Consider the following 57,144-nt stretch of genomic DNA (forward strand, 5'->3'; position numbering starts at 1 on the left):
TTGCCGTAGATGGCGCTGCTGCCGTTGTTGACGATCGAGTTGAAGATGTTACCGTAGACCACGGCGCCCTTGTCGGTCACCTGGGTGCCGCTCATCGCAGCCTGGCCGGACTTGACGTTGACGCCCTTGACGGTCACGGCGGCGTAGTTGGACGCCTTGATGTCGTTCGGGTGCATGCCCAGCACGGCGCCGTTGCCCTGAATCGAGCCGGTCACGTAGGTGCGGCCGTCGACGTGCGACGTCGATTTCATATCGCCCAGCGTCACGACGTTGAATTGATCAAAAATCTGTTGCTGGTTCAGCGAGCCGGCTTGGGCGGGAGCGGCGAGGATGGCGGCGGCGGTGGCCAGCGCGCTCAGTGCGAAATAACGGGACATTAAATTTCCTTATCGTAAGAATAAATGCCGCCACGGCGGCACGCGGGTTACCAGAGATCAATTCAGTTGCATGGAGTATACCATCACTTATTGCCAATAACACATATATTTTTGATTTTTCACAACAATTTTACGTTGACATATGTGACATGTTTGATTTTGGTTAGCAACAGTTGGTCAAAACTATGCCGCCTCCGGCCCCCCGGCCGTGGCGCGCCGCCGTTCATCCCCGGGTAGCGCAGGCCAATCCGCTCAAACCGCAGTTGATCGCAATCCGCACCGGCGCCGCCGCCCTTTTGCTACAGTGTCTACACCGCAACACACCGATGGAGACACGCCATGCGCACCCCGACCAAACAATCCCTGTCCGCCCTGCTCGACGAGATTTTCGCCGCCTGCACGCACATGCTGCGCCGCGCCGCGCGCCTGATCGGCACCATGTCGCCGTCCGCGCTGCTGGGCGCGGCGCTGGCGCTGGCGCTGATCCTGGCCATCCTGCCGATGGCGATCGTGCTGTTTGCCGCGTTCATGCTGATCAAGCTCGCGGTGCTCGGCTGCGTGCTGGCGCGGCGCCGCCACCGGCACCGCAAGGAGCGCCTGCAATGAGAAAAACGCGGCTGGCCAAGGCCGGCTACGACAACGCCAAAAGCCTGCTCCACATCGTGCGCGAGATCGGCGAAACGGCGGCCAGCCTGTGGTGGCGCTTCTTCGACTGGCTGGCCCAGGTCGAGTGGCGCAAGCTGATCATCATCTGGCTGCTGCTGCTGATCCTCGGCCTGACGCCGTTCGGCCTGCCCAAGCAGACGGCCGGCTTCATCCTGCTGTCGCTGGGCCTGAAGGTACTGGCCGGCGGCAAGCGCAAGGCCGAACTGGAGGCGCGCGACGCCACCAGCCACGCCGACGAGGAAGGCCTGGAGCGGCGGCTGGTCGAGGCCCGCATGGCCGCGCTGCAGGCGCAGGTCGAGCCGCATTTTTTGTTCAACACCCTGGCGCTGATCGGCCAGTTGATCGAGACCGACCCGCCGCAAGCGGCGCGCATCCATCAGAACCTGATCGACTACCTGCGCGCCACGCTGCCGCAGATGCGCGCCAAGGGCGCCGGCACGCTGGGGCGGCAGATCGAGATGTCGCGCGCCTACCTGGCCATCATGCAGGCGCGCATGCGCGCGCGGCTGGCCGTCTCGGTCGATGTGCCGGACCACATGCTCAGCGCCACCTTCCCCGTGATGATGCTGCAGATCCTGATCGAGAACGCCATCAAGCACGGCCTGGAACCGAAGATCGACGGCGGCCGCATCGACATCCGCGCCAACGTCGACGGCCAGATGCTGCAGGTCGACGTCATCGACGACGGCATCGGCTTCAACGTCCACGCCGGCGACGGCGTGGGGCTGGCGAACGTGCGCGAACGCCTGCGCATCCTGTACGGCCAGCGCGCGCAGCTGGTGATCGAGGCGCCGCTGACGGGCGGCACGCGCGCCAGCATCCGGGTTCCGTATGCACCCGATATTTTCGCCGGAGGTGTCAAATAATGCGGCAGGACCCATCCCCCGGAACCGGCGGCGATCGCCGCGCCACCGCGCTGATCGCCGACGACGAGGAACCGATGCGCCAGCAACTGCGCAGCCGCCTGCGCGAGGCCTGGCCGGGACTCGACATCGTTGCCGAGGCGGCCAACGGCATCGAGGCCGTGGCGCTGGCGGGCCTGCACCAGCCGGACATCGTCTTCCTCGACATCCGCATGCCGGGACTGTCCGGCATCGAGGCGGCGCGCATGCTGTTCAACCGCTGCCACCTGGTGTTCGTGACGGCCTACGACCAATACGCGATCGAGGCGTTCGAACAGGGCGCGCTCGATTACCTGCTCAAGCCGGCCGGCGGCGAACGGCTCAAGACCACCTGCGCGCGGCTGCAAACGCTGATCGGCCGCCAGCCGTCCAACATCGAACGCCAACTGAGTATGCTGCTCTCGGCCCAAAGCGGGCCGGGATCGCCGGCCACGGCCAAGCCGGCATACCTGCGCTGGATACAGGCGCAGATCGGCGCCAACCTGCGCATGATCAGCACGCGCGAAGTGCTGTTCTTCCGCGCCGACGAAAAATACACCCGCGTCCAGACCGAGCAGGCGGAGGTATTGATACGCAAGACCTTGAAGGAACTGGCCGACGAGCTCGACCCGGACGAGTTCTGGCGCATCCACCGCTCGACCCTGGTGCGCGTGGACGCCATCGAGGGCGTCACGCGCGACCTGCGCGGCCGGCAGATGGTCAAGATCCGCAATTTCACCGAGCAGCTGGAGGTCAGCCGGGGCAACACCCACCTGTTCCAGCAAATGTGAGTGAATTCTGATTTTCGCCTGACCGCTATCAAGATATACTGGCCTTTCCCGGTCTGTTCGCATCAGCACGGCGAACGGACCGCGCGGAAAATCGATCGAATCTGTTCCATTGACAGACCCGGGAGAAAAGAATGTCCAGCATACCCAAGCCTACCTTGTGCGCCGTCGTCCCCTGCATACGCTACCGCGACGCGCCAGCCGCGATCGAATGGCTGTGCGACACCTTCGGCTTCGAACCGCAACTGGTCGTCCCCAACGACGACGGCAGCATCGCCCACGCCCAGCTGTCGTTCGGCAGCAGCATGATCATGCTCGGCTCCGTGTTCGACACCGAATACGGCCGGCTGGTGAAGCAGCCCGCCGAAATCGGCCACTTCGTCACCCAAAGCACCTACCTGGTCGTCAACAACGCCGATCTGGTGTACGGCCGCGCGCTGGAAGCGGGCGCCAAAATCCTGTTGGATATCAAGGATGAAGATTACGGCGGCCGGGGCTTCACATGCAGCGACCCCGAAGGCCACGTGTGGAGCATCGGCACCTACGATCCGCAGGGCTGAGCGCCGCCGCGCGCTCGCGTTCAGGGCTGGGCGATGGCGTCGATCAGCGCCCGGTCGGCGACCTGGGTCGGCGCGATGCGGATGATGTCGCTGTAGAGCGGCGGCAGCGCGGCGCAGATGGCGGCCAGCTCCGCCTGCGCGATGGCCGGCGCGACGTACTGCAACTGCGCCGGATTGTTGGCCGGCAGCGGCCCTTCCATCGTCGAGCCATAGGCCCCGAGATCCATTAAGCTGGCCGCGCCGGCGTCCGGCCCCCGGGCGAAAACAAAGGTGCCGTCCTTCGGGTGGCCAAGGTGGCGGCGCACCTCGTCCTGCCGTTCCGGCGTGGCCCCCGCCATCAGCTTGTAGCGCAGCTGCGCGTAGGCGCGCGTGGTTTCCATGAAGGCGCTGCGGATGCCCGATTGCGTCAGCCTGCCCGGCATGCACAGCAGCAGATTGCCGAACGAATCGAGCAGCGCGACCGCGTCGCCCGCGCCGCCATGTTCGCGGTCGCGCGTCATCGCTTGCCGCAGGAAAGGCGCCAGGCCGGCGTCCGGCGCATGCGGCGCGCAGCGATACGCCAGCGCGTCCGGATAGACCTGCTTCAAGGCGCGCGTGATGGCGTGGCCGGGCGCCAGCGTGGCGGGATCGCGCAATTGCTCCTGTGGCGGATCGGTGCGGAACAAGCGCATCACCTCGTCGGAGGTGGCCTCGAACACCAGCGCGCACAAGGCCTGCGTCGGTTCGGCGATGGTCTTGCCGATGAAGAAGGACTTGGGCGTGGCGCCGGAGGCAGCGCGCGCATACAGCGACGAACCAAGTATCGCCGGATAGCTGAAGGTGGACGCGGCCCGCGCGCGCAGCGCCTCCGGCAGCGCGTGGAAGACGGCGGCGGTGTCGTGGTTGATGCCGGCCTGGCGGTCCGGCGCGGCCACCACCACGTTGAAACCGCCCGCCAGGATCGCGCCCGCGCACATGCAGCACGGGTCGAGCGAGGTGACGATGGTGATGTCCTGCGGCGGCGGCAGGTCGCGGCCCTTGGCGCGTTCGGCGTAGTACCAGTCGATCAACTGGCGCTCGCCGTGGGCGGTGGGGTCGAACACCAAACCCTGCTTGACGACGTTGTTGTGCAGCGACTGCAGCACGTTGCCGTGCTGGTCGAGCATCAGGCCGCCGACGCCGAACGTCCCCTGCGTCTTGGCGGCGATCGCCTCGGCCGCCGCGATCGCCACGGCCGCCTGCACATCGATCGTCTTCTTGAAGGCCAAGTGCTTACTTCTTCTTGAGGTCTGCGCTGCCGAAGCCGTTGGGCAGTTGCGCCGCCGCCGTGGTCTCGAAGATATCGCCTTTGAGGTTGGTCAGCAGCACGGGCAGCTCGTCGCCGCCCAGCTCCAGGATCACCTGGCGGCAGGCGCCGCATGGAGCGATCGGACCGTCGGTCTCGCCGATGACGACCAACTGGTCGAAATCGCCGGGCTTGTAGCCGTGCGCGAAGGCGCTGAAGAACGCGGTGCGCTCGGCGCAGTTGCACAAACCGTAGGCGGCGTTTTCCACGTTACAGCCGTGGAAAACCTTGCCGTCGTTGGTCAGCAGCGCCGCGCCGACCTTGAAGTTGGAATAAGGCGTGTAGGCTTTCAGCCGCGCGGCGGCGGCTTCGGCGATCAGTTCCGTTTTATTCATGACGTTCCCCGATTATGGACGGATAGTGCGGTAGACAACCGGGTTGGCCGCCGGCGCGCTGTCGCCGATCTGGTAGGCTGCCTGGATCTCGCGCACGGCCTGCTCGGCCGCTTCCTGCGTACGCGCGTGCACCATCGCCAGCGGCTGGCCCGCTTCGATCTTGTCGCCCAGGCCTGCCAGTGCCGTCAGGCCGACGGCGAAGTCGATCGGATCGGCGGCGCGGCGACGGCCGCCGCCCAGGCTCACCACCGCCAGGCCGATGCCGCGGCAATCGGTGGTCGACGCGTAACCGGACTTCAACGACGGCACCGGCACCACGATCGGCGCTTTTTCCAGATGCTTGTCCGGATTTTCCATCAGGTCGGCCGGGCCGCCCAGCGCCACCACCATGCGCGCGAAGCGCTCGGCGGCGGAACCGTTGTCCAGGCACGCCTGCAGCTTGGCGCGCGCCTCGGTTTCGTTTTGCGCCAGCTTACCCAGCACCAGCATCTCGGCGCACAGCGCCATCGTCACCTCATGCAGGCGCGCCGGGCGGGACACGCCGGTCAGGTAATCCATCGCGCCGCGCACTTCCAGCGCGTTGCCGGCGTAGGGCGCCAGCGATTCGTTCATGTCGGTCAGGATGGCCGAGGTCATCATGCCGGCGCCGTTGCCGACCTTGACGATGCTGTCGGCCAGTTCGACCGACTTGTCGTAGGTCGGCATGAAGGCGCCGCTACCCGCCTTGACGTCCATGACCAGCGCGTCCAGGCCGGCCGACAGCTTCTTCGACAGGATCGAGCCGGTGATCATCGCCACCGATTCCACGGTGGCGGTGACATCGCGCACGCCGTAGAAGATCTTGTCCGACGGCGCCAGCGACGAGGTCTGGCCGATGATGGCCACGCCGACTTCCTTGACGACCTTGCGGAACAGGGTGTTGTCCGGCACGGTGGTGTAGCCGGGGATGGAATCGAACTTGTCGAGCGTGCCGCCGGTATGGCCCAGGCCACGGCCGGAGATCATCGGCACGAAGCCGCCGCAGGCCGCGATCATGGGGCCGAGCAGCAGCGAGACGACATCGCCGACGCCGCCGGTGGAATGTTTGTCGACCACGGGACCGGGCAGGTCGAGCGAGCGCCAGTCCAGCACTTCGCCGGAATCGCGCATGGCCAGAGTGAAGGCGACGCGTTCGTCCATGGTCATATCGTTAAAGAACACGGCCATGGCCAGCGCCGCGATCTGGCCTTCGGTCACGCGATTGCTGGTGATGCCGCCGACGAAGAACTGGATCTCTTCGGCGCTAAGTACGCCGCCGTCACGCTTTTTGCGTATGATCTCTTGAGGTAAAAACATGCGATTCTCCGCGTTGATTATTGGGTATTAAGAAGGAAGGCGCACACCACGCATGCGCCGTCGACGGCTTACAAAATGGCGGATTACGGCGTTCCGCCTAATCCGCCCTACGTGTAAAACGGCGATATGCAAATGCCGCGACCCCACGGAACCACGGAACCACGGATCCACGGATCCACGTAGGGCGGATTAGCGAAGCGTAATCCGCCATGCACGCGCCGCCAGCGGCTCGGTTAAACGCCGTAAGGTATCCAGATATTCTTGACTTGCGAGGCGTGCGCCAGCACCGCGCGGCCGCCGCTTTGGGCGGTACTATACCAGTCGCGCCCTTTCGCGCCGCCGACCCAGGTGCGCTTGAGCGAACCGGCCGACAGCCGCTCCACCTCGGCGCAACCCTCGGCCGAACCGTCATGGCGCCACACCGCGTCGATATCCGAATGCGTCGCCAAGGTGCGCGCCAATTCATCGGCCGAGCCGGTGACGATATTGACCACGCCCCCCGGCAGATCCGACGTATCGAACACCTGATACAAATCGGTGGCCGACAGCGGATGCGCTTCCGACGGCACCACCACCACGCGGTTACCCAGCGCGATGGCCGGCGCCACCAGCGAAATAAAGCCCAGCAGCGGCGCCTCGTTCGGGCACACGATGCCGATCACACCAACCGGCTCGTTCAACGCCACGGTCACGCCATGCATGGGCGGCTGATGCGCCAGGCCGTCGTACTTGTCGGCCCATGCCGCGTAATAGAACAGACGCTCGATCGACGCCTGCACTTCCTTCTCGGCGTTCTTGGTGCCGGTCATCGCGGCGATGCGGGCGGCGAATTCCTCGCCGCGCGCCGCCAGGTTCTCGGCGATGTAGTACAGCACCTGCGCGCGGTTGTGCGAAGTCGCCTTCGCCCAGCCGCCGGCCTTGTGCGCCGCTTCCACCGCGTTGCGGATGTCCTTGCGGCCGCCCTCGCCCACTTCGGCGATGAAGGCGCCATCGGCGCTGTGCACCGGACGGCTGTAGGCGCCATCGGGGCGCGCCTGTTTGCCGCCGATGTACATCTTGGCGGTGCGGTCGATCGCGAATGCGCCGGCGCCGGCCGCTGGAGCGGCCTGCTTGGCCTTCGGCTTCGCCTCGATCAGCGGCGCGGCCGGACGCGCGTCCTCCGACAGCGCGGTCATGTACTCGTACATGCCCTCGCGTCCGCCTTCGCGACCGAAGCCCGATTCGCGGTAACCGCCAAAGCCGCAAGCGGCATCGAACTGGTTGGCGGTGTTAATCCACACCACGCCGGCCTTGATCTGCGGCGCGACGTCCAGCGCCAGCGAGATATTCTCGGTCCACACGCAGGCGGCCAGGCCGTAGACGGTGTTGTTCGCCAGCTGCACGGCTTCGGGCGGCGTGCGGAAGCTCATCGCCACCAGCACCGGGCCGAAGATTTCGGCCTGCGCCACGGCGGCGGAAGTCGACGCGCCGGTGATCAGGGTCGGCGGATACCACGAGCCGTTGGCCGGGATTTCGCACTGCGGCTGATACACCTCGCAACCTTCGGCGCGGGCCGATTCCACCAGGCCGGCGATACGCTGCCGCTGCACCGGATCGACCAGCGCGCCGATGTCGATCGACTTGTCCAGCGGCGAACCGAGGGTCAGCTTGTCCATGCGGGCGCGCAGCTTGGCTAGGAATTTTTCCTGCACCGATTCCTGCACCAGCAGGCGCGAACCGGCGCAGCAAACCTGGCCCTGGTTGAACCAGATCGAATCGACCAGGCCTTCGACCGCGCCATCCAGATCGGCGTCGTCGAAGACGATGAACGGCGACTTGCCGCCCAACTCCAGCGACAGCTTCTTGCCGCTGCCGGCGGTGGCCACGCGGATCAGGCGACCGACCTCGGTCGAACCGGTGAACGCGATCTTGTCGATGCCCGCGTGGTTGACGATCGCCTCGCCGACACGGCCGTCGCCGGTGACGATGTTGACCACACCGGCCGGCACGCCGGCCTGCACGCAGATCTCGGCGAACAGCATCGCCGTCAGCGACGTGAATTCGGCCGGCTTGAAGACGATGGTGTTACCGGCGGCCATGGCCGGCGCGATTTTCCACGACAGCATCAGCAGCGGGAAATTCCACGGCACGATCTGGCCCACCACGCCCACGGCGCGGTAGTCGGCGAATTCCTCGGCCTGCAGTTGCGCCCAGCCGGCGTGATAGTAGAAGTGGCGCGCGGCCAGCGGCAGATCGACGTCGCGCGTTTCGCGGATGGTCTTGCCGTTGTCCAGCGTCTCGAGCACCGCGAACAGGCGCGCGTGCTTTTGCAGCAGGCGCGCCAGCGAGTACATGACCTTGGCGCGGCCGTGGCCACCCAGGGCCTGCCAGCCCGGCTGCGCGCGGCGCGCCGCTTCGACCGCGCGGTCGACGTCGGCGCCGGTGGCCTGCGTCAGGTCGGCCAGCTTGCCGGCATCGGCCGGATTGGTCGACGCGAACAGTTCGCCCGGCTCGCTCCACGCGTTGTCGATGAACAGGCCGAAGGTGCGGCCATGCTGTTCCAGCCACGCTTGCGCTTCTTTTTGGCTTTCGGGTGCTGGGCCGTATTCCATAGTATTCAGTATCTCTTTGATTGATGGCATGACGTGATCCGTGTCCGTATTAGGGTTGTGCGTGGCGGTGAGCGGCCGAGTAGTTCCCGGTCACGTAGTGCTCAAGCTGACGCTCGATGTCGGTCAGCAGGCTCGATGCGCCGATGCGGAACAGGTGCGGCTCGAGCCACTCGTTGCCCAGTTCCTCCTTCATCAGCGTCAGGTACTGCAGCGCGGCCTTGGCCGTGCCCACGCCGCCGGCCGGCTTGTAGCCGATCTTGAAACCGGTCTGCTCGTGGTAGTCGCGGATCGCGCGCACCATCGTCAGCGACACCGGAATCGTCGCGTTGACCGGCTCCTTGCCGGTCGAGGTCTTGATGAAGTCCGCGCCGGCCATCATGCAGACCCACGACGCCTTGGCGACGTTTTCCAGCGTGACCAGTTCACCGGTCGCCAGGATCGCCTTCACATGCGCCTCGCCGCAGGCCTGGCGGTAGGCCACCATCTCGTCGTACAGCGCCTGCCAGTTCCCCGTCAACACGTGCTGGCGGGTGATGACGATGTCGATCTCGCTGGCGCCGGCGGCGACCGACAATTCGATCTCGCGCACCTTGGTTTCCATGCTGGTCAAGCCGGCCGGGAAGCCGGTCGACACGGCGGCGATCGGAAGACGGCCTTGCAGCACCTGCACCGCAGGCTTGATCATCTCGTGGTAGACGCAGACGGCGCCGGTGGCCAGCTTGACGTCCTGCAGGCCCATCGCCTCGACCAGGTCGGCGCGCAGCGGACGCATGGCCTTCATGCACAGGCGCTCGACGCGGCCCGGGGTATCGTCGCCGGACAGCGTGGTCAGGTCGATCAAGCCGATGGCCTTGACCAGCCACGCGGCCTGGTATTCCTTCTTGACGGTGCGGCGGTTGGCCAGGCTGGCGGCGCGGCGGTCGGCCGCGCTCTTGTTGACGTGGATATGGTTGATCCAGCCCAGGTCCAGCGGGACCGCTTGATTGCGTTTGAAATCGTTGATCACGCTCATAACAGATTGCTTCCGTGGGAAAGTGGTTTCACGCCGAGGTGGTGGGCCAGGGTCTGGCCGATGTCGGAGAAGGTTTCGGAGATCGGCAACTGGCGCGCCTGCACGCCCGGACCGAAGAAGATCATCGGAATGTGCTCGCGGGTGTGGTCGGAGCCGGGCCAGGTCGGATCGCAACCATGGTCGGCGGTGATGACCACCAGGTCGCCCTCCTTCAGCTGGGCGATGAATTCCGGCAGGCGCGCGTCCATCTCGTGCAGCGCGTTCGAGTAACCGGTGACGTCGCGGCGGTGGCCGAAGGCCTGGTCGAAGTCGACGAAGTTCACGAACGTCAGCGACTTGTCGCCGGCTTCCTGTTCCACCTTCATCAGCGCGTCGAACAGCGCCATGTTGTCCTTGCCCTTGACCACGCGCGACACGCCCTGGGTCGCGAAGATATCGCTGATCTTGCCGAGGGCGATGACTTCGCCGCCATCGTTCTTCACGTGGTCGAGCAAGGTCGGCGCCGGTGGCGCGACGGCGTAATCGTGACGGTTGGTGGTGCGGGTATAGTTGCCGTTGGCGCCAGTGAACGGACGCGCGATCACGCGGCCGATGTTGTACGGCTCGACCAGTTTGAAGGCGATCTCGCACACTTCGTACAGGCGCTCAAGGCCGAACGACTCCTCGTGCGCGGCGATCTGCAGCACCGAGTCGGCCGAGGTGTAGATGATCGGCATGCCGGTGACGACGTGTTCATCGCCATGCTTGTTGATGATTTCCGTGCCGGACGCGTGGCAGTCGCCCAGGAAGCCCGGCACGCCGGTCAGCTCCCGCAGCTTTTTGGTCAGCTCGCCGGGGAAGGACGGCACCGTCTTCGGGAAGTAGCCCCAGTCGAATTCCACCGGCACGCCGGCGATTTCCCAGTGGCCGGACTGGGTGTCCTTGCCGGTCGAGCGCTCGCGCGCAGCGCCGTAGGCCGCGGTGAAACCGTCGCGCTGGGCGAAGCCCTCGGCCCACTGGCCGCTGGCGGCGTGGGCGGCGGCGGCCAGGCCCAGTTTTTCCATGGTCGGCAGCGACATCGGCTTGCCGCTCTTGGCGGCCCAGGCGGCGATGTGGCCGAAGGTGTTGGCGCCGACGTCGTTATATTTGGCTGCGTCGGGCGTGGCGCCCAGACCGAAGGAGTCCAGCAGCAGGATAAATGCGCGTTTCATTGAGAGCTCCTAAAAAACAAAAAGTGCGGACCGCCAGAGACGAAACCCGCACTGCAAATCTGGGGTCGTACGGGGACGCCGAGTCCCCTTGGGGTACGACCCCGCCCTACCGGGTTAGGCCTGCGGTGTTTTGGCCACGTTGGCCAGGAAGCCGAGGATGACTTCGATCAGCGACGTCGCCGCGATGGCGGCGTACTTCAAGGTCTGCTCGTGCGACAGCGGGAACGGCGACAAGCCCTCGGCCAGGTTGGTGATGGCGGACACGCCGACCACCTTCAGGCCGCAGTGACGGGCCGAGACCACCTCCGGCACCACCGACATGCCGACGACATCGGCGCCCAGCGTCTTGAAGGCGCGGATTTCGGCCGGGGTTTCGAAGTTCGGGCCGGCGTAGGCGATGTACACGCCTTCGTGCAGCGTGACGTTCTTCTCCGCGGCGGAAGCCTTCAGCAGTTCGCGCAGGTCGGCGTCGTAGGCGTTGGCCATGCTGAAGAAGCGCGGACCGAAACGCTCGTCGTTGGGACCCATCATCGGCGTACCGGGCATGAAGTTGATATGGTCGGTCAACGCGACCAGCGCGCCGGCATCGACTTCGGTGCGCAGCGAACCGGCGGCGTTGGTCACGAACAGCATCTCGCAGCCCAGCAGCTTCATGGTGCGCACGGCGCTGGTCATCACGCCCAGGCCATAGCCCTCGTAGACGTGGCCGCGGCCCTTCATGCACACCACCGCCACGCCGGCCAGGGTGCCGATCACCAGTTCGCCGGCGTGGCCGTGCACGGTGCTGATCGGGAAGCCCGGCAATTCGTTGAAGCTGATGGTGACGGCATCGGTCATCTGCTCGGCCAGCACGCCCAGGCCGGAACCGAGGATCATGGCGACGCGCGGCTTGAAGCCGGCGGGGATGCGGGCGCGAACGATTTCGGCGGCCTGGAATGGGGAATTGTTAGACATGGTTATCCTCTGTTTTTATAGATGACGCGCTGCGGGCCGAAGGCTGGCCGAGTGAAGTTTTACTGGAGATACTGACACTATGCATCATCCGCCATATGTATGGCAAATACCATTTTTCTTCCGCATTTATATTAAACCGCTATAAATGAGGCGTATTATAAAAGTCCAGGAACTGAGCCGTCCGGCCGCGATTGACTCGATTCAGACAAATGTTTATCATTACGGACAAATGTTTAGGATCGCCCGTGAACGATATTTCCAAAAAAGAACAGCTATACGAGCTGATCCGCGCCAACCCCTTCATCTCCCAGCAGGATCTGGCGGTCGGCCTGCGCCTGTCGCGCTCGGCCGTGGCCGGCCACATCGCCAGCCTGATCCGCGAGCGCCGCTTGCTGGGCCGGGCCTACGTGCTGCCCGATAAGCGCCCGGTGCTGTGCATCGGCGCGGCCAACCTGGACCGCAAGCTGCGCTCCATCGCCAGCATGCAGCTGGGGACCTCCAATCCCGCCACCGCCGAGGAGGTCTACGGCGGCGTGGCCCGCAACATCGCCGAGAACCTGGCGCGCCTGAATCTGCCGACCGCGCTGCTGACCGCCCTGGGGGACGACGGCGCCGGGCGCGCCCTGCAGGACCACGCGGAACACGCCGGCATCGACACGCGCGGCTCGCTCACGCTGACAGACACCGCCACCGGCACCTACACCGCCATCCTCGACGAGCGCGGCGAACTGGTGGTGGCGCTGGCCGACATGGCGCTGTACGACCGCATGACGCCGGAGTTCCTGGCCAACCGGCTGCCGCAGCGCGCCGCCGCCTCGATGACGGTGGCGGATTTGAACCTGCCGGCCGACAGCGTCAGCCTGCTGCTGGAGGGCGCCCGCGCCGACCACGTGCCGCTGGTGCTGGTGGCGGTGTCGCAGCCGAAGATGACGCGCCTGCCGGCCGACCTGGCCGGCCTGCGCCTGCTGATACTCAATCGCGGCGAACTGGAAACGCTGGCCGGGCGCGCGCTGCCGACCGAGGCCGACGTGCGCCTGGCCTGCCGCGCGGTGCAGGCGCGCGGCGCGCGCGACCTGGTCGTCACCTGCGGCGGCCAGGGCGTGTTCCACACCCGCGATGGCGAGCTGGTATGGCTGGCCGCGCACGAGGTGGACGTGGTCGACGTCACCGGCGCCGGCGACGCCTTCTCGGCCGCCGTCTGCTGGTCGCTCTACCAGGGCAGCGACGATCTGACGCTGGCCTGCCGCCGCGGCCTGAAGGCCGCCGCGATGACGCTGGAAAGCCACGACACCGTCTCGCCCATGCTGGCCGCCGACGTGCTCGACGAAATCCAGGACTTCAATACGACGCCGATCTTGCCGCACCACGCGAGCTTCGAGCCTCCCCTCTTCCATAAGGACTGACCCATGCACCAATTCCTGTTGTTCTCCGCCGAAGTGGCGGCCGCCCGCGCCGCCGGCAAACCGATCGTCGCGCTGGAATCGACCATCATCTCGCACGGCATGCCGTACCCACAGAACGTCAACATGGCGCGCGAGGTCGAACAAATCATCCGCGACGGCGGCGCCGTGCCGGCCACCATCGCCGTCATCGGCGGCAAGATCTGCATCGGCCTGTCGGAAGAGCAGCTCGAATTGCTGGGCACCTCGCCCGACGCCATGAAGGTCAGCCGCCGCGACCTGCCCTACGCGCTGGCGCAATCCAAACTGGGCGCCACCACGGTGGCGGCGACGATGATCTGCGCCCAACTGGCCGGCATCCAGGTGTTCGTCACCGGCGGCATCGGCGGCGTGCACCGGGGCGCGGAAACCAGCTTCGATATCTCGGCCGACCTGCAGGAGCTGGCGCGCACCTCGGTGGCGGTGGTGTGCGCCGGCGTCAAATCGATCCTCGACATCGGCCTGACCTTGGAATACCTGGAGACGCACGGCGTGCCGGTGGTCAGCGTCGGCCAGCGCGGCTTCCCCGCCTTCTTCACGCGCGAAAGCGGCTTCAACGCCGACTTCCAGCTCGACACCCCGGCCGAACAGGCGGCCTTCATCCAGACCAAGTGGCAGCTCGGCCTCGCCGGCGGCATCGTCGTCAGCAATCCGGTGCCGGCAGCGGAGGCGATGCCGAAGGCGGAGATCGATGCCATCACCCTGCAGGCGTTGGGCGAAGCGGACGCGCAAGGCGTCACCGGCAAGCACGTCACGCCGTTCCTGCTCGACCGCATCAAGCAGCTGACCGCGGGCCGCAGCCTGGCCACCAACATCGCGCTGGTGAAGAACAACGCCCGCTGCGGCGCCGCGCTGGCCTGCGCCATGCAGTCGCACTAATCGCGCCAACCGAGGCTAGCCCGCCATGTCCATCGACCTGAAACAACTGAGGTACTTCCTGGCAGTCGCCGAGGAAAAGAGTTTTAGCCGCGCCGCCGAGCGCCTGCACATCTCGCAACCGCCCCTCAGCCAGCAGATCATGAAACTGGAGAGCGAGCTCGGTGTCAAACTGTTCGCCCGCACCACCCGCACCTTCGAGCTGACGGTGGCCGGCAAGGCGCTCATGAACGAGGCGTCCGACCTGCTGGCGAAGATGCGCATGACGATCGACACCATCCGCCAGATCGACCGCGGCGAGGTGGGACGACTGCGCGTGGGCATCGTCGGCTCGGCGATGTGGGGGCCGATCCCGAGCCTGCTGGAGGAGTTCCAGACCAAGTATCCGCGCGTGACGTGGACCCTGCACGAGCTGGGCCCGACCTTGCAATACGAAGCGCTGCGCGCCAAGCAGGTGGACGTCGGCTTCTGGCGCGAGCCCAAACTCGACGAAGACGATCTGCGGCAGGACAACCTGCGCCAGGAGCTGTGCTTCCGCGAGGACGTATGCGTGGCCATCAACGAGCACCACCCGCTGGCCAAGGAGGAAGCGATCGAATTGATGGACATCGCCGACGAGCCGATGCTCACGCTGGCGCTGGACAAGTCGTCGTTCCCGCGCTACCTGATCCAGTGCTGCGTGAAGGCCGGCTTCCAGCCGACGATCTTCCAGGAGGCGTCCGAGCCGCAAACCTTGCTGGCGATGGTGGGCGCGGGGCTGGGCGTGGCGCTGCTGCCGGAGACCACCAGCCGTATCGGCTGGCCCGGCGTGGTATTCCTGCCAATCCGCAGCAACCCGCCGTCGGCCAATCTGTACATCACCTACACCACGCTGGACGACGCGCCGGTGGTGCGGGCGTTCCTGAACATCCTCAACCCCGCGAAACCCGCACAGCCTGGGGTCTGACCCGTTTGGGTCAGACCCCTGCGGCCGGCGGCGGCGCCGGAGTTCGCGGCAAGGCGCAGGAGGGTCAGTGCGTCACGCCGCCCGCCTCGCGCACATCGACGGTGTGCGCGAGCGTGGTGCGGATGGCGATGCGCAGGCCTTCGACCATGTCGTCGAGCCGCATGCTGGCGGTGCCGGGATGCCGGGCCGCCTGCTGCGGCAGATACGGAATGTGGATAAAGCCGGCGCGCATGGTCGTGCCCCACTCGCTGGCCTGGTGCATCAAACCGTAGAACACGTGGTTGCAAACGAAGGTGCCGGCGCTTTGCGACACCGACGACGGCAGGCCGGCCTCGCGCAGCGCCTGCACGATCGCCTTGATCGGCAATGTCGAGAAGTAGGCGGCGGGGCCGCCGGTGACGATGGGCTGGTCGACGATCTGGCGCAGCTGGTTGTCCGCGATGGGCGCGTCGTCGATGTTGATGGCGATGCGCTCGACCGACAGATCGACGCGGCCGCCGGCCTGGCCGACGGCGATCACGATACTCGGGTGCAGCTCCTCGAGCGCCTGGTGCATCGCCTTTCGCGCCTGGCCGAACACGCACGGCAGCTGGCGCGCATGCACGACAAAATCGCCTTCATGCCAACCCTCCAGGGCGCGCACCGCCTCCCATGAAGGGTTGATCGTCTCCTGGTTGAAGGGCTCGAAACCAGTCAACAATATGATCTTTTTCATCAGCTTAACTCCACACTCAACTTCCAGGCTGCTACTCTAACCTAAATGATTGTCGTTTACATGTTCAGAAGAAAATACAGTAGTGCAATATTGGCAAGCAATAGCGGCAACGCGGTCGCCACCTGGATTTTGACGACGGCGTTCTTGTCGGGCAGGTCGAGCAGCGCCGCCGGCACGATGTTGAAGTTGGCCGCCATCGGCGTCATCAAGGTGCCGCAGTAGGCGCTGAACATGCCGATCGCCGCCATGACCGCGGGGTTAGCGTGGTACACGCCGACCAGCACCGGGATACCGACACCGCCGGCGATCACCGGAAAGGCCGCGAAGCCGTTGCCCATGATGATAGTGAACAGCGCCATGCCGACGCAGTACACCGCCACCGCCACCAGCTTCACATCCATATTGATATACGACGTGACCACATGCGCCACCGCCTTGCCCATGCCCGCCTCGGTGAACAACAGCCCGAGCACCGCCAGCATGTGCGGCAGCACCACCGCCCAGCCCAGATGATCGATCAGCCGGCGCGATTCGCGCATCGCCTGCAGCGGCGTGGCGCGCGTCAGCCAGCACGCGGTGGCGACGGCGAACAGCGAACCGCAACCGAGGCTCACCAGCGTGGTGTTCTTCGGATCGAGCAGGAACAGGCCGTCGAATTTTACTTCCTTGAGCAAGGTCGAACCGATCATCGTCGTGATTGGAATGATCAGCGCGGGGATCAGCAGCTTGTGGCCGAGCGAACGGGCGCTGTCGCGCCGCTGCTCCGGGGTGCGCTCGCCATAGCGGCCCAGCGCCACGCCGCCGAAGCCGGCGATCAGCGCCATCGTCACCATCAGCGCGCCCGCCGCCACCGGCGTCAAGCGCTCGCCGGCCAGGTACACCACCGCGTACAGCGCCCAGAACAGCGCGCTCGAATAGCGCCTGGGATTGTGGCGGTCGCGCAGCGCCATCAGCGCCACCAGCAGCAGGATCGCGCCGAGCACGATGTAAAAGAAATCGACCCTCAATATCATGGCCGGCCCTTCATCATCGCGCGGGCGATATGCGCGTCGAGCCGGTGCAGGCGCCACGAATGGACGACGAACGCCGTCACCGCCGTCGGGATGCCCCACAGCGCGATGTGCAGCGGATCGACCTCCAGCCCCTCGCCGCGCAGGATGGTTTGCATCAGCACGATGGCGCCGAAGGCCACGAACACGTCCTCGCCGAAGAACAGGCCGACATTATCGGTGGCGGCGGACATGGCGCGGATACGGTGGCGCAGCGCGTCGGTCAGCGCCGGATAGCGGTTCTCGGCCGCGCCCTCGGCCATCGGCGCGATCAGCGGGCGCACCATGTTCGGATGGCCGCCGATGCTGGTCAGGCCGAAGGCGGCGCTGATTTCGCGGATCGCCAGATAGACGATCAACAGGCGGCCGGTGGTGGCGGACTTGATGCGCGCGATCGACGCCTGCGCGTGCTCCTTCAAGCCGTAGCGCTCGAGCAGACCGATGGCCGCCAGCGGCAGCAGCAGGATCAGCGGCAGGTTGCGGGTCTTGATGAAGGCGGCGCCCAGGGTGGCGAGCAAATGTTCGACGCCCATCGACGCGGCGAAGCCGGTGACGGCGCAGGCGGCGATCACCACCAGCACCGGATGGGCGCGCAACGCGAAGCCGAGCACGATAACGGCCACGCCCAGCAGCGGCCACAAATTAACGACAGTACTCATTCAAACTCCAGGGTCAGGTCCACCATTTCTACACGAACCGGGCTGTAAGGCGATAAACCGCCGCCCTACGGTCAAGCCCGTGTAGAAATGGTGGACCTGACCCCGGATGTAAAAATCCCCGCGCACCTTGCGATGCGCGGGGATTGTTGTCGGCTTCGATTTAGAAGTTGACCTTGAAGGTCGCGCCCCAGGTGCGCGGCTCGTTCAGCATGCCGGTCAGGTTGTCGAACTCGATCGCGCTCAACAAGACGATCTTGTTGGTGATGTTGCGGCCGAACGCGGCCACTTCATACTTGCCGTCGCCCCATTTGTAGCCGAGCCGTACGCCACCTTCGACCAGCGACTTGGCGCGGTATTCCGGCGCCGTGTACAGGAAGAAGTTATAGCCGCTGCGGTAGCTCCAGTCGGTCAGCGCGTACAGCTCGCCATTGGCGACGTCGGTGCTGTACTTGAGCGTGAAGTTGGCCTGGTGGCGCGGCGCGCGCGGCAGGTCGTTGCCATCGATCAGGACGTTGCCCGGGAAGCCGGCCGCCATCGGATCGGTCGGCGTGCAGCCCAGGCCGGCATTGTTGGCGAGGTTGCCGCAATACTGGACGCGCACTTTCTTGTCCTTGATCTCGGTGTCGTTGAAGCTGTAGCCGAGGGTCGTGCTGAAGCCGTAGCCCAGGTTGGCCTGGAAGTCCATCTCGATACCCTGGCCGGTGACCTTGTCGGCGTTGAGCAGCTGGTTCATGTTGACCGTGCCGCTGCCGGCGGTCAACTGCTTGTCCTTCACGCGGTACTGGAACACGGCCGCGCTCAGGCGCGCGCGCTTGTCGAACAGGTCTTGCTTGACGCCGGCCTCGTACGACAGCGCCTTCTCGGCGCCGGCCATCGAAGGCACGTCGGACAGGCCGTTCAGGCGGCCCTGCATCGACGGCGCGCGGTAGCCGGTGGCCACGCGGGCGAACAGGTTGGTGTTCTTATCGAGCTCATAGGTGCCGCTCAGGTCCCAGCTGACGTTGTGCGAGCTGCTGTTGAGGGTATGCGGCACCGTGACCAGCACGTTGGAGGCGTCGAAGTCGGTGCGCGAGGCCCGGAAGTCCTTGCTGTCGTCGGTGTAGCGCAAGCCGCCGCGCAGTTTGAACTTGTCCGTGACCGTGTAATTGAGCGAGCCGAACGCGGCCCACGACTTGGCGTCCTGGAACTGGCGCGCAAAGGGGATGTTCTGCGGGTTGCCGGCGGCGAAGGAATTGAAGCTGATGCTGTCGATCTGGATGTTCTCTTTGAAGTAGAACAGCCCGCCGATCCATTGCAGCGGGCCCTTGTAGTTGGACTCGGCGCGGAACTCCTGCGAGAACTGCTTGTGGTTCGGCAGCAAGTCCGCCGTCTCGACCGGGAACGGAATCCGGCCCGGGCCGTACGGTGGCGCGAACACGGCGCCGTAGCCACCGTCGACGTCGGCGCGGCTGTTGAACTTGAGCTTTTCGTAGCCGGTGATCGAGTGCAGCGTGATGTCGGCCAGGTTGTACTTCAGGCGCATGCTGCCGCCCTTGGTTTCCAGCTTCTGGTAGTTGACGCCGTCGCTCGGATAGGAGCCGTAGTCGAAGCCGTCGACGATGTCGTTGGTGCCCTGCTTGATGATGTTGGCGCGGAACAGGGTGGCGCTGCCGTGGTAGTTGCGCTGGTGGTAATTAAACAGCGCGCTAAAGTCCTTGTTCGGCTGCACCAGCGCCTGCAGGCGGAAGGCGTTGTCGCCGTAGCCTTCGAAGTCCTGGGTGCCCTTGCCCGGGGTCGGGTTGGTGTTGTGCACGCGGTCGTCGCGGTGCTGGGTGGTGCCGGAGAAGCGCAGCGCCACGGTGTCGCTGACCGGGAAGTTGAACGCGCCCTCGGCGTTCTTGGCCGAGTAGTTACCGATGCCCAGCTGCAGATACCCTTCCTGCTTGAACACCGGCTTGGCCGAGTCGAACTTGATCACGCCGGCCGGCGAGTTGCGGCCGAACAGCGTGCCCTGCGGACCGCGCAGCACTTCCACCTGGTCGACGTCGAACACCGGGAAGCCCTTGAGCATGGCGTTTTCCTGCACGATGTCGTCCATCACGTAGCCGACCGGCTGCGAGGCGTTGAGGTCGAAGTCGGTGTTGCCCAGGCCGCGGATGTAGAAGCGCGGGAAGGCGCGGCCGTAGTCGGATTCGATGTTCAGCGAGGGCGAGCGGCCCGACAGCACGCGGATGTCGCCGGCGCCCGAGGTCAGCACGTCGAGCTTGTCGCCCTTGATGGTGGCGATCGACATCGGCACGTCCTTGATGTTCTCCGCGCGGCGCTGGGCGGTGACGATCACGGTCTCGAGCTGGCCCTTGGTGGCCGGGGCGGTGGTCGCGGACGCGGCGTCCTGCCCCTCGGCGGCGGCGGCCGCTTCGGCTTCGGCGGCCAGGGCCGGGTGCAGCGGGAAGGCGCTCGCCACGGCCAGGGCGATCAACGACCGCACTGCGAAACCACTACTAATTTTGCTCATATATGCTGCTCCCGGGGATAAGTTTGGATGGTATTTGTTGTTATCCCAATTATCGTAGCATGGAAAAAAATGACAGAAACCCACTTTTTCAGTGATTCGATTCATATCTATTTTGTATAAATAGCTAAATAAAATCGAATTTGTCGTACATATCCAGGCTGATGCATAGTAGTGGATTGCTTAAAAAATAGCCGCGACGCTAGCGAAACCGGGCTCAACTTGCGTAACAGAAGGCACTTTGCCGATGACGGCGCGTTTCGTACCAGCCCGCTTGGCAGGCCGATGACGGCTTATCCAAATGGCACAAAGTTTTTCCAAAAGGACAAAAAGCAACAATATAAAAATATTTAATTCGGCGCCGACTGTTGCGGCAGTGCGACATGGCCGATCCTGGGGGAGCCTGTCGCGCCGCGCGGGGTGCCGGCATCGCTGCCATTTAAACAAGCTTTCGGCGCACCGCCGGCGCCGGCGCCGGCCAAGTCAGAGGGAAAGCTCTAAAAATCAGGGGTTTGCCGCTAGAAAACGCCGCCGGATTAGATGTTTCGCCCAATAAAAATATACAATATCGATCTTCCAGGAGCCTACTCATGAAACTTTCACAACTTAGTTTGACGGTTGCAGCGCTGTGTATCGCTGCCAGCGCGTCCGCGGCGGACCCCAAGCTGGCCGTCGTGTATGACGCGGGCGGCAAGTTCGACAAATCGTTCAACCAGTCCGCCTTTGAAGGCGCCTCGCGCTTCAAGAAGGAAACCAACATCAATTTCACCGAGGTGCAAGCCTCCAGCGACACCCAGGCCGAACAGGTGCTGCGCGGTCTCGCGCGCAAGAACATGGACCTGATCGCCTCGATCGGCTTCGCCCAGCAGGCGGCCGTGCAGAAGGTCGCCAAGGAATTCCCGAAAGTGCGCTTCGTGCTGATCGACGGCGTGGCGCCGGGCGCCAACGTCAACTCCGTCACCTTCAAGGAAGAAGAAGGCTCGTACCTGGTCGGCGTGGCGGCGGCGATGGCCTCCAAATCGAAAAAACTCGGCTTCGTCGGCGGCATCGACATTCCGCTGATCCGCACCTTCGCGTGCGGCTACGCGCAGGGCGCCAAGGCGGCCGTGCCGAAGGCGGAAATCGTCTCCAACATGGTCGGCACCACCTCGGCCGCCTGGAACGACCCGGCCAAGGGCGGTGAGCTGGCCCGTTCGCAGTTCGACCGCGGCGTCGACGTGGTGTTCGCGGTGGCCGGCGGTTCGGGCATGGGCACGCTGCAGACGGCCAAGGAAAAAGGCAAGCTGGCGATCGGCGTCGACTCGAACCAGAACCACCTGTATCCGGGCACGATGCTGACCTCCATGGTCAAGCGCGTCGACAACGCCGTCTACGACGCCTTCACGCAGATGAAGAACGGCACCTGGAAGGCCGGCGTGACCGCCAAGGGCCTGAAGGAAGGCGGCGTCGATTGGGCGCTGGACGCCAACAACCGCCAGCTGATCACGCCGGAGATCGAAAAGCGCGTGCTGGGCGCGCGCAAGGACATCATCGACGGCAAGGTCAAGGTGATCGATATCCGCTCGGGCGCCGCCTGCCCGGTCTAACACCTGTCTGAATAGAGAGCGCGCCGCCGGAGTCTTCCTCCGCGCGGCGCGTTTAACATTTTGCGTATTTTTAACTCCGCACCGAAAACGATCCTATGCAGCCAGCAGTAGAATTTCGCGGCATCTCCAAGCATTTCGGCGCCGTCAAAGCGAACACGGACGTCAGCTTCAGCATCGCCAAGGGCTCGATCCACGGCCTGGTGGGCGAGAACGGCGCCGGCAAGTCGACTTTGATGAGCATCCTGTACGGATACTACCGCGCCGACGGCGGCGAGATCCTGCTCGACGGCCGCGCGACGCCGATCCGCAACAGCCAGGAGGCGATCGAACTGGGCATCGGCATGGTGCACCAGCACTTCATGCTGGTCGAGAATATGACCGTGCTCGATAACGTCATGCTGGGCAGCGAGGGCGGCTTCGCGCTCAAGCCCAAGCGCGCCGCCGTCGAGGCCAAGCTGCGCGAGATCTGCGCCCGCTACCGCCTCGACGTCGATCCGCTGGCCACCATCCACGACCTGTCGGTGGGCGCGCAGCAGCGCGTCGAGATCCTCAAGCAGATCTACCGCAGCGCCAGCATCCTGATCCTCGACGAGCCGACCGCCGTGCTGACGGCGCAGGAGACCGCGTCGCTGTTCGAGATCCTGCGGCTGTTCAAGGAACAGGGCAAGACCATCATCCTGATCACCCACAAGCTGCAGGAGATCCTCGACATCACCGACACCGTCACCGTGATGCGCGGCGGGCGCGTGATCGGCGCCGTGCCGACCGCCTCCACCACCAAGGAGGACCTGGCCAACATGATGGTGGGCCGTCCGATCGAGAACAACCTGCCGCGCGCGCCGTACAACCCGGGCGCGCCGGTGCTGCGCGTGGAAGGCCTGCAGCTGCAGGACGACCAGCAGGTCAAGCTGCTGGCCGATATCGGCTTCACGCTGCGCGCCGGCGAGATCGTCGCCATCGCCGGCGTGTCCGGCAACGGCCAGAGCGAGTTGATGGAGATCCTGTCGGGCATGCGCCTGCCGAGCTCCGGCAAGCTGGAGTTCCTCGGCAAGGACCTGCCGTTCACCGGCCGCACCGACCCGGACGGCCTGCCGCGCACCTTCCGCGAACTGGGCATCGCCCACGTGCCGGAAGACCGCCTGCGCGACGGCGTGGTGAAAGCCTTCTCGGTCATGCACAACACCATCCTCGGCTACCAGGACAAGCTGAAAAACAAATGGGGCCTGCTCAACTTCAAGGCCATCGCGGCCCGCTGCGAGGCGCTGATGAAGAGCTTTGACGTACGGCCCAACAACCACGAGCTGCGTATCGGCCTGCTCTCGGGCGGCAACCAGCAAAAGGTGGTGATCGCGCGCGAGGTGCTGGCGCAGCCGAAGCTGATGCTGGTCGGCCAGCCGACGCGCGGCGTCGACATCGGCACCATCGAAAGCATCCACGCCCAGTTGCTCAAGCTGCGCGACGAGGGCGTGGCGATCCTGCTGGTCTCCGTGGAGCTGGAGGAAGTGCGCGCGCTGGCGGACCGTATTTTGGTCATGTGCGGCGGCCGCATCACCGGCGAACTGAAAATTGAAGAATTCGACACCACCCGCATTGGCTTGCTGATGGGCGGGATGCACAAATCATGAATAAAGACCTGCCACGCTGGGCGACCGCGTTCGTCCTGCCCCTGTTGAACCTTCTGTCGGCGCTGCTGGTGACCGCGCTGGTGATCCATCTGCTGGGCGAAAGCCCGACCGAATCGCTGGCGATCCTGATCAACAGCGCCGTCGTCAATCCGGAGGGCTTGAGCTACACGCTGTTCTACGCCTCGACCTTCATCTTCACCGGCCTGGCGGTGTCGATCGCCATGGAGGCGGGCCTGTTCAACATCGGCGCCGAGGGACAGATGTATTTCGCCGGCCTGGGACTGACCTTGGCCATGCTGACCTTCGACAGCTCGCTGCCGGCCATCCTGCTGATCCCGGTCGGCATCGCCGGCGCGGCGCTGTTCGGCGCGCTGTGGGCCTTCGTGCCCGGCTACCTGCAAGCGAAGCGCGGCAGCCACGTGGTGGTCACCACCATCATGTTCAACTACATCGCCGCCGCGCTGATGAACACCGTGATCGTCAAGCTGGTGCCGCCGGGCGAGCAGAATCCGGCCAGCCGCGCCTTCTCGGCCGCCGCCGAGCTGCCGCGCCTGAGCCAGTGGTTCCCGGCGCTGGGCGAGACCCCGCTCAACATCAGCTTCTTCCTGGCGATCCTCGCGCTGGTGGTGTACGGCGTGGTGGTGTCGCGTTCCTCGTGGGGCTACAAGCTGCGCGCCACGGGCCTGAACAAGCATGCCGCGCACTACGCCGGCATCCGCATCAGCAAGATGATCATCATCGTCATGCTGATCTCGGGCGCGCTGGCCGGTCTCGGCTCGGTCAATTCGATCATGGGCTCGACCCACTACCTGTCGCTCAACTTCGTCGGCGGCGCCGGCTTTATCGGCATCGCCATCGCGCTGATGGGGCGCCAGCATCCGGTCGGCATCTTCCTGTCGGCGGTGCTGTTCGGCGCGCTGACCCAGGGCGGCTTCGACCTGTCGCTGGAAAAGCAGAACATCCCGCCCGAGATGGTGATCCTGGTCCAGGGCCTGATCATCCTGTTCTGCGGCGCGATGGAAAACCTGTACGCGCCGGCCATCGCCAAAATGCTCAAACTGAAGAAGTGAGAACGACATGACTTTTGACGACCTCCATATCGGCAGCATCCTGGTATCGACCGTCCGCAACGCGCCGGTGCTCATTTTCGCCGGCATGGCCGGCCTGTTCGCCGAACGTTCGGGCGTGATCGACATCGGCCTGGAAGGCAAGATCCTGGCGTCGGCGTTCGTCTCCGCCGCCGTCGCCTTCACCACGCAGAACCCGTGGTACGGCGTCATGGCCGGCATGGTGGTGTCGATGCTGCTGGCCAGCCTGCAGGCCTACATCGCCATCACCCAGAAGGGCAACCAGCTGGTGGCCGGCATCGCCATCAACATCGCCATGAGCGGCCTGACCTTCGTGGTGGCGCAGTACTTCTTCCAGCAGGGCGGCCGCACGCCGGACCTGGGCGCGGCGCGCCTGTACGACGTGGTGCTGCCCGGCTCCGCGGCGGTGGAGAACATACCGCTGCTCGGCTGGGTCTACGCCCACCTGATCGGCGGCCACTCGGCGCTGGTGTACCTGGCCTTCGCGCTGGTGCCGCTGGTGCACTGGATCATCTACCACAGCCGCTTCGGCCTGCGCCTGCGCGCCTGTGGCGAGAACCCGCACGCGGCCGACGCGGCCGGCGTCAGCGTGGTGCGCCAGCGCTACATGGCGATGCTGATCGCCGGTTTCCTGTGCTCGTTCTCGGGCGCCTACCTGTCGATCGTGCAGAGCGGCTTCTTCCTGCGCGACATGTCGGCCGGCGCCGGCTACCTGGCGTTGACGGCCATGGTGTTCGGTAACTGGCGTCCCGTGTACACCTTCCTCGGCTGTTTGATGTTCGGCTTCTTCGGCGCGGTGCAGATCCAGATCGAAGGCGTGGAACTGCCGGTGGTGGGCCGCCTGCCGGGCGCGCTGATCCAGATGGTGCCGTATGTGCTGACGGTGATCGTGCTGGCCGGCCTGATGGCCAAGTCGGTGGCGCCGAAATCGCTCGGCATCCCGTTCGTCAAGTCGCGTTAAGCGTCAAGTCGCGGCTTCCTTAGCGCAGGCCGCGCATGTACGCCAGCAGATCGGCGATCTGCTGGTCGTCGCCGATGCCCCAGAAGCGCATGCTCGTCCCCGGCACCATGTCGTGCGGCGCGCGCAAGTACTTAGCCAGGTTTTGCTCGGTCCAGACGATGCCGGATTTCTTCATCGCCTCCGAGTACTTGAAGTCCGGCGTGGCCGCCGCCTTGCGGCCGATGATGCCGTTCAGCTGCGGGCCATAGCCGGCCTGCGCGAAGCGCCCCACCTGATGGCAAGAGGCGCACTTCCTGAACGCCGCCTCGCCGGCTTTGGCGTTGCCGACGTAGCCAGCGGCGGCGGCTTGGCCGGAGCAAATCCAAGCAAAGAGCAGAGCCAAATAGATTTTATTCATACCGTTATTATGCCCGCGCTGCCGAATCGACGCGGAGACACGTAGGGCGGATTAGGCGGAACGCCGTAATCCGCCATGCATGCGCCGCCGACGGAGCCTGGCGGATTACGCTGCGCTAATCCGCCCTACGTGGAACAGTGGTCAGATCCAGTTCACGTCCAAAGTTTAACGCAGCAGGTGCAGCGCGGCGTATTGCAGCAGCATGATGGTTTTGCCATCGGCGATTTCGCCGGAAGCCATCATCGCCATCGCGCGCTCCATCGTCAGCTCCAGCACTTCGATGTCCTCGCCCTCCTCCGCCACCCCGCCGCCAGTGCCGGGACGCGACGCCGGATCGTATTCGGCGACGAAAAAGTGCAGCCGCTCCGTCACCGACCCGGGACTCATGAACGCCTCGAACACCTTGCGCACCTCGCCGATGCGGTAGCCGGTCTCCTCCTCCACCTCGGCCTTGATGCGCACCTCCGGCGTGGCCTGGTCCAGCAAACCCGCCGCCGTCTCGATCAAAAAGCCGTCGTGGCCTTCGACATACGCCGGAAAACGGAACTGCCGCACCAGCACCACCGTGCGCCGCTCGCGGTTATACAGCAGGATCGTGGCGCCATGGCCGCGATCATAGGTCTCGCGCGACTGGCGCTGCCAGGTGCCGTCGCTACGACGGTAGTCGAACGTGGTCTTCTTCAGCACGAACCAGTCGTCGGACAGGGTTTCGACTTTGTGGATGCGGATACGGTCTTCGGGCATGGCGGGCTTCTCTCTTATCCTGATTGCGTATTTTTACGATATCATGCATTATCGTGCAATATCAAGATAATTCGTGCAAACCATGCTCACACGTCGACGGAAAGAATTGCTGCTGTCCCGCCTCAAACAGGACGGCCAGATCGTCGCCAAATCGCTGAGCGAGGAGTTGGGACTGTCGGAAGATACGATACGCCGCGACCTGCGCGAGCTGGCGGGCGAAGGCTTGCTGCAGCGCGTGCACGGCGGCGCCCTGCCGCTGGCGCCGGCGCTGCCGGCCTCGCCCGCGATGGGCAGCTTCGCCGAGCGCCAGCGGATCTCCAGCGACGCCAAGCCGGCCATCGCGCGCGCGGCCGCGGCGATGATCCAGGCCGGCCAGGTGGTGTTCATCGACGGCGGCACCACCTCGGTCCAGCTGGCGCGCCATTTGCCGGCCGATCTGCAATGCACCGTCGTCACGCACAGTCCCAGCATCGCGGTGGAGCTGATCGACCATCCGCTGATCGACGTGATCATGATCGGCGGCCGCCTGTTCAAGCATTCGATCGTGGCGATGGGACCGGCGGCGCTGGACGCCATCGCCCAAATCCGCACCGACATCTACTTCATGGGCGTGTGCAGCCTGCATCCGCTGCAAGGCATCAGCACCGGCGACTACGACGAAGCCGGCATCAAGCGCGCGATCGCCGCGGCGGCGAAAAGGACGGTGGTGCTGGCGTCGCCGGAAAAGCTCGATACCGCGTCACCGTTCCAGATCGCGACGATGCAAAGCGTGGGTGCCATCATCGTCAACGCCGGCGTGCCCGAAGCGCTGCTGGCGCCCTACCGCGACATGGGCATCGAGGTGGTGACGGCCGGCTGACCTTAAGCGAACAGCTCGCGCAGGCCTTCCACCTTCAGCGTGGCCTTGACCAGCGGGCGCGCTTCGACACGGGCCATGTACGCCTTCAGCGCCGGCAACGCGTCCAGCGAAATGCCGAAATTGTCCGACCAGCGCGTCACGGTGTAGAGGTAGCTGTCGGCCACGCCGAAGCTGTCACCCAGGATGTAGGCGCGGCCGTCCGCCAGCAGACTGTCCAGGTAAGTCTGCTTGGCGACCACCTTGCGCTTGAATTCGGTCGGGTCGGCGTCCTTGGCGAGGTAGAACAACGGCACCCACGCCTTGTGGTACTCCGACGCCAGATAGTTCAGCATCTCCTGCAGGCGGGCGCGCTCCAGCGTGCCGTTGGCCGGCACCAGCGCCGGAGCGCAGTGGTCGCCCAGGTATTGCAGCACGGCCGCGCCCTCGGTCAGCACGGCGCCGTCGTCGAGCATCAGCGCGGGCACCGCGCCCTTCGGGTTGATGGCGTAGTAGTCCTCGCCGGACTCCAGCTTGTGCTGACGCAGGTCGACCTTGACCAGCTCGTGGCGCGCATCGCCTTCGCGCAGCACGATGTGGGAAGCCAGCGAACAGGTGCCAGGGGAGTAATACAGCTTCATGGAAGAGATCCTTTCGAGGGGGAATGAAGGACCGTATAATAGCCGCCAAAAGTTACCAATGGATACGTGGTAACCCATGGTTACCGCAATATTCAGGTATCCATTCGGTTACCTGGTGAGGCCTTGGAAACCACACTCGGGAGGGCGATCAGCCATGGGTTTAAAGATGCGCAAGAACAAAGTCAGCCAGCCGATGCCGGACTGCCCGATCGACGCGTGCATGTGGCTGCTGGGCGGCGCCTGGACGCCGGCGGTGCTGTGGAACCTCAGCGGCGGTCCGCGCCGCTTTGGGGAGTTGCGCGCGGATATACCTGGCGTCTCGGCCAAGGTGTTATCGGGTAGGCTGAAGGATATGGAGGACAAGGGGGTGGTGCTGCGCGCCGTGATGGCGACGTCGCCGCCATCGGTGGAATACAGCTTGTCGCCGCTCGGCCAGCAACTGCTGCCGGCCATCCACCAGATCGCGCGCATCGGGCATCAGCTCAAGTTGCAGGCCGCCGACAAGACCGTGGTCGCCGACATCGCGCCTTGCGCCCTCACCGCCGACGACACCATCATCCGGGCCAGATCGCCTTGAGCACGGCGGCCAGTTGGTAGCCGCCCTCGGTCAGCTGGGTCCGCGCAAGGGCCGAGCTCGGCAACGGATAATCGGCTGGCACCGACACCGGCCAGACGTTGTACGACTCGCCGGTGGACTTGCTGGTCTGGCGCGACGCCGCGCCCGGCGCCACGCCGTCGTAAGCCTGTTTGGATAGGGCCAGCGCGCGCCTGGCCCACTGATATGGCCAGTCGATCGGATCGCCGCTGTAGACGGCCACCGTCGGACGGGCCGCGATCACCGCTTGCGCGAACTGCTCCGGCGTGCGCGCGTCCATGCGGCGGAAGGCGTAGTTCACCGCCGTGCCGTCCCAATACGAATGCAGCGGACGGGTGGCGCGCGGCGGGCGCGGTGGACCGGGCGGATCGACGTTCTCGGCCTCCGGCGGCGGGATCAGGCGTCCGCTGGCCTCCCCCAGTTTGACGTCGTCGAGCAGCAGGTTGTTGCCGCCCTGCGTGGCGAACACCTCGCCGGCGTCGATCTGCGCCTGGCTGGCCGGCACGACGAAACCGCCGCCCTTGCCGACATACGCCTCGCCCACGTGCAGCGGCTGCGCGATGTCGCCGGCCAGGTGCGTCAGGATCAACAACGCCTGGCGCGGCGTGAAGTGGTGCGGGTTGTGGGCCGCGTCGCCGTTGCCCTGCAGCGTGGCGATGCACTGCTTGAGCGTCTGCACGACGTCGTCGTCGTCGGTGCCCACCGCATGGTCGTGGTACTCCGCCAGCTGGAACGGCACGTTGGTGTAGTGGTACTCGGTGTGGCGCGGATTGGCCGCCAAGTAGGCCGCCATCTCCGCAGTCTGCGGACCGCAGAAGGTGCCCTTGACGCAATCGGCCCAGATGGCGATTTTTTCCAGGCTCTCGCCGGGCAGCAGCAATTCCCGCACGTGCTGCTCGGCGTCGCTGCCCTTGAGCAGCTGGTCGGCGATGGCGCCGACCGAGCGGTGGCCGTCGTTGCCCCACGCCTGCGCATTGAGCGAGACAAAGGCGCCGCCCAGCGCCGCCACCATCAATAGCTTTTTCATTCCGCGCTGCCTTTGACCGGTTTTGGATACTGCTTGTTGATGTCCAGCGCCTGCGCGTACTGCGAGCTCCATATCTGCTCCTGCGTCGATGCAAGCCGCTGCGCCATTTTCTCGTTGCGCATCACCACTTCCATATTACGCGACAAATCCATATAGCCGCCGGCCCAGTTGCTGGTGCCGACCCACGCCACCTGGTTATCGATCACCATGGTCTTGCTGTGGATGACGCGCGCGAACGGAATGAAGCCGCTCGACGCCCTGGGCAGGGTCACCACGCGGATCTCCACGTTCGGCAGCACCGCCAGGCTTTTCAGATAGGCCTGGGCCGGCTGCTCCAGGTTCCAGTTCGAGACCATCAGCTTGACCTTGACGCCGCGGTTGGCGGCGGCGCGCACCGCGTTGTCGATCACCGCGTAGTATGGACGCGTGCCCTTCGGTCCATAACTGAGCGGCGCGTAATCCAGCAGCTGGATGCGCACTTCGCTTTTCGCTTCGGCCAGCAGTTCCGGCAAGCCGGATTCGGAATCGCCGATACCGGCCGGGTTGTAGCGGTTCGGACTGGCCAGCAGGAAGGTCTCCTGACGGTAGTTGGGGACGGCGGTTGCCATGTTCAGCGCAGGCACCGTCACGCCCTGCGTCGTCAGCGCCTGCGCGCGCCAATCCTGGTTGAATATGCCGAGCACCTGGCCGACGATCTTCGGATCGGTGATGCGCAGGCCCGTCTCGTGGATATGCTCGAACGAGCGCCAGTCGAAGTTCTGGCTGCCGACGAAGGCCGTGGCGCCGTCGACCACCATGTACTTGGCGTGAATGATGCCGTTGCCGGTTATCTTGCTGAAATCGAGGATGCGCAGCTCCAGGTTGGGAATCGCCCGCAACTGGTCGAGGGTCGGCTTCTCCGACAGTCCCACGCCCTTTTGCTCGAGCAGGAAGCGGATCTTGACGCCGCGCTTGCCCGCCGCCTCCAGGTGTTCGACGACTTTCCCGAACACGCTACCCGGCTTGTTGACGGCATAGAACTGGCCGATCACGATCTCGCTTTTGGCGCTGTCGAACATCTCGCTCCACACCGTCGCCGGATCGCGCAGGTCGTCGCTGCGCAGCGACGTTTCGACGGGCGCCGTCTGCACCAGCTCAAAGCCGGGAATGGAAAACTCGGCGCGCGCCGGGGCGGCCGATGCCAGCAGCGCCGGCACTACAACGGAAAGTAAAACACCACGCATAGCGGCCACTCCAATTCGTCTATTTAGTCGGAACTACTGCAGGCGCCTGATGCGCTTCTGCGTTTCAGCCTTGCCGGCCGGCTTGCCCATCTCTTCGCGCTTGACCAGGTAGGCGGTCAGCGCGTCGACCGCCAGGATGTCGGTCCCGGCGCGGTTGGCGCCATTGGCGAACATCGGAAACGCGTCGCCGCCCTCGGCCAGGAAGTTATTCACCATCACCCGGTAGGAGGACTCCTTTTGCAGCGGCACGCCGTGCAGCGTCACGCTGTCGGGCATCACCTTGCTGCCCTCGCCGCGCCTTCCATCCCACCGGTAGGCGAAGCCGTCGGACACCTGTAACAGGCCGCGCACGGCATCCCTGCCACCGCGCCACTGCTGCTCCAGCAGTTCCTCTATCTGCCAACCTTTCAGATTCATCGCCACCAGCTTGTTCCCGAAAGGCAGCACCGCCAGCGCCTTGCCGATGGTGACGCGGTTGGCGGCGCCGCCGTCGAGGTCCTGGCGCATGCCGCCGTTGTTCATGAACGCGATCTGCACGCCGAACGGACGCCCCGCCGCCAGCACCGAGTCGGCCACCAGATCGCCCAGCGGCGACTCGCCGTTGTCATCGAGCTCGCGCGTCACGCCCGGCACGGCCAGCGCCGCCACCGGACGCGCCAGTTGCGCGGCGCTGCGCTCGCGCGCCTTCCTCAGATAAGCGTCGAGCGCCGGATCGGCCGGCCAGGTCCCGGGCACCATCACTTCCTGCGTGGCGCTGACGTCGCGCAGCGCGTTGGTGTTGGTGTCGACCGTCAGCTTGATGCGCGACATGACGTGACCGGCCGTATCGGACTGCGTCACCAAACGGCCATCGACCCGGCACAGGTAACCCTTGTGCGAGTGGCCGCTGACGACCACCCGGATCGCCGGATCGAGGCGCTTGACCACGTCGACGACGGGACCTGTCAGCTGGCTGCAATCCTGCTGGTCGAATTTCTCGACGGTGGTGCCACCCTGGTGCAGCAGCACGACGAACACGCCCACGCCCTGCTTGCGCAACTCCGGCAGCTGGCGGTTGATGGCGTCCGCCTCGTCGATGAATTCGAGGCCGGCGATGCCGGAGGCCAGCGCCGTCTCGGCGGTCTCGCGCAGCACGGTGCCGATGAAGCCCACCTTGACGCCGTGCGCCGTCTCGATCTTGTACGCCGGCAGAATCGGCTTGCGGGTGACCATGTCGACGACGTTGGCCGCCAGGTAGTTGAATTTGGCGCCGGCGTAATCCGCCTCGAACTTGCAGGCCTTGGTGGCGCGCGGCGATTTGCAGCCGCCCTGCTGCTGGCGCAGCAGCTCGACGCGGCCGGCGTCGAATTCGTGGTTGCCGACGGTGCTCGCGCGCAGCCCGAGCATATCCATCGCGGCCAGGGTGGGCTCGTCCGCCCACATCGACGAGATGGCCGGACTGGCGCCGATCAAATCGCCGGCGCCGACCAGCAGCAGTTCCGGGTCCTGCTTGCGCCACGCCTGCAGGGCCGCGCCCAGCGTGTCGACGCCGCCGGCCATCACCGTGCGCGTTTCGGCATTGCGCACGCTGTCCCACACGTACTTGCTCGGTTCGAGGTTGCCGTGAAAATCGTTCAGCGTGGCCAGTTGCACCTCGACGACGCCGGGCGGCAGCGGCGGCTTGGTGGCGCAGCCGCCGGACAGCACCACCAGCGCGCCCGCCAACACGGTGCCGGCGACGGAACTCAAACGTTTAGTCATTACTGATCAACTTGGAAATAATCAAATATTGTACAGCCCAAGCCGGCATGAAAACGCCGCCGGGGCCCGGCGAAAATATTACGTTACAAACCAGTCCCGGAATAAAAAAACGGCTGATGTCGCCACCAGCCGTTTTACATCACGGACGTGCTACGAACTTAGAATTCGTACTTCACAGTCGCCTGGATGGCCCACTGCGATTCGCCCTTGACCTGGCGAACGTCCATCGATTCGACGGTGTCGCGCACTTTGTAGATATAGCGGCCAGCCGAATCCAGACCGGCGAAGTCGACGAAGCTGCGGGCTTGCGCGCCGTTGGCCTGGAAGCCGACTTCATTGATACGGCCCCATTTCCGGTTCAGCAGGTTGCCGAAGTTGAACAGGTCCAGCGTGAACGACGCCTTGTTGCCTTTGAACAGACCTGGGATTTCCTGCGCAATACGCAGATCGAAGGTATTGGTCCATGGCGAGAAGTCGCTGTTACGATCGACAACACGGCCTTTCGAGTTGCGCAGAACGCCGTTGGCATTGACGATCGACCAGAACTTGGTTTCGTTGGCCTTGTTGGTCGCGGTATCGCCCAGGAACACCACCTGGCCCGAACCCGGCGCCGACGGGATGTACATCAGGTCGTTGCCGCCCAAGCCGTCGCCGTTCAAGTCGTTGTTGATGGTCCAGCTGTACGGCTTGCCGGTGCGGCCTTCGTAGAACATGCCGAAGGTGGTCTTGTACGAACCGAAGAAGCGCTTCTGGAAGTTAACCAGCGCGTTGATGCGGTCTTTCACCAGATAGCTCGAGTTGGCGTTGACTTCCTCGTTCGGATTGAACACCGAACGGCCGCTGAAGTTCGAACCGGACGTCGACGACGTCAGGCCGGACACTTCCTTGGCATCGGTGTAGGTGTACGAGACCGACCAGCCGATGCCGTTGGTCATCGGACGGCTCAGCGACACGGTGCCCAGGTTGCTGCCGCCCTTGTCGGTCGCGGTGGCGACCAGCACGTTGTTGAAGCCGATATTGCTGCCCGACTTGGTGCGCGCGGCCGCGTGGGCGCTGGTGGCGCCGCAGGTGGCGCCGGTGGTGGTCAGCGTACCGCTCGACGACCAGCAGCGGGTATCGTAGGCGGCATCGCTGTAATACAGCTCGCGGCCGTCGGTACCGATCTTGGTCGGCGCGCCCAGGTTCAGGTTGCGGTAGTAGATGCCGTCCTTGACCTTGGTGTTCATGTACTCCACACCCAGCACCAGGCCGTACCATGGCAGCTCGGTGTCGAAGGCGAGGTTGGCTTTCCACACCGCCGGCTGCTTCAGGCCGGGCGCCAGGGCGTCGACGTTCAACTGGGCGGTGCTGGTGCCGCCGCTCAGCGTGGTCGGCTGCTTGGTGATGTCAGGCGTGAAGGTGCCGCCGACCGATGGGCAGGCTTTGGTCGATGCGCTGCAGTTGATGCTGGACGTGGCCACGCCAGGGTTCGAGAACGGGTTCGACAGCCATACGGTGGCGGCCGCGCCCTGGAACAGGCCGGCGCCGCCACGGATTTGCATCTTGCGCTCGGTGTCGAAGCTGTAGTTGAAGCCGGCGCGCGGCTGCCACACGTTCTGGCCGTCGAAGGTGACGGTGTTGTCGATGCCGAAACCACCGGTCTGACGGTTGTCGGTGGCGCCGGTGGCGGCGATGGCGGCTTGCGCGACGCGGGTGTTGAGCAGCGGACGGTCGTCCATGCGGGTAGCGTCCAGACGCACACCGTAGCTGACGGTCAGGCGCGGCGTGACCGACCAGGTGTCCTGCAGGAACACGCCGTAGTTCTTCATGCTGAAGTTGGAGACGGCGTTGTCGAGCGAGAAACCGGAGTTCGGCGTTTGCAAGGTGTACGACGATGGACGGCCGATGCGGAAGTTCTCCAGCACGGCGGCCTGCATGTTGGCGTTGTTGCCGCAGTCGGTCAGGGTGCCACCGCCCAGGAAGGCATAGTTCCAGTTCTGCACGCAGGAGAAGGTGTAGTTGCCCCAGATATTTTGCAGGAACGCGTTGTACACGTCGTTCTTGCTGTAGTCCGAGCCGAACTTGACTTCGTGGTCGCCCAGCGACCAGTTGGCGCCGGCATAGGCGTCCTTGGTCTTGGTGCCGAGAATGTTGCGCTGGCGGCTGTTGTCCGTGCCGAACGACAGGGTACGCGTCGCGGTCGACACCGTCGATGGCGTGCCGGCCGGATTCGGACCGGTGAACTGCAGGTTCATCAGCGGCAGCGTGGAGTTCAGCGAAGGCGTGCTGTCGTAATCGCGCGAGGACAGCTTGACCTCGGTCGAGAAGGTCGGGGTCCAGTCGGCGGTCCACTGGCCGACCTTCGTTTCGATCACTTTCTCTTGCGAGAACCATTCGGAGTTGAGCGACAGGCCGGTGGCCGACATGCCGGTGAATTGCGGCTCGGCCTGCTTGGTCTTCGAGTAGCGGACCATCAGGCGGTGATTGTCGTTAATGTTCCAGTCAACCTTGAGCAGGCTGTCGTCGACGGTCAGTTGCGAACCGGCCGTCATCGACGAGTCGCCGATATTGATGCCATAGTTGTTCTTGGCGATATCGGTGGCGCTGGCGATGGCCGCCGGCGTGATGCCGACGTTGGTCAGCTGGCTGCCCAACGGGCCGAACGACGGCGCGTTACGGGTCGACTCCAGTTTTTCGTAGGCGGCGAACAGGAACAGCTTGTCCTTGATCAGCGGCAGGCCGACGGTCGCGCCCTTGGTCGTTTCCTTGAACGGCGCCGGCTTGAAGTAGGTGTCGTTGACGTTGTTATAGCGGTCGCCGACCAGGCTGTCGTTGCGGAACACGTAGTAGACGCTGCCCTTGACGGTGTTGGTGCCGGACTTGGTCACCGCGTTGATGTTACCGCCGGTGTAGCCCTTCTGCGTCACGTCGTAGTTGGCGACGTTGACCTGCACCGACTGGATCGCCTCGATCGAGATCGGCTGCTTGGCGGTCGGGCTGCCGTTCGACTCCAGGCCGAACGTGTCGTTGACGGCCACGCCGTCGATGGTCAGCGAGTTATAGCGCGAGTTCTGGCCGGCGACGGACATCTCGCCACGCTCTTTATCGGTCTGCGAAACGCGCGGATCGGAACGGGCATAGTCCTGCAGGTTGCGGTTGATCGAACCCTGGATCGCCAGTTCGGTCGCGCTGATGCTGGTGCCGGCGCCCATGTTGGACTTGTTGAAGCGTTCCGAACGGCCGCCGGCGGTGCCGGCGATGGTCACGGTTTGCATGGAGCCGCCCAGGGTGGCGTCGACCGTGGCCGTTTCCGCCAGCTGGGTGTAGACGCCTTCGCGTTTTTCCACAATGCCGTCTTTGGTGATCGTGATCGTGTACGGACCACCGGTGCGCAAACCGCGCTGGACGTAACGGCCCTCGGCGTCGGTCACGATGTTCGTCACGGTACCGGATTCGGTGTGGACGATGGTGACGGTGGCACCGGCCGCCGGCTTGCCGTCGCCGGACGAGATGCGTCCGCCGATGGCCGACGTCGTGTTCTGTGCGAAGGCCGGTGCTGCCGCAAGCGCGATAGACAGGCTGAGCGCTATTTGCGTCAGCTTGAGCCGTTTATGATTGATCATTGTATAACCCCAAATAGACTAATAGTTATGTGGAAATCCCGCTGATGGCGGAACTCCTCTTTACGTTTGCTGCAACTGGTCGAACCGCCCAAATCCCCGGCGTGCCAACGGCAGCGGGTGAGTGTAACGGCTTAATATGTCAGGGCTGTGACGGCCGAAGGTGCCGCATCCGCCTGCTTTGCCACTTATCCACCGAACTAGGAGAAAGCAATAATCTTGCTTTTTTGGATCATTTCATCCCACTATGCAGGATCGAAAAATACCTGACAAATACGATTTATTTTAAGAATTCAGATGAAAAATATATAAATAAGGCAAAATTTTCAGGCGACGTCGACTACCACTTGTAATAAGCCGGAATTATAAATCAGCCATTCTTGCGTGAAATCTTTTCATTGGCATAAAAGCAAAAGCAACAGCGCTTGCTGCGTTTTATGTCGCATCGCGGCCACAGACTGCTAAAAAATGTCGCGGCGTCTGCCACAGAGAGGAATTTATGACAACAGTCGGATGCTGCTGTGCGGGAGGAAATTTTGTAACAAACGCCAGCATGGTGTGGGTTGCGCGCCACACCATCCCGCCGTTGAGCCTGTTTCTAGCCGATCGGGCCGCGCCGCTCAGCGCGCCGCCTTGCTTTGCGACGCAGCAATTTCGGCCTCAAATTTGCTGAACTTGCCGTCTAGTCCCTTCAACAGCCGCTGCTTGTCGGCGTCCGCCAGGAAGGAATAACGGATGCTGTCGTAGGACAGTTTTTTCACTTCCGCGTAACTCGGCTGGTAACGCGCCGCGTACAGCACGAATTCGCCGGACAGATTATTGCGCGACACGCCGGCGTCGTCGGTCGACAACACGAACGGCACGCCATATTTGCGGTACAAGGTGACCGGATGGGCCGCGCCTTTTACGCCCAAAATAAAGTCGTTACTACTGAGGTTGACCTCGACCGGAATCTGCCGATCACGCATTTTTTTCATAATGCCCAGCGCATCGCTCTCGTGCGCGATGTCCATGCCGTGGCCGATGCGGCTGGCGCCGGCGATGTCGATGGCGTCGCGGATGTGGAAGGTCAGGCCTTCCGGCGGCACCATGCCCAGCGCCAGTTCGCCGGCGTGCAGCGCCAGTTTCACCTTCGGATATTTCGCCTTCAGGAATTGATACATCCGCATGTGCATCGCGTAGTCGCGCATCGAGACGTGCACGCTCTCCTGGCCGACGATGTTCACGCCGACGATCATCGGGCTCGAAGAAGCCAGCTTGAAGCTCGACACCATCTGCGAGAACACCTGCGACGGCGTCAGGAAGCGCAGCGCGAACGGCTGGTAGCGCAGCGTGAAATCGGCGTCGTCGATACCGGCGCCGGAGGTCTTGACGTTTTCCAGGTAGGCGCCGATCCAGCCCTGGAAGGCTTTGTCGTCTTCCAGCCTGGCGCTGTAGGCGGCCAGGTCGGCGTCGGTCAAGCCGCCGGCGGCGGCCTTCTCGTCGAACGCCGCGTCCTGCGCGATCGGCGCGATCTCGTAGATGGTCTCGATGTAGCTCAGGTTTTCCTGGATGGCGCGCTGCTTGAGCGTCTTCAAGCCTTCGGCGGCGTTGGTCGACGCCACCGGATTGAAATACGCGAAGGTGTCGAAGAACTGGCGGTCCGGCGGCGACTGCAGGCCGCTATGGTTGTAGAAGTCCTTGTCCGACCATTTTTGCAGCAGGTTGGCCAGCACCGTGTTGTTCTGCAGGACATCCTGGCCGGACAGGCACGCGCGCTCCGCCAGCGGCTTGGCGCGCTCGCTGGCGACCGTCTCCTTGCTGACATCGATCATGAAGGTGCTCTTGTTGACGCAGTAGCCCTGCTTGTCCACCCACTCCAGATACTGCTCGGCGTAGAGCGCGCCGGAATAATGGTGGTGCAGATCGCCGCCCTTGGGCATCATCGTGAAGAACATCGTCAGCTCGGCGAGCTTGGGCTCCTTGCCGGCGACCAGCGTGGCGAAGTGGCGCTGGGTGATCTCCTCGTTGCTGGCCGCCCGCGCACTCTGCGGCATGGCGCAGAACACGGCGGCGGCGAGAGCGATGGCCTTCAGGCTGGCGATATTTTTTTGCATGTGGCTTCCAATGTGAATTAAGTCCGTTCTAGCTGGGGCTACGGACATGCACCCTGCGGCCGGCGGAGTAGGTCGCCGCGATCGCGCGGTCGTCGCCCAGCAACGCCAGCGCGAACAGCAGTTCCTCCAGGCTTTCGACCCGGCCGGTGCGACGCTGCAGCAGCGGCGTCGCTTGCGGGTCGATGACGATGAAGTCCGCCTCCGCGCCGGCGGCGAAACTGCCGATCGTGCCTTCGAGCCGCATGGCGCGCGCCGCGCCCAGCGTGGCCAGGTAAAACATCCGCAAGGCCGGCAGATAACTGCCGCCCAAGCGCGCTACTTTATAGGCTTCATTCATGGTTTGCAACATCGAGAACGAGGTGCCGCCGCCGACGTCCGTGGCCAGCGACAGCGGCACGCCGGCGAAGTCGGCGCGCTCGAAGTCGAACAGGCCGCTGCCCAGGAACAGGTTGGAGGTCGGGCAGATGGCGGCGGCCGATTGGGTTTCGGCCATGCGCTGGCGGTCGCGCCCGTCGAGCCAGATGCAGTGGCCGTACATCGCGCGCGGACGCATCATGCCATAGCTGTCGTAGACGTCGATGTAGCTGCGCGATTTCGGGAACAGCTCGCGCACCCACACGCATTCGGCTTCGTTTTCCGATACGTGGGTCTGGATGAAGGTGTCCGGGTAGGCGCGCGCCAGTTCGCCGGCCAGGTGCAGCTGCTCCTCGGTGGAGGTGGGCGCGAAGCGCGGCGTGATCGCGTACAGCGAGCGGCCGCGGTTGTGCCAGCGCTGGATCAGCGCCTCGGTGTCTCTGGCGCTCGATTCGGCGGTGTCGCGCAGGAAGTCGGGGCAGTTCCGGTCCATCATCACTTTGCCCGCGACCATGCGCAGGCCACGCCGTTCGCTGGCGGTGAAGAAGGCGTCGACCGATTGCGGATGCACGCTGCAATAGACCATGGCGGTGGTGGTGCCGCAGCGCAGAAGCTCGTCGAGGAAGAACTCGGCCACGCCGGCGGCGTGGGCGGGATCGCCGAATTTGCTCTCGACCGGGAAGGTGTAGGTTTCCAGCCATGGCAGCAGGCCTTCGGCCGGGGAGGCGATCATGTCGGTCTGCGGGTAGTGCAGGTGGGTGTCGATAAAGCCGGGCATGAGCAGCTTGCCGCTGTAGTCGTGCACCACGGTTCCCGGCGGGAGCGTGGCGTGCAGCGCGGCGTAGTCGCCCGCCGCCTGGACTTTGCCGTCGGCGACGATCAGCAAGCCGTCTTCGTGCCAGTCGTGCGACTGGTCGCTGAAGGCCGGATCGGCGAGGAAATGCAGCAAGCTGGCTCGGTAGGCTTGCAGGTCTTGGTTCGACATAGGTTCTTTCAAAAATTTGGTGTTCGGCGTTCCGCGCATAATGTGTGCGTCGCCGGCGGCGCACACATGGCGGATTACGCTGCGCTAATCCGCCCTACGTGGATCATCGTTGGATCATCATTTTTTGGCCGTCGGATCATCGTTTAATGGCCGTCACGGAGGCCAGGCGTATCGGCGTATCGGCGTCGAGGGCGGCGCTCTGCTGCGCCTCCCATACCATCAGCAGTTGGGCGCAGACCGAGGCGGCGATCGCGGCGGGTAGTTTGTTCGCGATGCCCGCCAGGCCGATCGGACAGACCATGGCGTCGATGCGGTCCTTCGGCACGCCGCGCGCGGCCATCCGGCGCTCGAACTGCACGCGCTTGGTCTTGGAGCCGATCAGGCCAAACCAGCCCACGTCCGCGCGGGCGAGAATCGCTTCGCTCAGACGCTGGTCCAGCGCGTGGCTGTGGGTCATGACGAGGTAGCTGGCGCCGGCCGGCGCGCCTGCGACCAGCGCCTCCGGCATGTCGGTCGCCTCCACCGTGACGTTGGCCGGTATCGCGGACGGGAACATGTCCTCGCGCTCATCCACCCACGTAACGGTGCACGGCAACTCGCCCAGCATACGGACGATCGCCGCGCCGACATGCCCGGCGCCGAACAGCAGCAGATGCGCACGCGGAGCGAGGCACGGGTCGGCGAGCCAGCGGCGGCCGGCAGCGTCTTTGATCACATGCGTGCCGCGCTTGCGGTCGACGGCCGGCGCGCCCTCGCCCTCCCCGGCGACCGTCATGCCATCGGCATCCAGCAGCAGCGCGGCGGACGGACCATCGATGGCGCTCAGGCGCCAGCTGTCCTCGCGGCGGCGCGCACGCAGGCTGTCCAATACATTTTGCAGCGGCGGGTCGACCAGCTCGAAAGCGAGATGCACAACGCCACCGCAGCATTGGCCCAAGGTAGGCCCGAGCGCGTACCGCTCCAGCCGCGCCGCGCTCCCGCCATCCAGCATCGCACGCGCCACCTCGACCGCGCACATCTCCAGATGCCCGCCGCCGATGGTGTCAACCTGGCCGGCGGCGGTGACGAGCATCTTGGCGCCCGGCTCGCGCGGGCCGGAGCCTTCGACGATGGTCACCGTCACCAGCACCGCCGGTTCGGCAATCCGCGCTGTCAGCCACTGGTTCATTCAAGCCGCCATTTCCACGATGGAGATCGCGCGCAGAATCTCTTCGCTGGTCGCCGGCGCGTTCAGCGGCGGATTGACGCGATGGCCACCGACGCTGGAAATCGCGTCGCGAATCGCGAAGAACACCGAAAACGGCAGCAACAGCGGCGGCTCGCCCACCGCCTTGGAGCGATGGATGCTGTCCTCCACATTGCCATTGTCGTAGAGCTTGACGCGGAAGTCCTCCGGGCAGTCCGATATGCCGGGAATCTTGTACGTGGACGGCGCATGCGTCATCAGCTTGCCCGCCGGGTTCCACCACAGCTGCTCGGTGGTCAGCCAGCCCATACCCTGGATGAACGCGCCCTCCACCTGGCCGATATCGATGGCCGGGTTGAGCGAGCGGCCGGCGTCGTACAGCGCGTCCGCGCGCAGCAGCTTCCACTCGCCGGTCAAGGTGTCAACCACTACCTCGGACACCGCCGCGCCGTAAGCGTAGTACGAGAACGGATGGCCGTTCATCGTCTTCGGGTCCCAATGCAGGCCCGGCGTGGCGTAGAAACCGTCGGACCACAGCTGCACCCGCGCCAGATACGCTTTTTGCACCAGCTCCGGAAACGGCACGCTATGCCCGTTCACGTGAACGGCGTTGTCGAAGAAGCGCACCGGCTGGCCGTCCTCGTCGCCATACAGCTTGACGGCGTAGGCGGCCAGGCGCTCGCGGATCTGGCGCGCGGCGTCCTGCGCGGCCTTGCCGTTCAAATCCGCGCCGGTCGATGCCGCCGTCGCCGACGTATTCGAGACCTTGCTGGTGTCGGTCGCCGTGGCGCGCACGTGCGCCATGTCGAGGCCCAGTTCATGCGCCACCACCTGCATCACCTTGGTGTTGATGCCCTGCCCCATCTCCGTGCCGCCGTGATTGACCAGCACCGAGCCATCGACATACACGTGCACCAGCGCGCCGGCCTGATTCAAATGCGTGACGTTGAAGGCGATGCCGAACTTGACCGGCGTGAGCGCCAGCCCTTTCTTCAGCACCGGACTACCCGCGTTGTAGGCGTCGATGGCGTTGCGGCGGGCGCGGTATTCGCTGGTTTGTTCCAGCTCCGCCGTCAGCGCCTCGATCACGTTGTCGACGATCTCCTGGCCGTACGGCGTGACATTGCGCTCGGTCTTGCCGTAGAAGTTCAGGCGGCGGATATCGAGCGCGTCGCGGCCCAGGTTACGGGCGATTTCGTCGATGACGTATTCGATGGCGATCGCGCCCTGCGGCCCGCCGAAGCCACGGAAGGCGGTGTTCGACTGCGTGTTGGTCTTGCCGCAGGCGGCGCGGATGTCGACGTCCGACAAATAGTAGGTGTTGTCGAAGTGGCAGACGGCGCGCGTGGCCACCGGCCCGGACAAGTCGGCCGAGTAGCCGGCGCGCAGCGTCATGTCGACCTTGGCGGCGAGGATCTTGCCGCTGTCGTCGTAGCCGACCTCATATTCGTAGAAGAAGCAGTGGCGCTTGCCGGTGACGAGCATGTCGTCGTCGCGGTCGGCGCGCAGCTTGACCGGTCGGCGCAGCTTGGCGGCGGCGATGCCGGCGGCGGCGGCCCACAGCGCCGATTGCGACTCCTTGCCGCCGAAGCCCCCTCCCATGCGGCGGCACTCGACCTGCACCTTATGCGAGTGCACGCCCAGCGCGTGCGCGACGACGTGCTGCATTTCGCTCGGATGCTGCGTCGAGCACTGCACCAGCATGCCGCTGTCTTCCCTCGGGATGGCGTAGGCGATCTGGCCTTCCAGGTAAAACTGCTCCTGGCCGCCGACGAACAACTGTCCCTTGACCACGCGCGGCGCCTGGTCGAACGCGGTCTGGAACTGTCCGCGCGTCAGCCGCATCGGCGGCAGCACGTAGGATTCGGCGGCCTTGGCCTCCTGCGGCGTAAGGATGACCGGCAGTTCGTCGTAGTCGACCAAGGCGCGGCGCGCGGCGCGGCGGGCGTTGTCGTGGGTGTCGGCGACGACGATGAAAAGCGGCTGGCCGACGTACATCACTTCCCCGGCGCAGAATATCGGATCGTCGTGGATGATCGGACCGCAGTCGTTGGTGCCGACGATATCGCCGGCAGTGTAGACCGCCACCACGCCGGCCGAGGCGCGCACCGGCGCCAGATCCATCGCGGTGACACGCGCGTGCGCCTTGGACGACAGCCCCAGCGCGGCGTGCAAGGTGCCTTGCAGCTCGGGGATGTCGTCGGTGTAGGTGGCCTGCCCGAGCACGTGCAGCTCGGCCGATTCATGCGGGCGGGCGACGCCGACGGCCTTCCACGCGGCGGCGGTTTTGGCTGCGTCCAGGGAGACGGGAGCGGATGGATGGTTCATGAAGGCTCCTTTCAGGCGCGGCAAGCGAAGGCGTTGACGGCATCGGCCGCCAGCGGCGCGTCGGCGCGGGTTTCAAGCCAGAAGCGGCGCAGCAGGTTTTGCGCCGTCTGCATCCGGTAGGAGCTGGAGGCGCGCATGTCCGACAGCGGCGCGAAATCCTGCGCCAGCATGTCCATGGCCACGCGCAGATTGGCCTCGCTCCAGTGCAAGCCGGTCAGCGAGGACTCGGCGCGCGGCGCGCGGCGCGGCGTGGCGGCCATGCCGCCGAAAGCGATGCGGGCATCGACCACCACGTCGCCATCGAGCTTGAACGCGAACGCGGCGCAGACGGCGGAGATGTCCTGGTCGAAGCGCTTGGCCAGTTTGTAGGTGCGGAACGCGATACCGGCGCGCGGCAGCGGCACGCGCACGGCGGCGACGAATTCGTCCGCCCGCATATCCTTTTTCTGATAATCGAGATAGAACGCTTCCAGCGGCAGCACACGCTCGCCGGAAGCGCCCCGCAGCACCACTTCGCTGCCCAGGGCTATCATCCACGGCATCGAATCGCCGATCGGCGAGCCGTTGGCGACGTTGCCGCCCAAGGTGCCGGCATTACGGATCGGCAGCGAGGCAAAGCGCTGGCGCATCTCGCCCAGCTCGGACGGATACAGTTCGGCCAAGGCCCGATAGGCATCGTCGAGCGACACGCCGGCGCCGATTTCGAGCATGCCGTCCTTCTCGCCCATGGTTTGCAGCGCGGTGACGTGGCCGAGGTAGATGATGTCGCCCAGCTCGCGCATTTGCTTGGTGACCCACAGGCCGATATCGGTGGACCCGGCCAAGAGCGTCGCCGCCGGATGCGCGGCGCGCAACGCCACCAGTTCGTCGAGCGTGCGCGGTGCGTGGAAGGTGTGGCCATGCGCCGTGTGGCTGACGCCCGCCTCGCGCCGCAAGCCGCGCAGCTGTTCCGCCAGTGCCTCGCGGTCGAAGCCGACTTTCGGCAGCTCCGTCATGCGGTGCGCGGCGTCGATGATCGGACGGTAGCCGGTGCATCGGCACAGGTTACCGGACAGGCAGTCGTCGATTTCCTTGCGCCGCGCGGGCTGGCCATCCTTGTCAAGGTACATGCCCCACAGCGACATGACGAAACCGGGCGTACAGAAGCCGCATTGGGAGCCGTGGCATTCGACCATCGCCTGCTGCACCGGATGCAGCGCGCCGTCGGCCTGCTGCAAATCCTCGACGGTGAACAGCGCCTTGCCGTCCAGCGTGGGCGCGAACTGGATGCAGGAGTTCACGGACTTCATCTCCAGCTGGCCGGCGGCGTTCAGGCTACCGACGACGACCGTGCAGGCGCCGCAATCGCCCTCGGCGCAGCCTTCCTTGGTGCCGGTGCAGTGCAGGTCCTCGCGCAGGTGCTGCAGCACGGTGCGCGTCGGCGCGGCGTTGGTGATCTCCTGGACCGCGCCACGGAAGTAAAAACGAATCGGTTCGGACATCGGGGTCTCAATCTGCAAAAGGATGGGTCTTGCGCCAGTGTTCGGCGATATCGATGCGGCGCGTGATCCAGACCTTGTCGTGCCCTTGCACGTAGTCGAGGAAGCGCGCCAGCGACGCCGCGCGCGCCGGACGGCCGGCGATGCGGCAGTGCAGGCCGATCGACAGCATCTTCGGCTGGTTCAGGCCATCGGGATCGCCCTCCGCGTACAGCACGTCGAAGGCGTCCTTCAGGTAGTCGAAAAACTGCGTGCCGGAGTTGAAGCCCTGGGCGGCGGCGAAGCGCATGTCGTTGGTGTCCAACGTGTACGGCACGATCAGCTGCGGCGCGGCGGCGGCTTTGCCGTCGGCGTCGGTGTAGTCGACCTTTTGCCAGAACGGCAAGTCGTCGCCGTAGTGGTCGGAGTCGTAGCGGAAGCCGCCGTGCTCCATCACCAGCCGGCGCGTGTTCGGCGAATCGCGGCCGGTGTACCAGCCCTGCGGCGCGCTGCCCGTCAGTTCGCGGATGATATCGACCGCCTCCTTCATGTGCGCGCGCTCGGTCGCCTCGTCCATGTTTTGGTAGGTGATCCAGCGCAGGCCGTGGCAGGCGATTTCGTGGCCGAGCGCCTGGAACGCCGCCACCGCCTCCGGATGCCGCTTGAGCGCCATCGACACGCCAAACACCGTCAGCGGCAGCTTGCGCGCCTCGAACATGCGCAGCAAACGCCACAAGCCGGCGCGCGAGCCATACTCGTACAGCGATTCCATGCTCATGTGGCGGTTGGCGAACGAGGCGGCGCCGATGATCTCGGACAGGAATGTTTCCGATCCTGCATCACCGTGCAGCACGTTGTTTTCGCCGCCCTCCTCGTAGTTCAGCACGAACTGCAGGGCCACGCGGGCCTGGTTGGGCCACTGGGCGTGGGGCGGCTTCGGCCCGTAGCCGATCATGTCGCGCGGATAGTTGTCGTAAGTGGTCATGGGCGCCGGCAAGTCGATGGGGAATATATCCGTAATCATATATGCGTAGGCCGACATCGGTATATGATTTGTACAATAGATACTTATGACGTACACATATAGGACAGACCATGGGCAAGCTTAGTACGCACGTTCTCGACATCACGCAGGGCAAGCCGGGGGCCGGCGTCAAGGTGGCTTTGTACGCGGTTGGCGCGCAGGGGCGGACGTTGATCAAGACCGACGTCACCAATGCCGACGGCCGCTGTTCGGCGCCGCTGCTGGAGGGCGAGGCGATGAAAGCCGGGAAATATGAGCTGGTTTTCGGCGCCGGGGATTATTTCGCCGCGCAGGGGGTGGAGCTGCCGGAGCCGCGCTTCATCGACGAGGTGACGATCGCGTTCGGCGTGGCCGGCGCGGATCAGAATTATCATGTGCCGCTGGTGGTGTCGCCTTGGGCGTATTCGACGTATCGCGGCAGTTGAGGGCAATGACGCACGCGGTGGCTGACGACAATGGAATCGTCTAAACCACGTAGGGCGGATTAGGCGGAACGCCGTAATCCGCCATGAGCCGCCGACGGAGCATGGCGGATTACGCTGCGCTAATCCGCCCTACGTGTATCCGTGACGGATCATGGGTTACGGGTTGTCCGCCGGCGGGAACTCCCCTAAGATGCGCACACCATGACCGAATCCCATTCCGCCCTCGAAGCGTCCTTCCTGCAACAGGCCGTTGAACTGCACCAGCAGGGTCGCCTGGAACCCGCGCAAGCGCTGTACCGCCAGGTGCTCGACCTCAATCCCCGCCAGTTCGACGCGCTGCACCTGCTAGGCGTGATCGCCCGCCAGCAGGGCGACGCGCCAACCGCCATCGCGCTGATCTCGCAAGCGATCGACATCGACGGTCAGCAAGCCAAAGCCCACACCAACCTCGGCGCGGCGCTGCTCGATGCCGGCCGCGCCGACGAAGCGCTGGCCAGCCACGAACGCGCCATCGCCCTGCTGCCCGGCTACGCCATGGCCTGGAGCAATCGCGGCAACGCCCTGCGCCAGCTCGGACGCCTCGACGACGCGCTGCTCAGCTACGCGCGCGCGCTCGAAATCCAGCCGACCTACGCCGAAGCGCACTGCAACCGCGCCATCGTGCTGCAGGACCAGGCCCGCTATCTGGAGGCGCTGGGCGCGGCGGAGGACGCGCTGCACATCAAGGACCGCTACGCCGACGCCTGGTTCGCGCGCGGTAACGCCCTGCACTGTCTGCGTCTGCTGCCGGACGCCGTGGAAAGCTACGACCGCGCCATCCATCTGCGTCCGCAATGGGCGGAGGCCTACAGCGCGCAGGGTTCGAGCCTGTTCAAGCTGGGCGAGTTCGAGGCGGCGCTCGACAGCTACGACCAGGCGCTCAAGCTCAAACCCGACCACGCGCTGGCGCACTACCACCGCGGCAACGCGCTGCGCTCGCTGGGGCGCACCGACGAGGCGATCGCCGCCTACCGCGCCGCGCTGGCCCATGGCGACAATCCGGAGACCATCGCCTTCGCGCTGGCGTCGCTCGGCGTGGGCGAGACGCCGGCCGTGCTGCCGGCCGAATATGTACGCTCGCTGTTTGACCAGTACGCCAACCACTTCGACGAGCACCTGGTGCAGGTGCTTGACTACCGGACCCCGGCTTATCTGGACGCGATGATACGGCGCGTGGCGCCGGCGACCGATCTGGATACCGTGGACCTGGGCTGCGGCACCGGCCTGTGCGCGCCGTATCTGAAGGCGTATTCGCGTCGTCTGGATGGCGTCGACCTGTCGCAGCAAATGCTGGACAAGGCGGCGCTGCGCGGCGGCTACGATGAACTGGCGTGCGCCGACCTGGTGGGCTACCTCGAAGGCCGGGCGAACCAGTGGGACCTGGCGGTCGCCGCCGACGTCTTCGTCTACATGGGCGACCTGGCGCCCGTCTTCGAGCGCGTGCACCGCGCGTTGAAGCCCGGCGGGCGTTTCTGCTTCTCGGTCGAAGCCGGCGAGGACGGCGACTTCACGCTGCGCCCGAGCAATCGCTATGCGCACACGCTGGCCTATCTCCAGCGGTTGGCCAAGGAGACTGGTTTCGAGGTGCTGGCGGCCGATCCCCTGGCCGCGCGCCAGGAGAACGGCGCGGCCATCGCCGGTCACGCCGTCATTCTTCGCTGTTCGAAATAAACCCCGCACGCTTTGGGCGATACGCATGCCGTGCCGCTTAGGGGTCGTACGGGTTAAAAAACAGCGCTTATTTGCTGTAATCCATGATCAATCGCGCTAACAAATAAAGACGCGGCGCGATGCTATCAACCTCGATATATTCCTCCGGCGTGTGAATACCTCCGCCGACGATCCCCAAACCGTCGATAGTCGGCACGCCGGCCGCCGCGATCAGGCTCGAATCGGCCGCGCCGCCGCTGCCTTCCAGCGTCAGCTTCTTGCCCAGCTCGCCATAGATCGCCTGCGCGCGCGCCGCCATGCCGTCGGTCGCGGCGTTTTGCGGCATCGGCGGAAAGCCCCGGCGCAGCTTCGCGCTCACCTGCGTGTCCGGGATCAGCTTGTTGGCGGAAATGCGCGCCATGTCCTTCTCGATCCGGTCGAACTCCTCCGCGACCGCCACCCGCACGTCGGCCTCGGCGTGCGCGGCGTCCGGGATCACATTGCTGCGTTCGCCAGCCTTGATCACCGTGAAATTGACCGTGGTCTGCTTGCCGGCGTCGCCCAGTTTGCTCAGCTGCAGCACCTGGTGCGCCGCTTCCATCGCGGCGTTGCGGCCCGCGTCCGGCGCCACGCCCGCGTGCGCCGCCTTGCCCTTGATGTCGAGCTCGATGCCGCCGCTGCCCTTGCGCCAGATCACCAGGCCGTCGGCCGGCCGGCCCGGCTCCAGGTTGAAGGCCACGTCGTGTTCGCGCGCGTGCTGCTTGATCAGTGCCAGCGTGCCGGCCGAACCGGTTTCCTCGTTGGTGTTAAGGATCAACGTGACCTTGGCGTAGTCGTCGAATTTGGCCTGTTGCAGCAGCTTCATCGCGTACAGCGCCATGACGATGCCGCCCTTGTCGTCCATGATGCCGGGACCGTAGGCGCGCTTGCCGTCGACGCGGAACGGCCGCGCGGCGGCGGCGCCGTCGCCGAACACCGTGTCCATGTGCGCCACCAGCAGGATGCGGCCCTTGCCCTTGCCGCTCCAGCTGGCGACGATGTTGCCCGACTTGGCCGGCGCCGCCGGCAGCACCTCCACGCGCGCGCCGAGCTTCTTCAATTCCTCGCGGGCGATGGCGCCGACCTGGTCCAGCCCGGCTTCGTTGTAGGTGCCCGAATCGATGTTGACCAGCCGCGCCAGCAGCGCCAGCGCGTCCGGCTTGGCGTTTTCGGCCTGCGTCAACAACGCCTGGTTCATCGGCGCGGCCTGCGCCACGGCGCCGCCCAACCCCAACATCAACCCCAGCAAAACAAAGTTCTTACGCATGGCCGACCACCCTTATCGCTGTATGAAAGTAAGCGCCATAGTACCGTGTGGAGTCCGTGGAAACATAGGCAAACTTGCACCCGACTCATCATTGCCTTAAAATTCCAAGCTGATAACGCTCTGGTCCGGCAAGCGCCGCACGCCGACCAGTTTTCCAGACTCTTTACGGTGACAATTGGATACCGTGCCCTTATGGGTGCAACTTCTTGCACTCGCCTTCCTGATTTTGTGCTCGGCCTTTTTCGCCATGGCCGAAACCGCCCTGATGGCGGCCAACCGCTATCGCCTGCGCCACGAGGCCAAGCGCGGCAGCCGCGCCGCGATCACCACGCTGTGGCTGCTCGACCGCACCGATAAGCTGCTGTCGCTGATCCTGATCGCCAACACCCTGGTCAACGCCATGGCCACCGCGCTGGTGACGTCGCTGGCGATCGAATATTTCGGCCACGACGACAACGTCATCATCGTTTCCACCGGCGTGGTGGCGTTCCTGCTGATCGTCTTCGCCGAGATTTCGCCGAAGATGATCGGCGCCACCTACCCCGAGCGCATCGCGCTGCCCACCAGCGTCGTGCTGCGGCCGCTGATGGCGCTGTTCAAGCCGGTGATCTGGTTCGTCAACCTGTTCGTCACCCAGGTGCTGCGGCTGTTCCGCACCAAGGCCGGCGCCCAGCTGCAGGACGCCCGCGTGTCGCCCGAGGAGTTGCGCTCGATCGTGCTCGAGGGTGGCAACTTCATTCCGCAAAAGCACAAGAGCATCCTGCTCAACCTGTTCGACCTGGAAACCATCGTCGTCGAGGACATCATGACGCCGCGCTCGCAGATCGAGGCGCTGGACCTGGAGCAATCAGTCGAGGAAATCAAGCGCGAGCTGACCACCTGCTACCACAACAAGCTGCCCGTCTACGAGGGCGAGATCAACCGCATCGTCGGCATCCTGCACGTGCGCAAGGCGGTGGCGCTGCTGAACCAGGAGGACGAGCTGACGGTCGAGCACTTCCGCGCGCTGCTGACCACGCCCTACTTCATCCCGCAGGACACCGGCGTGTTCACGCAATTACAGTACTTCCAGGAACGCAAGGAGCGGCTGGGCATCATCGTCGACGAGTACGGCGAGGTGCAGGGCCTGGTCACCCTGGACGACATCATCGAGGAGATGATCGGCGAATTCACCACGTCGATGCCGGGCGACGCCCGCGCCGACAGCTTCGCCTGGAACGAACAGGGCGAGTGCCTGCTCGAGGGCGCGACGGCGCTGCGCGACGTCAACAAGCGGCTGGGCCTGAACTTCCCGCTCGACGGCCCCAAAACCCTGAACGGCATGCTGCTGGAACTGTTGCAAGAAATTCCAGACGCGCCCATCAGCATCAAGATCGGCCCCTGCATCATCGAAGTGATACAGGCGCATGATCAATCCATCAAAGTCGTCAAATTGATACGTCCGGGCAGCAAACGCGGTGTCTGATTGCTAAGGGTACGCGCCCAACGCAACACCGGGCGTACAATCGTTTCTTGGCAGCGACAAACGGCTTTACAAAATTAATGCTCAAGAGCATTATTCTTTGACCGCCCGTCCCCCTATCAAGATAGATGCTTCTATGGCAGCAGTCCTACCCAACGCCGCGCCAGGCGCCCCGATGCCGGGGTTGGCGCGCGCATTGCTGCAAGCCGGGCGGCTGTCCGCGCCGCAGGCGGACGCGCTGCAAAAAAAGGCCGTGCACGCCAAGCTGGCCTTCATCGACGCGCTGCTGGCCAGCGGCCTGATCGACGCGCGCGCGCTGGCCGCCTTCTGCGCCGAAACCTTCGCCTACCCGCTGATGGACGTGGCCGCGCTGAATGTGGAGGCGCTGCCGGCCAAGGCCATCGACAACAAGCTGATGCAGGCCCAGCGCGTGATCGCCCTGGCCAAGCGCGGCAACAAGATGTCGGTCGCCATTTCCGACCCGACCAACCTGCAGGCGCTCGACCAGATCAAGTTCCAGACCGAGTCCACGGTCGAGCCCGTCATCGTGGCGCACGACGCGCTGCTGCACTTGCTCGCCAAGCTCAACAAGACCAGCGAGCAAACCATCGCCGACCTGGCCGGCGAGGAGGCCGACATCCAGTTCGCCGAGGAGGAAAGCGCGGCGGCGGCGGTGGCGGCGGCCGAGGCGGCCACCAACGACGTCGAGGACGCGCCGGTGGTGCGCTTCCTCAACAAGATGCTGATGGACGCGGTCAACATGGGCGCTTCCGACTTGCACTTCGAACCGTTCGAGAAATTCTACCGCGTGCGCTTCCGCGTCGACGGCGTGCTGATGGAACACGCCCAGCCGCCGATCTCGATCAAGGAAAAGCTGGTCTCGCGCATCAAGGTGCTCGCCAAGCTCGACATCTCGGAAAAGCGCGTGCCGCAGGACGGGCGCATGCGCCTGATCGTCTCGCCGACCAAGACCGTCGACCTGCGCGTGTCGACGCTGCCGACCTTGTTCGGCGAGAAGACCGTCATGCGTATCCTCGACGCCACGCAGGCGCAGATGGGCATCGACGCGCTCGGCTACGACCCGGACCAGAAGGCGCTGCTGCTCGACGCCATCCAGCGCCCCTACGGCATGGTGCTGGTGACGGGCCCGACCGGCTCGGGCAAGACGGTGTCGCTGTACACCTGCCTGAACGTCATCAACAAGCCCGGCATCAACATCTCCACCGCCGAGGACCCGGCCGAGATCAACCTGCCGGGCGTGAACCAGGTCAACGTCAACGACAAGGCCGGGCTGACGTTCCCGGTGGCGCTCAAATCGTTCCTGCGCCAGGACCCGGACATCATCATGGTCGGCGAGATCCGCGACCTCGAGACGGCCGACATCGCCATCAAGGCGGCGCAGACCGGCCACATGGTATTTTCCACCTTGCACACCAACGACGCGCCGTCGACCCTGACGCGGCTGATGAACATGGGCGTGGCGCCGTTCAACATCGCCTCGTCGGTGATCCTGATCACCGCGCAGCGGCTGGCGCGGCGCCTGTGCACCTGCAAGCAAGTGGTCGACATCTCGCATGATTTGCTGCTCAAGGCCGGCTTCCGGGAGAACGAGCTCGACGGCAGCTGGAAACCCTACGGCCCGGTCGGCTGCGAGCGCTGCAACGGCGGCGGCTACAAGGGGCGGGTCGGCATCTACCAGATCATGCCGATCACGCCGGCCATCGAAAGCATCATCCTGGCGCACGGCAACTCGATGGAAATCGCCGCCAAGTCCGAGGAGGAAGGTGTGAAGTCGCTGCGCCGGTCGGGCCTGGTGAAGGTCAAAAACGGCTTGACCAGCCTGGAAGAAGTGCTCGGCTGTACCAACGAATAAGCAGTAAAAAAGGACAACGATCATGGCGACTTCGGGCAACGCGGGCAACCAGGTCAAGGAACTGATCTTCGCCTGGGAAGGCAAGGACAAGACCGGCAAGACGGTGCGCGGCGAGATGCGCGCCGGCGGCGAGGCGGTGGTCAACGTCACGTTGCGGCGCCAGGGCATCATGGTCACCAAGGTCAAGAAGAAGGCCTACCGCAGCGGCAAGCGCATCACCGACAAGGACATCTCGCTGTTCACGCGCCAGCTGGCGACGATGATGAAGGCCGGCGTGCCGCTGCTGCAATCGTTCGACATCGTCGGCAAGGGCCACGCCAACCCGTCGGTGTCCAAGCTGGTGATGGACCTGCGCGCCGACATCGAGACCGGCACCAGCCTGAACCAGGCTTTCCGCAAGTTCCCGCTGTACTTCGACCCGCTGTTCTGCAACCTGGTCGGCGCCGGCGAACAGGCCGGCATCCTGGAGGACCTGCTGACGCGGCTGGCCGTCTACAAGGAAAAGACGCTGGCGATGAAGGCCAAGATCAAATCGGCGCTGATGTATCCGGTGTCGATCCTGGCGGTGGCGTTCATCGTCACGGCGGTGATCATGATCTGGGTGGTGCCGGCGTTCAAGGAGGTGTTTGCCAGCTTCGGCGCCAACCTGCCGGCGCCGACCTTGTTCGTCATGGCGCTGTCGGAGTTCTTCGTGGCGTGGTGGCACGTGATCTTCTTCGGCATCGGCATGGGGCTGTACCTGTTCTTCCGCGCCTGGCAGCGCTCGTTGCAAATGCAGCGCTTCATGGACAAGCTGCTGCTCAAGCTGCCGGTGTTCGGCGAGGTCATCCGCAAAGCCACGATCGCCCGCTGGACCCGCACCTTGGCGACGATGTTCGCCGCCGGCGTGCCGCTGGTCGAATCGCTCGACTCGGTCGGCGGCGCGGCCGGCAACGCCGTCTACCTGGACGCCACGCGCAAGATCCAGAACGAGGTCAGCACCGGCACCAGCCTGACGGTGGCGATGCAGAATGCCGAGGTATTTCCCAACATGGTCACGCAGATGGTCGCCATCGGCGAGGAATCGGGCTCGCTCGACGCCATGCTGGGCAAGGTCGCCGACTTCTACGAGGAGGAAGTGGACGAGGCGGTGGCGTCGTTGTCGAGCTTGATGGAGCCGGCGATCATGGTCATCCTGGGCGTGCTGATCGGCGGGCTGGTGGTGGCGATGTATCTGCCGATTTTCAAGCTGGGGTCGGTGGTATAAACGAAGGCCGCGGGTATACCACGGAGACACGTAGGGCGGATTAGCGAAGCGTAATCCGCCATGCATGCGCCGCCGATGGCTCATGCATGGCGGATTACGGCGTTCCGCCTAATCCGCCCTACGTGTTTCCGTGGTCCCTTCTGGCGATCAGCCTCGCGATTCCGTACGGCCCAGCCAGGCCGCGAGCCTTTGCCGCCAGCAGCCGCTCCGGTCCCGCTGCGGCGCATAGCACAACTTGCCCGGCACCTTCAAAATGACCTCTGTGCCCCGCTCCGGCAAACTGAGCACCTCGATCGCCCCGCCCATGCGCTCTGCCCGCGCACGCATGCCGGCCAGGCCGCGATAGCCAGCCTCCGGCCCCAGGGCCACCTCCATCCCCTTGCCATCGTCGCGCACGAACAGCGAGAAGAACTCGCAGCCATACACCAGCTCCAGCTCGATATGCCCGGCCTGCGCGTGCTGAAACGCATTGAACAGCGCCTCGCGCCCGATGCGGTAAATCTCCTCGCTGAACCCGCCCTCCAACGGCTGCGGATTCGCGCTGACAATCATCCGGAACGGCGTATTGAAATTCTCCCGCAACGAATGCCCGACCTCGGCGAAGGCCTGGCTGACATCGTCCCCGTACACCAGCGGCAACCTTAGCGCCAGCACCTGTTGCCGGCCGTCGGCCAGCACCTCGTCGGCCTGGTCGAGGATGGCTTCGATGGTGTCGCGCTCGGCGCTGTCGTCGGGCAGCCGCTGGCCGACGCTTTGCACCCGCAGCAGCACACCCTGCATGCTCTGCAGCAGATTGTCATGCAGCCCGAAGGCGACCCGCTCGCGCTCCTCCAGCTGCTTGAGGCGGGACGCGTGGCGGCGCGCGACCTTGCGCAGGCAGTGCCGAAACACCGCGCCCACCAGCAGGCATCCCAGGACCAAGCCCAAAAGCGCGAATAAAGGTGTCTGTATAAGCAGCGGCAAAAAATGCTCCGGACGTGGATAGGCTCGATTATTTGATCCCCGCACCTTGCCATCAATCCAACATCATTCCCATATCCCCAACGAGGGAGGCCTCGCGCCGGCCGCCGGACGCGCCGCGTGGGAAAAACGCTGCGCAATGTTGCCCTGATGCTTTAATATGGGCCCAAGACCATCCACCCCGCCCGACGCCCTATGTTTGATTCCGTGCCGCAATCGCCGCTGCTGTTCGCCCCCGCCGCCGACCTGGCGATCAGCCTGATCGCCGGCCTGTTCGGCCTGCTGATCGGCAGCTTCCTCAACGTCGTCATCCACCGCCTGCCGAAGATGATGCAGCGCGAATCGGACAACTACTGCGCCGTCGAGGCCGGCAAAGAAGAGGTGCACACCGGGCGCTACAACCTGATGGTGCCGCGCTCGGCCTGCCCGCACTGCCACCACCAGATCACCGCGCTGGAAAACATCCCGGTGGTCAGCTACCTGGTCCTGCGCGGCAAATGCAGCAACTGCAAGGCGCCGATCTCGCCGCGCTACCCGGCCATCGAACTGTTGACGGGCGTGCTTTCGGCGCTGCTGGTGTGGAAGCTCGGCACCGGCTGGCAGGGCCTGGGCGGCCTGTTCTTCCTGTACTCGCTGGTGGCGCTGACCTTCATCGACGCCGACACCCAATTGCTGCCGGACGACCTGACCTATCCGCTGATCTGGGCCGGGCTGCTGCTCAACGTCAACGGCACCTTCGTGCCGCTGCGCGACGCGGTGATCGGCGCGGCGGCCGGCTATCTGGCGCTGTGGACCATCTATTGGGCGTATAAACTGGTGCGTGGCCGCGAAGGCATGGGCTACGGCGACTTCAAACTGCTGGCCGCGCTGGGCGCGTGGATGGGTTGGACGACGTTGCCGGCCATCGTGCTGATGGCCTCGCTGGTCGGGGCGGTGGTGGGCATCGCGCTGATGGTGGTCAACCGGCGCGGCTTCGACTACCAGATTCCGTTCGGCCCCTACCTGGCCGCCGCCGGGCTGATCACCTTCCTGTACCGCGAACCGTTGACCGAGTTCACCCGCGTCGTCTATCCCTACTTTTAAGAGCAAAGCCACGGCATGAGCACTGCCCCCTTCTCCATCGGCCTGACCGGCGGCATCGGCAGCGGCAAGACCACGGTGGCCAATATGTTCGCCGAGCGCGGCGCCAGCATCGTCGACACCGACCTCATCGCCCACAGCCTGACCGCGCCCGGCGGCCAGGCCATGCCGGCCATCGTCGCCGAATTCGGCGCGGAATTCGCCGACGCCACCGGCGCGCTCGACCGCGCGCGCATGCGCCAGCTGGTGTTCGCCGACGCCGGCGCCAAGGCGCGCCTGGAAGCCATCCTCCATCCCCGCATCCGCGACGACGCGCTGGCCGCCGCCGCGGCCGCGACGGGCAGCTACGTCATCTACGCGGTGCCGCTGCTGGTCGAATCGGGTGCGTGGCGGGCGCGGGTGGCGCGCATCCTGGTGGTCGATTGCCGCGAGGAAGTGCAAATTTCCCGCGTGATGGCGCGTAACAATCTACCGGAATCGCAGGTGCGGGCCATCATGGCGGCCCAGGCCAGCCGCGCGCAACGGCTGGCGGCGGCCGACGACGTCATCGAGAATAACGATGGAATTGCCGCTTTGACGCCCCAAATCGACCGATTACACGCCTTATATATGAAAATTCGCTAGCATTTTCAAAAAGAACGGTAACAATACCTTCGCAACGTTTGTAATTTTGCTTGGCTTGCTTCAGAATCACGTGAATTCACCGCAGGTCCACAAATAGAGGGATGTTATTTTGATTGTCTACGAATATCCTTTCAACGAGCGCATCCGCACGTTGTTGCGATTAGAGGATCTGTACGAGAAATTCAAATTCTTTGTGCATCAGGAACATCCGATGCAGCACCACGTCGCCCTGTCGACGATCTTCGACATGCTGGAAGTGGCCGGCCGCGCCGACCTGAAATCCGACCTGCTGCAGGAACTGGAACGGCAGCGCCAAAGCCTGCTGGGCTACCGCATGAATCCCAACGTCCAGACCGAAACCTTGGACGCCATCCTTGCCGAACTCGACGGTGTGAGCGGCGCGCTGGTCGCGGCGCAGGGCAAGACCGGCCAGAACGTGCGCGACAATGAATGGCTGATGAGCATACGCGGGCGGACCATCATCCCGGGCGGCGCCTGCGAATTCGACCTGCCGTCGTACTACGCCTGGCAAAAGCGGCCGGCCGAGCAGCGCTTCAACGACATCGCCACCTGGTTCGCGCCGCTGGCGCCGCTGTTCGACGCGCTGGCGCTGGTGCTGCGCCTGTTGCGCGACTCGGGCGGGCCGGTCAAGATGATCGCCGTCGCCGGCAGCTATCAGCAGATGTTGCAAGGCAAGGTCTACCAGATGTTGCGGCTGACGCTGGATGAATCGCTGGGCGCGATCCCGGAAATTTCGGCCAACAAGTACATGCTATGGGTGCGTTTCACCACCCAGGGCG

General features: G+C 64.8%; 49 protein-coding genes (2 of these 49 running past the window's edge). 22 read left to right on the forward strand and 27 right to left on the reverse strand.

From position 1 onward, the window contains the following. Positions 1-377, reverse strand: the start of a protein-coding gene (locus tag JOD97_RS25190) for a choice-of-anchor A family protein (protein WP_209724703.1). 697 nt of this gene lie to the left of the window's left edge; only the first 377 of its 1,074 coding nucleotides appear in the window; it begins with the start codon at positions 375-377; its stop codon lies off the left edge, out of view. 339 nt (positions 378-716) lie between these two features. On the opposite strand from JOD97_RS25190, the gene JOD97_RS25195 reads away from it, so the two are divergent. From JOD97_RS25195 to JOD97_RS25210, 4 genes are all read left to right on the forward strand, one after another. Beyond that, positions 717-983, forward strand: a complete 267-nt coding sequence (locus tag JOD97_RS25195; protein WP_209724705.1) for a hypothetical protein — start codon at positions 717-719, stop codon at positions 981-983. After that, positions 980-1,909, forward strand: a complete 930-nt coding sequence (locus tag JOD97_RS25200) for a sensor histidine kinase (RefSeq protein ID WP_209724707.1) — start codon at positions 980-982, stop codon at positions 1,907-1,909. The genes JOD97_RS25195 and JOD97_RS25200 overlap by 4 nt, the downstream gene beginning before the upstream one ends. After that, the gene (locus tag JOD97_RS25205) at positions 1,909-2,715 is read left to right on the forward strand and encodes a LytTR family DNA-binding domain-containing protein (RefSeq protein WP_209724709.1); all 807 of its coding nucleotides are present in this window, start codon (positions 1,909-1,911) and stop codon (positions 2,713-2,715) included. The genes JOD97_RS25200 and JOD97_RS25205 overlap by 1 nt, the downstream gene beginning before the upstream one ends. A 131-nt stretch (positions 2,716-2,846) precedes the next feature. Further along, positions 2,847-3,272, forward strand: coding sequence for a VOC family protein (locus tag JOD97_RS25210; RefSeq protein ID WP_209724711.1), 426 nt, complete (start codon positions 2,847-2,849; stop codon positions 3,270-3,272). A 20-nt stretch (positions 3,273-3,292) separates the two neighbouring features. Here JOD97_RS25210 and JOD97_RS25215 read toward each other — a convergent pair whose 3' ends face one another. From JOD97_RS25215 to xapA, 7 genes are all read right to left on the reverse strand, one after another. Next, on the reverse strand, positions 3,293-4,519 hold the full coding sequence (locus JOD97_RS25215; protein WP_209724713.1) for a nucleoside deaminase: 1,227 nt from the start codon (positions 4,517-4,519) through the stop codon (positions 3,293-3,295). A 4-nt stretch (positions 4,520-4,523) separates the two neighbouring features. After that, positions 4,524-4,931: a cytidine deaminase gene (locus JOD97_RS25220; RefSeq protein WP_209724715.1), complete on the reverse strand. Its 408-nt coding sequence runs from the start codon at positions 4,929-4,931 to the stop codon at positions 4,524-4,526. A 12-nt stretch (positions 4,932-4,943) separates the two neighbouring features. After that, positions 4,944-6,266, reverse strand: a complete 1,323-nt coding sequence (gene deoA, locus JOD97_RS25225; protein ID WP_209724717.1) for a thymidine phosphorylase — start codon at positions 6,264-6,266, stop codon at positions 4,944-4,946. Between the two features lie 233 nt (positions 6,267-6,499). Then, entirely contained in the window at positions 6,500-8,887 is a 2,388-nt protein-coding gene (locus tag JOD97_RS25230; protein WP_373999936.1) for an aldehyde dehydrogenase family protein, read from the reverse strand. 19 nt (positions 8,888-8,906) lie between these two features. Continuing rightward, entirely contained in the window at positions 8,907-9,869 is a 963-nt protein-coding gene (gene deoC, locus JOD97_RS25235) for a deoxyribose-phosphate aldolase (RefSeq protein WP_209724719.1), read from the reverse strand. After that, positions 9,866-11,059, reverse strand: coding sequence for a phosphopentomutase (locus JOD97_RS25240; RefSeq protein WP_209724721.1), 1,194 nt, complete (start codon positions 11,057-11,059; stop codon positions 9,866-9,868). The genes deoC and JOD97_RS25240 overlap by 4 nt, the downstream gene beginning before the upstream one ends. A 114-nt stretch (positions 11,060-11,173) precedes the next feature. After that, a complete protein-coding gene (xapA, locus tag JOD97_RS25245; RefSeq protein ID WP_209724723.1) occupies positions 11,174-12,013 on the reverse strand; it encodes a xanthosine phosphorylase in 840 nt (279 codons plus the stop codon). Between the two features lie 245 nt (positions 12,014-12,258). Between xapA and JOD97_RS25250 the strand changes: the two genes are divergently transcribed. Genes JOD97_RS25250 through JOD97_RS25260 form a run of 3 tightly spaced genes read left to right on the forward strand, consistent with a single transcriptional unit; the run spans position 12,259 to position 15,274 of the window. After that, positions 12,259-13,416, forward strand: coding sequence for a carbohydrate kinase (locus tag JOD97_RS25250; protein WP_209724725.1), 1,158 nt, complete (start codon positions 12,259-12,261; stop codon positions 13,414-13,416). 3 nt (positions 13,417-13,419) lie between these two features. Continuing rightward, the gene (locus JOD97_RS25255; protein WP_209724727.1) at positions 13,420-14,331 is read left to right on the forward strand and encodes a pseudouridine-5'-phosphate glycosidase; all 912 of its coding nucleotides are present in this window, start codon (positions 13,420-13,422) and stop codon (positions 14,329-14,331) included. A gap of 25 nt (positions 14,332-14,356) precedes the next feature. Further along, positions 14,357-15,274, forward strand: a complete 918-nt coding sequence (locus JOD97_RS25260; RefSeq protein ID WP_209724729.1) for a LysR family transcriptional regulator — start codon at positions 14,357-14,359, stop codon at positions 15,272-15,274. A 64-nt stretch (positions 15,275-15,338) separates the two neighbouring features. On the opposite strand, the gene pcp is transcribed toward JOD97_RS25260, so the two are convergent. From pcp to JOD97_RS25280, 4 genes are all read right to left on the reverse strand, one after another. Beyond that, on the reverse strand, positions 15,339-15,989 hold the full coding sequence (gene pcp, locus JOD97_RS25265; protein WP_209724730.1) for a pyroglutamyl-peptidase I: 651 nt from the start codon (positions 15,987-15,989) through the stop codon (positions 15,339-15,341). 56 nt (positions 15,990-16,045) lie between these two features. Further along, entirely contained in the window at positions 16,046-17,002 is a 957-nt protein-coding gene (locus JOD97_RS25270) for a DUF979 domain-containing protein (protein ID WP_209724732.1), read from the reverse strand. Further along, entirely contained in the window at positions 16,999-17,697 is a 699-nt protein-coding gene (locus JOD97_RS25275) for a DUF969 domain-containing protein (RefSeq protein ID WP_209724734.1), read from the reverse strand. Before JOD97_RS25275 ends, JOD97_RS25270 begins: the two co-directional genes overlap by 4 nt. 160 nt (positions 17,698-17,857) lie before the next feature. Further along, positions 17,858-20,191, reverse strand: a complete 2,334-nt coding sequence (locus JOD97_RS25280) for a TonB-dependent receptor (RefSeq protein WP_209724736.1) — start codon at positions 20,189-20,191, stop codon at positions 17,858-17,860. Between the two features lie 587 nt (positions 20,192-20,778). Between JOD97_RS25280 and JOD97_RS25285 the strand changes: the two genes are divergently transcribed. From JOD97_RS25285 to JOD97_RS25300, 4 genes are all read left to right on the forward strand, one after another. Beyond that, positions 20,779-21,774, forward strand: coding sequence for a BMP family protein (locus JOD97_RS25285; protein ID WP_209724738.1), 996 nt, complete (start codon positions 20,779-20,781; stop codon positions 21,772-21,774). Between the two features lie 95 nt (positions 21,775-21,869). Further along, a complete protein-coding gene (locus tag JOD97_RS25290) occupies positions 21,870-23,399 on the forward strand; it encodes an ABC transporter ATP-binding protein (protein WP_209724740.1) in 1,530 nt (509 codons plus the stop codon). Beyond that, positions 23,396-24,469: an ABC transporter permease gene (locus JOD97_RS25295; RefSeq protein WP_229264718.1), complete on the forward strand. Its 1,074-nt coding sequence runs from the start codon at positions 23,396-23,398 to the stop codon at positions 24,467-24,469. Before JOD97_RS25290 ends, JOD97_RS25295 begins: the two co-directional genes overlap by 4 nt. Before the next feature lie 7 nt (positions 24,470-24,476). Further along, a complete protein-coding gene (locus JOD97_RS25300) occupies positions 24,477-25,448 on the forward strand; it encodes an ABC transporter permease (protein WP_209724742.1) in 972 nt (323 codons plus the stop codon). A gap of 19 nt (positions 25,449-25,467) precedes the next feature. On the opposite strand, the gene JOD97_RS25305 is transcribed toward JOD97_RS25300, so the two are convergent. Continuing rightward, entirely contained in the window at positions 25,468-25,845 is a 378-nt protein-coding gene (locus JOD97_RS25305) for a cytochrome c family protein (protein WP_209724744.1), read from the reverse strand. A gap of 165 nt (positions 25,846-26,010) precedes the next feature. Continuing rightward, a complete protein-coding gene (locus JOD97_RS25310; protein WP_209724746.1) occupies positions 26,011-26,589 on the reverse strand; it encodes an NUDIX domain-containing protein in 579 nt (192 codons plus the stop codon). 82 nt (positions 26,590-26,671) lie between these two features. On the opposite strand from JOD97_RS25310, the gene JOD97_RS25315 reads away from it, so the two are divergent. Continuing rightward, complete coding sequence (locus tag JOD97_RS25315) at positions 26,672-27,448, forward strand: DeoR/GlpR family DNA-binding transcription regulator (RefSeq protein WP_209724748.1); 777 nt, start codon at positions 26,672-26,674, stop codon at positions 27,446-27,448. A 2-nt stretch (positions 27,449-27,450) separates the two neighbouring features. Here the strand turns inward: JOD97_RS25315 and gstA are convergent, their stop codons facing one another. Then, positions 27,451-28,065, reverse strand: coding sequence for a glutathione transferase GstA (gene gstA / locus JOD97_RS25320; RefSeq protein ID WP_209724750.1), 615 nt, complete (start codon positions 28,063-28,065; stop codon positions 27,451-27,453). A gap of 166 nt (positions 28,066-28,231) precedes the next feature. Between gstA and JOD97_RS25325 the strand changes: the two genes are divergently transcribed. Continuing rightward, a complete protein-coding gene (locus JOD97_RS25325) occupies positions 28,232-28,642 on the forward strand; it encodes a helix-turn-helix domain-containing protein (protein WP_229264719.1) in 411 nt (136 codons plus the stop codon). On the opposite strand, the gene JOD97_RS25330 is transcribed toward JOD97_RS25325, so the two are convergent. The 4 genes from JOD97_RS25330 to JOD97_RS25345 all read right to left on the reverse strand — a co-directional run bounded on the left by JOD97_RS25330 (position 28,620) and on the right by JOD97_RS25345 (position 36,252). Beyond that, positions 28,620-29,687, reverse strand: a complete 1,068-nt coding sequence (locus JOD97_RS25330) for a S1/P1 nuclease (RefSeq protein WP_209724754.1) — start codon at positions 29,685-29,687, stop codon at positions 28,620-28,622. The genes JOD97_RS25325 and JOD97_RS25330 overlap by 23 nt on opposite strands. Next, entirely contained in the window at positions 29,684-30,910 is a 1,227-nt protein-coding gene (locus JOD97_RS25335) for a phospholipase D-like domain-containing protein (RefSeq protein ID WP_209724756.1), read from the reverse strand. The genes JOD97_RS25330 and JOD97_RS25335 overlap by 4 nt, the downstream gene beginning before the upstream one ends. 33 nt (positions 30,911-30,943) lie before the next feature. Next, the gene (locus JOD97_RS25340; protein WP_209724758.1) at positions 30,944-32,650 is read right to left on the reverse strand and encodes a bifunctional UDP-sugar hydrolase/5'-nucleotidase; all 1,707 of its coding nucleotides are present in this window, start codon (positions 32,648-32,650) and stop codon (positions 30,944-30,946) included. Positions 32,651-32,808: 158 nt separating this feature from the next. Beyond that, positions 32,809-36,252 (reverse strand): TonB-dependent receptor, encoded by a 3,444-nt coding sequence (locus JOD97_RS25345; protein ID WP_209724759.1) that lies wholly within the window; start codon positions 36,250-36,252, stop codon positions 32,809-32,811. Between the two features lie 44 nt (positions 36,253-36,296). Between JOD97_RS25345 and JOD97_RS25350 the strand changes: the two genes are divergently transcribed. After that, entirely contained in the window at positions 36,297-36,602 is a 306-nt protein-coding gene (locus JOD97_RS25350) for a hypothetical protein (protein ID WP_209724761.1), read from the forward strand. A 267-nt stretch (positions 36,603-36,869) separates the two neighbouring features. On the opposite strand, the gene JOD97_RS25355 is transcribed toward JOD97_RS25350, so the two are convergent. From JOD97_RS25355 to puuE, 6 genes are all read right to left on the reverse strand, one after another. Beyond that, positions 36,870-38,345 (reverse strand): adenosine deaminase, encoded by a 1,476-nt coding sequence (locus tag JOD97_RS25355; RefSeq protein WP_209724763.1) that lies wholly within the window; start codon positions 38,343-38,345, stop codon positions 36,870-36,872. A gap of 28 nt (positions 38,346-38,373) precedes the next feature. Further along, positions 38,374-39,684: a guanine deaminase gene (gene guaD, locus JOD97_RS25360; RefSeq protein ID WP_209724765.1), complete on the reverse strand. Its 1,311-nt coding sequence runs from the start codon at positions 39,682-39,684 to the stop codon at positions 38,374-38,376. A gap of 136 nt (positions 39,685-39,820) precedes the next feature. Continuing rightward, on the reverse strand, positions 39,821-40,852 hold the full coding sequence (gene xdhC, locus JOD97_RS25365) for a xanthine dehydrogenase accessory protein XdhC (RefSeq protein WP_209724767.1): 1,032 nt from the start codon (positions 40,850-40,852) through the stop codon (positions 39,821-39,823). Further along, the gene (gene xdhB / locus JOD97_RS25370; RefSeq protein WP_209724769.1) at positions 40,853-43,198 is read right to left on the reverse strand and encodes a xanthine dehydrogenase molybdopterin binding subunit; all 2,346 of its coding nucleotides are present in this window, start codon (positions 43,196-43,198) and stop codon (positions 40,853-40,855) included. A gap of 11 nt (positions 43,199-43,209) precedes the next feature. Beyond that, positions 43,210-44,679 carry a xanthine dehydrogenase small subunit gene (xdhA, locus tag JOD97_RS25375; protein WP_209724771.1) on the reverse strand — a complete coding sequence of 490 codons (1,470 nt, stop codon included), beginning with the start codon at positions 44,677-44,679 and terminating at the stop codon, positions 43,210-43,212. A 7-nt stretch (positions 44,680-44,686) separates the two neighbouring features. Then, on the reverse strand, positions 44,687-45,640 hold the full coding sequence (puuE, locus tag JOD97_RS25380) for an allantoinase PuuE (RefSeq protein ID WP_209724773.1): 954 nt from the start codon (positions 45,638-45,640) through the stop codon (positions 44,687-44,689). A gap of 110 nt (positions 45,641-45,750) precedes the next feature. Here puuE and uraH point away from each other — a divergent pair, with 110 nt between their 5' ends. Then, on the forward strand, positions 45,751-46,104 hold the full coding sequence (gene uraH / locus JOD97_RS25385; RefSeq protein WP_209724775.1) for a hydroxyisourate hydrolase: 354 nt from the start codon (positions 45,751-45,753) through the stop codon (positions 46,102-46,104). Positions 46,105-46,305: 201 nt separating this feature from the next. Then, on the forward strand, positions 46,306-47,814 hold the full coding sequence (locus JOD97_RS25390; protein ID WP_209724777.1) for a tetratricopeptide repeat protein: 1,509 nt from the start codon (positions 46,306-46,308) through the stop codon (positions 47,812-47,814). Positions 47,815-47,881: 67 nt separating this feature from the next. Here the strand turns inward: JOD97_RS25390 and JOD97_RS25395 are convergent, their stop codons facing one another. After that, positions 47,882-49,099 (reverse strand): glutamate carboxypeptidase, encoded by a 1,218-nt coding sequence (locus tag JOD97_RS25395; RefSeq protein WP_209724779.1) that lies wholly within the window; start codon positions 49,097-49,099, stop codon positions 47,882-47,884. Positions 49,100-49,274: 175 nt separating this feature from the next. Here JOD97_RS25395 and JOD97_RS25400 point away from each other — a divergent pair, with 175 nt between their 5' ends. The 3 genes from JOD97_RS25400 to JOD97_RS25410 all read left to right on the forward strand — a co-directional run bounded on the left by JOD97_RS25400 (position 49,275) and on the right by JOD97_RS25410 (position 53,680). After that, a complete protein-coding gene (locus tag JOD97_RS25400; protein WP_209724781.1) occupies positions 49,275-50,564 on the forward strand; it encodes an HlyC/CorC family transporter in 1,290 nt (429 codons plus the stop codon). A 133-nt stretch (positions 50,565-50,697) separates the two neighbouring features. Further along, entirely contained in the window at positions 50,698-52,434 is a 1,737-nt protein-coding gene (pilB, locus tag JOD97_RS25405; RefSeq protein ID WP_209724783.1) for a type IV-A pilus assembly ATPase PilB, read from the forward strand. A 22-nt stretch (positions 52,435-52,456) separates the two neighbouring features. Continuing rightward, positions 52,457-53,680, forward strand: a complete 1,224-nt coding sequence (locus JOD97_RS25410; RefSeq protein ID WP_209724785.1) for a type II secretion system F family protein — start codon at positions 52,457-52,459, stop codon at positions 53,678-53,680. A gap of 147 nt (positions 53,681-53,827) precedes the next feature. On the opposite strand, the gene JOD97_RS25415 is transcribed toward JOD97_RS25410, so the two are convergent. Further along, positions 53,828-54,643, reverse strand: a complete 816-nt coding sequence (locus JOD97_RS25415; RefSeq protein ID WP_209724787.1) for a sensor histidine kinase — start codon at positions 54,641-54,643, stop codon at positions 53,828-53,830. 192 nt (positions 54,644-54,835) lie between these two features. On the opposite strand from JOD97_RS25415, the gene JOD97_RS25420 reads away from it, so the two are divergent. From JOD97_RS25420 to zapD, 3 genes are all read left to right on the forward strand, one after another. Beyond that, positions 54,836-55,723: an A24 family peptidase gene (locus JOD97_RS25420; RefSeq protein WP_209724789.1), complete on the forward strand. Its 888-nt coding sequence runs from the start codon at positions 54,836-54,838 to the stop codon at positions 55,721-55,723. Positions 55,724-55,738: 15 nt separating this feature from the next. Further along, entirely contained in the window at positions 55,739-56,344 is a 606-nt protein-coding gene (coaE, locus tag JOD97_RS25425; protein ID WP_209724791.1) for a dephospho-CoA kinase, read from the forward strand. 109 nt (positions 56,345-56,453) lie between these two features. Further along, positions 56,454-57,144, forward strand: the 5' portion of a protein-coding gene (gene zapD, locus JOD97_RS25430; RefSeq protein ID WP_209724793.1) for a cell division protein ZapD. 65 nt of this gene lie beyond the right edge of the window; only the first 691 of its 756 coding nucleotides appear in the window; the start codon lies at positions 56,454-56,456; its stop codon lies beyond the right edge, outside the window.

It is taken from the genome of Duganella sp. 1411 (assembly GCF_017833525.1).
In the GTDB taxonomy this organism is placed as follows: Bacteria; Pseudomonadota; Gammaproteobacteria; order Burkholderiales; family Burkholderiaceae_D; genus Rugamonas.

What these genes read in the sequence shown, in the direction of transcription:
- JOD97_RS25195 (WP_209724705.1), top strand. Translation starts at nt 717, where the DNA reads ATGCGCACCCCGACCAAACAATCCCTGTCCGCCCTGCTCGACGAGATT.
- JOD97_RS25200 (WP_209724707.1), top strand. Translation starts at nt 980, where the DNA reads ATGAGAAAAACGCGGCTGGCCAAGGCCGGCTACGACAACGCCAAAAGC.
- JOD97_RS25205 (WP_209724709.1), top strand. Translation starts at nt 1,909, where the DNA reads ATGCGGCAGGACCCATCCCCCGGAACCGGCGGCGATCGCCGCGCCACC.
- JOD97_RS25210 (WP_209724711.1), top strand. Translation starts at nt 2,847, where the DNA reads ATGTCCAGCATACCCAAGCCTACCTTGTGCGCCGTCGTCCCCTGCATA.
- JOD97_RS25220 (WP_209724715.1), bottom strand. Translation starts at nt 4,931, where the DNA reads ATGAATAAAACGGAACTGATCGCCGAAGCCGCCGCCGCGCGGCTGAAA.
- deoA (WP_209724717.1), bottom strand. Translation starts at nt 6,266, where the DNA reads ATGTTTTTACCTCAAGAGATCATACGCAAAAAGCGTGACGGCGGCGTA.
- JOD97_RS25230 (WP_373999936.1), bottom strand. Translation starts at nt 8,887, where the DNA reads ATGCCATCAATCAAAGAGATACTGAATACTATGGAATACGGCCCAGCA.
- deoC (WP_209724719.1), bottom strand. Translation starts at nt 9,869, where the DNA reads ATGAGCGTGATCAACGATTTCAAACGCAATCAAGCGGTCCCGCTGGAC.
- JOD97_RS25240 (WP_209724721.1), bottom strand. Translation starts at nt 11,059, where the DNA reads ATGAAACGCGCATTTATCCTGCTGCTGGACTCCTTCGGTCTGGGCGCC.
- xapA (WP_209724723.1), bottom strand. Translation starts at nt 12,013, where the DNA reads ATGTCTAACAATTCCCCATTCCAGGCCGCCGAAATCGTTCGCGCCCGC.
- JOD97_RS25255 (WP_209724727.1), top strand. Translation starts at nt 13,420, where the DNA reads ATGCACCAATTCCTGTTGTTCTCCGCCGAAGTGGCGGCCGCCCGCGCC.
- JOD97_RS25260 (WP_209724729.1), top strand. Translation starts at nt 14,357, where the DNA reads ATGTCCATCGACCTGAAACAACTGAGGTACTTCCTGGCAGTCGCCGAG.
- pcp (WP_209724730.1), bottom strand. Translation starts at nt 15,989, where the DNA reads ATGAAAAAGATCATATTGTTGACTGGTTTCGAGCCCTTCAACCAGGAG.
- JOD97_RS25270 (WP_209724732.1), bottom strand. Translation starts at nt 17,002, where the DNA reads ATGATATTGAGGGTCGATTTCTTTTACATCGTGCTCGGCGCGATCCTG.
- JOD97_RS25275 (WP_209724734.1), bottom strand. Translation starts at nt 17,697, where the DNA reads ATGAGTACTGTCGTTAATTTGTGGCCGCTGCTGGGCGTGGCCGTTATC.
- JOD97_RS25280 (WP_209724736.1), bottom strand. Translation starts at nt 20,191, where the DNA reads ATGAGCAAAATTAGTAGTGGTTTCGCAGTGCGGTCGTTGATCGCCCTG.
- JOD97_RS25285 (WP_209724738.1), top strand. Translation starts at nt 20,779, where the DNA reads ATGAAACTTTCACAACTTAGTTTGACGGTTGCAGCGCTGTGTATCGCT.
- JOD97_RS25290 (WP_209724740.1), top strand. Translation starts at nt 21,870, where the DNA reads ATGCAGCCAGCAGTAGAATTTCGCGGCATCTCCAAGCATTTCGGCGCC.
- JOD97_RS25295 (WP_229264718.1), top strand. Translation starts at nt 23,396, where the DNA reads ATGAATAAAGACCTGCCACGCTGGGCGACCGCGTTCGTCCTGCCCCTG.
- JOD97_RS25300 (WP_209724742.1), top strand. Translation starts at nt 24,477, where the DNA reads ATGACTTTTGACGACCTCCATATCGGCAGCATCCTGGTATCGACCGTC.
- JOD97_RS25305 (WP_209724744.1), bottom strand. Translation starts at nt 25,845, where the DNA reads ATGAATAAAATCTATTTGGCTCTGCTCTTTGCTTGGATTTGCTCCGGC.
- JOD97_RS25310 (WP_209724746.1), bottom strand. Translation starts at nt 26,589, where the DNA reads ATGCCCGAAGACCGTATCCGCATCCACAAAGTCGAAACCCTGTCCGAC.
- JOD97_RS25315 (WP_209724748.1), top strand. Translation starts at nt 26,672, where the DNA reads ATGCTCACACGTCGACGGAAAGAATTGCTGCTGTCCCGCCTCAAACAG.
- gstA (WP_209724750.1), bottom strand. Translation starts at nt 28,065, where the DNA reads ATGAAGCTGTATTACTCCCCTGGCACCTGTTCGCTGGCTTCCCACATC.
- JOD97_RS25325 (WP_229264719.1), top strand. Translation starts at nt 28,232, where the DNA reads ATGCGCAAGAACAAAGTCAGCCAGCCGATGCCGGACTGCCCGATCGAC.
- JOD97_RS25330 (WP_209724754.1), bottom strand. Translation starts at nt 29,687, where the DNA reads ATGAAAAAGCTATTGATGGTGGCGGCGCTGGGCGGCGCCTTTGTCTCG.
- JOD97_RS25335 (WP_209724756.1), bottom strand. Translation starts at nt 30,910, where the DNA reads ATGCGTGGTGTTTTACTTTCCGTTGTAGTGCCGGCGCTGCTGGCATCG.
- JOD97_RS25340 (WP_209724758.1), bottom strand. Translation starts at nt 32,650, where the DNA reads ATGACTAAACGTTTGAGTTCCGTCGCCGGCACCGTGTTGGCGGGCGCG.
- JOD97_RS25345 (WP_209724759.1), bottom strand. Translation starts at nt 36,252, where the DNA reads ATGATCAATCATAAACGGCTCAAGCTGACGCAAATAGCGCTCAGCCTG.
- JOD97_RS25350 (WP_209724761.1), top strand. Translation starts at nt 36,297, where the DNA reads ATGGCGGAACTCCTCTTTACGTTTGCTGCAACTGGTCGAACCGCCCAA.
- JOD97_RS25355 (WP_209724763.1), bottom strand. Translation starts at nt 38,345, where the DNA reads ATGCAAAAAAATATCGCCAGCCTGAAGGCCATCGCTCTCGCCGCCGCC.
- guaD (WP_209724765.1), bottom strand. Translation starts at nt 39,684, where the DNA reads ATGTCGAACCAAGACCTGCAAGCCTACCGAGCCAGCTTGCTGCATTTC.
- xdhC (WP_209724767.1), bottom strand. Translation starts at nt 40,852, where the DNA reads ATGAACCAGTGGCTGACAGCGCGGATTGCCGAACCGGCGGTGCTGGTG.
- xdhB (WP_209724769.1), bottom strand. Translation starts at nt 43,198, where the DNA reads ATGAACCATCCATCCGCTCCCGTCTCCCTGGACGCAGCCAAAACCGCC.
- xdhA (WP_209724771.1), bottom strand. Translation starts at nt 44,679, where the DNA reads ATGTCCGAACCGATTCGTTTTTACTTCCGTGGCGCGGTCCAGGAGATC.
- puuE (WP_209724773.1), bottom strand. Translation starts at nt 45,640, where the DNA reads ATGACCACTTACGACAACTATCCGCGCGACATGATCGGCTACGGGCCG.
- uraH (WP_209724775.1), top strand. Translation starts at nt 45,751, where the DNA reads ATGGGCAAGCTTAGTACGCACGTTCTCGACATCACGCAGGGCAAGCCG.
- JOD97_RS25390 (WP_209724777.1), top strand. Translation starts at nt 46,306, where the DNA reads ATGACCGAATCCCATTCCGCCCTCGAAGCGTCCTTCCTGCAACAGGCC.
- JOD97_RS25395 (WP_209724779.1), bottom strand. Translation starts at nt 49,099, where the DNA reads ATGCGTAAGAACTTTGTTTTGCTGGGGTTGATGTTGGGGTTGGGCGGC.
- pilB (WP_209724783.1), top strand. Translation starts at nt 50,698, where the DNA reads ATGGCAGCAGTCCTACCCAACGCCGCGCCAGGCGCCCCGATGCCGGGG.
- JOD97_RS25410 (WP_209724785.1), top strand. Translation starts at nt 52,457, where the DNA reads ATGGCGACTTCGGGCAACGCGGGCAACCAGGTCAAGGAACTGATCTTC.
- JOD97_RS25420 (WP_209724789.1), top strand. Translation starts at nt 54,836, where the DNA reads ATGTTTGATTCCGTGCCGCAATCGCCGCTGCTGTTCGCCCCCGCCGCC.
- coaE (WP_209724791.1), top strand. Translation starts at nt 55,739, where the DNA reads ATGAGCACTGCCCCCTTCTCCATCGGCCTGACCGGCGGCATCGGCAGC.